Genomic DNA, 55,438 nt, shown 5'->3' with positions numbered 1-55,438 from the left:
ACCAGCAGGCCCGGCACGGCGAGCGCCTCGTCATAATAGCCTTCGATCGAAACCGGACCCATCGTCGAGGTGACGGCGACGATGTCCGTACCGGCGCCGGCAACCAACCGCGCCGCCGCTGCAATGGTTTCGGTCATGCTGGCGGTGGTGTTCGGATTGGCAACGAGGATCTGCATTGCGGTTCTCAAGGACGCGCCCGGCGGCGCCCGACATAGACGATTGCGCCAAGCGTCAGCAGGATCACCAGGAAGGAAAATACTGATGTCACGGTGCCCAGTGCATAGAGCACCGGCGTCGTCACATTCGTCGTCATGCCGTAGATTTCGAGCGGTAACGTGTTGAACGTGCCCGAGGTCATCAGCGTGCGGGCGAACTCGTCATAGGACAGGGTGAAACCGAACAGGCCGACGCCGATCAGGCTAGGCGCGATCATCGGCAGAACGACATGCGCGAAGGTCTGCCAGGACGACGCTCCGAGATCACGCGCGGCTTCCTCATAGGCCGGCGAGAACCGGTTGAAGACGGCGAACATGATCAGCACGCCGAAGGGCAAGGTCCATGTCAGATGCGCGCCGAAGGCAGACGTGTACCAGGCGGGGCGGAAGCCGACCTGCTGGAAGACGACGCCAATGCCGAGCGAGATGATGATCGACGGCACGACCAGGCTGGCGACCGCCAGATAGAACAATGCGGTGGCGCCACGAAATTTTTGCCGGAAGGCAAGACCGGCAAGCAGTGACACGACAACGGTCACGATCATCACCATCAGGCCAAGGATGAAGGACCGTTTGAAGCTGCCGCCGAAATCGCCGACCGCCTGGCGCTCGAACAGATTGGCGAACCAGTGCAGCGAAACGCCGTTCAATGGGAATGTCAGCCCGCCATTCTCGCCCTGGAAGGAGAGGATCAGGATCGCCGAGAGCGGGCCGTAGAGAAACAGCACGAATAGGGCGAAGAAGGCCGCCAGCACGTAGAATTCGAGGGTGCGCTTGTCGTGGCTCACGTCACAGCTCCTTGCGGATGTCGACGATGCGCAGGATGCCGGCGACCATCAGCAGCACCAGCACCAGCAGCACGACCGCATTGGCGGCGGCCGCCGGATATTGCAGCAGCGACATCTGGTTCTTCATCATCAGCGCGACGGAAGCGCTTTGACCGCCGGACATCACCTGCACCGTCGAAAAGTCGGCCATCACCAGCGTGACGACAAAGATGGTGCCGATCGCCATGCCGGGCTTGGCGAGCGGGATGATAACGTTCCACAGGACCTGCCAGCCGGAAGCGCCGGCATCGCGGGCGGCCTCGATCAGCGACTTGTCGATACGCATCAGCGTGTTGAAGATCGGCGTCACCATGAACAACGTGTAGAGATGCACCATCGCGAGCACCACCGCGAATTCGGAATAGAGCAGCCATTCGATCGGCTTCGGGATCAGCCCGATCTCAACCAGCGTCGTATTGACCAGGCCGTTGCGGCCAAGCACTGGAATCCACGAGATCATGCGGATGATGTTGGAGGTCAGGAACGGCACCGTGCAGACCAGGAACAGCACCATCTGCATGGCCGTGGTCCTGATGTGGAAGGCGAGGAAATAAGCGACCCAGAAGCCGATGAACAGCGTCAGCGCCCAGACGATGGCGGCGTACTTCAACGTGTTCAGGTAGGTTTTCCAGGTGACCCAGGAGCCGAGCGTGTCGGCGTAGTTGGTGGTCAGGAAATCCGGGTACATCGCCGCGAAGTCGTAATCCCAGAAGGAGACCACGGCGATCATCAGGATCGGCAGCAAAAGAAACGCGCCGAGGATCAGCGCCAGCGGCGCCGCCTGCAGGTAGGGGATGAGGCGGGCGACCGAGACGCGGCGGCGACGCCTGGCGGGTTTGGCGGCGGCTATAGGCTGATCGAGAGCCACAGTCATCTGGAACAGCCTTGGTGCGATGAGGAGGGCCGATAATCTGGCAAGCTGTGATCCGTCGCGCCCCCCTCTGTCCTGCCGGACATCTCCCCCACTTGGGGGGAGATCGGCCGTCGCCGCCGCTTTCGCCAATCTCCAACGTTGCAAGAAGAGTCGCCAACAACGAAGCTGCCAATCTCCCCCCAAGTGGGGGAGATGTCCGGCAGGACAGAGGGGGGCGCCAAGGAATGCAACATCTCAGTTATTGCCGGCCTTGCGCTACGCGGCGATGAATTCGTTCCAGCGCCTCACCATGTAGCGGTCCTCGTCCATGACCGAGTTCCAGCAAGCGACCTTGCCCATGCGCTCGACGAAGGAGCCGCCGTCGCGCACTGCGCCCGCCTTCTCCATGACCTTGCCGTCCGGCGCCATGATGTCACCCTTTGCCGGCTTACCGTCGACCCAGTAGCCCCATTCGTCCTCGGACATGAACTGCTTGGCCGTATCCATGGCGGCCGAGTAGTAGCCCTGGCGGTTGAGGTAGGCGCCGACCCAGCCGGACAGGTACCAGTTGATATATTCGTAGGCAGCGTCAAGTTCGGCGCCCTTGAGATGCGCTGCAAGGCCAAGGCCGCCGCCCCATGAGCGGTAGCCTTCCTTGAGCGGCTGGTACTTGCAGGCGATGCCCTTGGAGCGGACCGCAGCGACGGCCGGCGACCACATCGACTGGATGACCACTTCTCCCGATGCCATCAGGTTGACGCTCTCGTCGAACGATTTCCAGAACGCACGGAACTGGCCGTCCTGCTTGGCCTTGATCAGGAAGTCGATCGTCTTGTCGATCTCCTCCTTGGTCATGTTGCCCTTGTCGGCATATTTGATGTTGCCCATGGCTTCCATGATCATCGCCGCATCCATGATGCCGATCGACGGAATGTTGAGGATGGCAGCCTTGCCCTTGAAGGCCGGATCCATGATGTCGGCCCAGGTGGTGATGTCGCGGCCGACAAGGTCGGGGCGGATGCCGAGCGTATCGGCATTGTAGATGGTCGGAACCATCGTCATCCACTGCGTCGGTTGCTTGGCGAAAGTCTTGGCGTCCTGCGCCTCGACGAAGCCGACCGTATGTGGCGCGGTGCCCTGGGCAATGACGCTGTCGGGCGTCAGCTTGCCGGTGATGAAGAGCGGTACGATCTTGTCGTAATATTTCAGCTTCTTGACATCCATCGGCTGCATCACGCCGGACGGATACACCTTCTTGGCGATCCAGTATTCGATGTCGGCGATGTCGTAGCTGTCCGGCTGGGTCACCGCGCGCTGGGCGGCGGCATCGGAATCGGTCGCCGTCATCTCCAGCGTGATGCCGAGATCGGCCTTGCACTTGTCGGCGATGGCGTTGAGGTTGGACACGCCGGTGCCAAACTGGCGCAGCGTGATCGGGTTCTGCGCCCAAATCGTCGGGAACCCGGTGATCACGCCGGAGCCGGCGGCAAGACCGACGGCGGCGGCACCTGTCTTGAGCAGCGAGCGGCGGGAAATTCCTGTCTTCTTGTCGGTGGTGTTGGTCATGTCAGTTCCCCTGTTTTGATTGGTTGTTCGGGTTCAGGAATCGAGACGGCCAAGGACGATCGCGTCCTCGGTGTCCCAGGCGATCGGCGCGGCGTCGCCGACGGCCACCGGCTTGGCGAAGAAGCTGGTGTCGTCGACGATCACGGTAAAATCCTCGATGCCGGCGCCATTGACCGAGAGCTTCACGGTCGAGCCGCGGTACTCGATATTGGAGACGATGCCGGTGAAGCCCAGCCCCGTGGCCGGCGGGTCGCCTATCCGCACATGATCGGTGCGAATGGCGATATCGATCGGCTCGCCGATCACCCTGCCCTGCCCGCTGGCCGCAAGCGGGCCGCCACCCGGCACATCGAAAACAACCATGCCATCGCGACTGCCGGTGACGCGGCCGGAGACGACGTTGTGATCGCCCATGAAGCGGGCGACGAACGCGGTGGCTGGTCGCTCGAAGACGGTGCGCGGATGCGCCGCCTGCTCGATGCGGCCGTCATTCATAACCACGATGAGGTCGGCGAGCGCCATGGCCTCCTCCTGGCTGTGGGTGACGTGGACGAAGGTGATACCGAGCGACGTCTGCAGCTTCTTCAGTTCCGCCCGCATCCGGATCTTCAGGAACGGATCGAGTGCCGAGAGCGGTTCGTCGAGCAGCAGCGCCTCGGGGTCGGTGATCAGCGCGCGGGCCAGAGCGACCCGCTGCTGTTGTCCGCCCGAAAGCTGCGCCGGGCGGCGGCCGGCATAGGCTTCCATCTGCATCAGCTTCAGCATGACGAGCGCCTTGGCGCGGCGCTCCTCCTTGCCGACACCTTTCATCTTGAGGCTGAACGCAACATTGTCGATCAGGTCGAGATGCGGAAACAGCGCGTAGGACTGGAACATCATGGCGGTGCCGCGCTTGGCCGGCGGCAGGTGGGTGACCACTGTGTTGCCGAGACGCACGTCGCCGCTCGATATGCTTTCGTGCCCGGCAATCATGCGCAGCGTCGACGTCTTGCCGCAGCCGGACGGCCCGAGCAGGCAGCAATAGGTTCCCGCGGGAATTTTCAGGCTGATGTCTTCGACGGCAGTCGTAGCGCCATAGATTTTCGAAACGGACACGATGTCAATTTCGGCGGCTTTAGACATCCAGCTTCCTCTCTAATTCAACTTAAGCAAAGCATCATGCATGCCAATCGCCCTGCATCGGCTCAAACGACTGATTTCTTGGGTAAATCGGGACCAGATCCGGCCGCCCCGCCGAAACGGCACGATTGTGCTATGCACAAATTATAGGCGATAGAAGCCGATTCCAGCAAAAATCGTATGCAATCTTTTCTGGCATCGTATCCACTTTGGCCCTCTGCAACCGACCCGATTCAGGGTAGAAAGGTGAAGGGACTACCATCATGAATATAGCCGACCAGACTTTCCCTGCTGTCGACAGTGCCAACGAGGATCGCGCCCAGGCGATCCGCGACCAGTTGCGCGACGCGATCGTCGATCGCCGGCTGGCGCCCGGAACCAAGCTGTCGGAAGGCGAGGTCGGCACTCTGTTCGATGTCAGCCGCACCGTGGCGCGCGCAGCACTGCAGATGCTATCTTTCGAAGGCTTGGTTCGGACCGAACGCAATCGTGGCGCCTTCGTCGCCAACCCGTCGCCGGAGGAAGCGCGTCAGGTCTTCGCTTCGCGCCGGCTGATCGAGCCCGGTATAGCGATCGCCGCCGCCGGGCGGATGACGCCGGCGCATGTCGCTGCCTTCAAGGCGCAGCTCGATGAAGAGGGCCGCTTCATTGCCGAACGCGGACCAAATGCAAGACGCTCGGAAATCAAAGCTTCGGGCGATTTTCACCTGCTGCTGGCTTCGGTTGCCGGAAACGCGATCCTCCAGCGCTTCATGGAAGAACTGGTGGCGCGGTCATCGCTGGTGATCGCACTCTATGGCCGCTCGGGCGTGTCGAGCTGCGGTCATAGCGAACACATGAATATCCTCGAGGCGCTGGAAAATGGCAATTCCGAACGCGCCAGCGCACTGATGCTGCACCACATCGACCATATCGAGGCCGACCTCGATCTGCGCGTCAGGAGCGGTCCGGCGCTCAGGCAGGCGCTCGAATTCTGACGCTCATTTCGACCGGAGGGACGCGAAAACCGCGCCCCTCAAAGCCGCTCGGCCCGGATCTTCAGGATCTGGTACAGCAAATCGCGGATGCGCCGCAGCCTCATCGACAATTTCCGGCTCATCTGCATTCCAGTTCTGTTTGCCGACCGCCTGCGTTGATCGCCTCACTCAGAAGGTCTGGGCCGCCATGGCCAATCCAACCAGCGAGGTGGCGAGCCCTGCGGTGCGGACCATCATCGGCCAACGGGCGAACTTGAAGACGGACAACGCCCCGATCGCATGCAGCATCGACGTGCCGAGCATGAAACCAGCGGCATAGGCGATGCCGCCGGCGCTCTCGGGAATCTCGAGGCCGTGGGCATTGCCGTGAAAAAGGCCGAACAGGGCCGTCAACGCCGCGGCGGCGGCCAGCGGCAGCGGCCTGGCAAGGCCGACAATGGCGCCGAAGACCACCAGCGACAGCGCGATGCCGGTTTCAAGCGAAGGCAGGCCGATGCCCGCCATGCCGAGCAAGGCTCCGGCGACCATGGCCGAGACGAAGAACAGCGGCACAAGGACAAAGCTGCGGCCAGCGGCGCGGGCGCCAATCATGCCGACCGCGACCATGGCCAGCAGATGGTCCATGTCGAGGAGCGGATGTTCAAGCCCGGCGAAAAAGCCGTGGACGTGAGCGCCGCCGCTATGGGCAAACGCCAGCGACGGCGTGAGGGCGGCGAGAGCTGAAAGGATGCCAAGTCTTGCTAATGTTTTCATAGTGGTACCTGTTCGATGAGAGTGACGGGTTCTGATTTTAGTGCCCGGGAACGGTGAATTGCGAAGCGGCGGAACGGTCCGCGAGCGCGCGCGCCGCGGCGAAGCCGAGCGGCTTTTGCTCACTGCCATCGTGATAGATGAAAGCGAGGCGGCGGCGGTGCGATGTCAGGCGCGCCGGCAACGGGTGATAGGCGACGCCGGTGCCACCGACGAGCGGCATGACCGCGCCGACATCGACCAGATCCTCGGTCTCGACGCGAAGCAGATGAAGCCGCACGCCGTCCGCCCTCTCGCCGACAAAGGGTATACCGGCCAGGCGCAGAAAGCTGGATGGGTCCGGCGCCCGCGCAAAGCCTTCGAGGAAGGCGGTTTCAACAAGGTCGAGGTCGACCGCCGCTGGATCGGCCGGCGGCTCGTGAGCCTGGTCCGGCAGATGCGGCGTCTGCCATTGCAGCGGCTTGCCCGCGGGCCCGTTGTGGCCGAGGGCGTGCGGATGGTCATGGCCGTTCTGCCCGTGATGATGATGGCCATCGCCATGATCGTGACTGTGGTGGTGATCATCGTGCATGGTCAAAAACTCACCGGTTTGTCGATGATCGATTTGTGCTTGCCGAGATTGCCGTGGGCGACCATCGAGCCGAGCGCTTCGACGACGACACGCACACCGAACAGGGCCGTGATGTCCGACGTGTCGTAAGGCGGCGAAACCTCGACCACTTCCAGCCCGCAAATGCCTGGAGCCGTCACCAGCCCAAGCAGCTTGAGCGCCTCGCGCGGCAGGAAGCCGCCCGGCTCAGGCCAGCCCGTGCCGGGCACGAAACCGCAATCGAGGCTGTCGACGTCGAAAGAGATGTAGACGGCGTCGGTGTCCTTCCATGCGAGTTCGAGCGCGACTTCCGCCGCCTTCTCGAGGCCCATCTGCTCGATGTCGGCAATGGTGAGCACGTTGGTGCCGCGCTTCCTCGCCTCGGCGACGCCGTAGCGGGGGACCTGCCAGCCACCGATGCCGAGCTGCACGAGATTGGTCGCCGAGACATTCGGCAGGTTGGTCGCCCAATACCACGGCGTGGTGTGCATGCGCTCGTCGAGATCCTTTTCCTGAATGTCGATATGGCGATCGAAATGGATGATGCCGATGCGCTTCGAGGTCACGTCGGCAATGCCGCGCACGCAAGGGAAACCGATCGAATGGTCGCCGCCCAGCATGATCGGCAGCGCGCCGGACGAGGCGACATGGCTGACGCCCTTGGTGATCTGGTCGAAGCTCTTTTCGAGGTTGGCGGGAATGGTGAAGACGTCGCCGGCGTCGCACAGCGTCATCTGCTCGCGCAGGTCGACGCCGAGCTCGTAATTGTACGGCGTGTAGAGCGCCGAGATGCGGCGAATGCCTTGCGGGCCGAAGCGGGTTCCCGGCCGGTAGGTGGTGCCGCTGTCGAAAGGAATGCCGATGACGGCTGCATCGTATTTGCCGACATCGCGAACGTTCTCGACATAGGGCGCCTTGAGGAAGGTGTTGATGCCGGCGAAATGCGGCAGCTCGCCGCGCGCGAATGTCGGGATCGACTTGTCGACGATCGACTCCGATCCCGGCAGGCCCATGTCGAGCGCCCATTGCTGCTCCTTGCGCCAGCCGCTTTCCGACAGCTTGCCCTCGGCCTCGATCGACTTCCAACCCTGCGTGCCGCGGGCGTCGAAATCGGGGTGGTGAAAGCGTTCCCTGGACTCACGGGCGACGAGCCCTGCCCGGCGGTGGCTGCGTTCGGGGATATTTCTGGACATTCACGGTCTCCGTTACGACGCCGTCGTCGCCATTGCTGGATCCGGCCGGGTCGTCCCGACCATCGCGGCCACCTTGGCCAAGTGATGGGAGGAAGCCCGGGTCTTGCGATCGAGCTTCAAATCGTAGGTGATCGTCGCGCCGTAAGCGGACGGGAACTGCGGATCGTGGCGCACCTTGTCGAAAACCAGCACGCGGGTGCCGAGCTTGAAGGCTTCGCCGATATCGTGGGTGACCATCACAACCGTCATGCCGTGCTCGGTCCAGAGCTCGGTGAGCAGATCGTGCATCTCGACGCGGATGCCGGGATCGAGCGCACCGAAAGGCTCGTCGAGAAGCAGGATCTGCGGCCTGCCGAGCAAGGTCTGCGCGATCGCCAGCCGCTGCTGCATGCCGCCGGAGAGCGATGCGGGATAAAGGTCGCGCGCATGAGCAAGGCCGACCCGCGCCAGCATGGCTTCGGCCTCTTGCCTGGCATTTCTGCGCCTGGCGCCGAAGACGCGGCCAAACGGCCCGCCCGAGCGAAAGTCTTCGACCGCCAGAAGGTTCTGGAGGGCGGTCAGATGCGGAAACACCGAATAGCGCTGAAAGACGATGCCACGCTGCGGCGTCGGCTCTGGAACGATTGGGCCATCGCCGACGATGACGACGCCACTGCTCTGCTGCTCCTGGCCGAGCAGGATGCGCAGGAACGTCGATTTTCCGCAGCCGCTGACACCGACCAGCGACAGGAATTCGCCGGCTTCGGCGGTGACATTGACCCGCTCGAGCACGCGGGCATCGCCGTAGCTCTTTTCCAGTCCGTGAACGACGATGCGGCTCATCTGGCCTCCACCGGATGCGCCCAAGGAGAGATCGCGCGCGAAAGCCGCACCAGCAGCCAATCGGTGATGACGGCAAGCAGGGTGATCCAGGCGACATAGGGCAGGATGACGTCCATCGAGAGATAGCGGCGGACGAGGAAGATGCGGTAACCCAGCCCTTCGGTCGAGGCGATGGCTTCGGCGGCGATCAGGAACAGCCAGGCCGGCCCGAGCGCCAGCCGCACGCAAGTGATGAGGCGCGGCATGACTTGCGGCAGCACCAGCCGCAAGACCATGGTCCAGCTGTTGCCGCCAAGCGTCTGCGCCTTGGCCACCAACTCTGGTGGCAATTCCATCACCCGATTGGCGATGTCGCGCACCATCACCGGCGCGACGCCAAGGGCGATCAGTGTGATCTTGGCGGTTTCGCCGAGGCCGAGCGCGATGAACAGGATCGGCAGCAGCGCCAGCGGTGGGATGACGCAAACGACGGTGACGAACGGCAGCAGGAAGGCCCGCACCCGCGGGATGAAGCCGATGGCGATGCCGAGCGAAAGCGCGGCGAACGTGGCCACGCCGACGCCCGCGAACAGCCTGAGGAGACTGGCATAGGTGTCGACCCACAGGATAAGGTCGCCCGAGCGCTTGTCCGGAACCGTCGCAAGGTCAAGAAAGGCCGACCACATCTGTGGCGGCGAAGGCAGCAGCTTGTCACTGGGATTGACGGCCAGCCGCTGCGCCGAGGCGACGAGATAGGCGATCGCCACGAACAAGAACGGCAGGCCGCCGAGGGACAAGGCGCTGCCGCGCGAGACCTTCGCATTGATCATGCGAAGGCGCACCTTCGGCCTTGGCGGAGAAGGGCGCGTGGTGCCCTCCCCGCCCGTCTCGGAGGCTTCATCCCTGGCACTCATTTCCTTGGCCAGCATGTCGCGTCAGGGCGTTGCGGTTGCGGCCTCGGCCATGAAGGCTGGATCGAAACGCAGCTTAACGTTTTTGGCGTCGCCCAGCGTGGATCCGTCTGGAAAGCTCATGCCGACCACGTCGACACTCGTCGCATTGGTGCCGAGGATACCGTGGCTGAACAGGAAGTTGCGGACCAGATCCATCGTCTTCGGCAATTCGGTGCCGTTGGTGAACTCGACCGCCTTGGCCGGGTCGAAGAACATTGCCGTCGAGGCGAGCTGCGCGTCGAAACCGGCGAGATCCGTGCCGGTCGCCTTGGCCATCTCCTCCTTGGCTGCCTTGCCTTCCGGCGTGTCGGAGGTCATCAGCTCCATCGCTTCGTACCACGCGCCGACCAGTGCCTTGCCCAATGCCGGATTGTCCTTCAGCGTCTCGGTGTTGACGACCATCATGTCGATGATCTCACCGGGAATCTGCGAGGAATCGAAAACCTTGTGCGCACCCGGCATGGCGACGATCTCGGAAACCAGCGGGTTCCAGGTAACAACCGAGGTGACGTCGCTGGTGCCATAGGCGGCGACCATGTCGGCGTCGGACGTGTTGACGATGGTGATGTCCTTCTCGGCGAGCTTGACCGTGTCCAGTGCCCGCGCCAGCAGGTAATGCGAGACGGAGAGCTCAACGAGATTGACCTTCTGGCCGGCAATGTCGGCGAGCGCGGCCTTGTCCTTGAGGATCACGGCATCGTTGCCGTTGGAGAAGTCGCCGATGATCACGGCGGTGGTGTCGACGCCGCCGCCTGCGGGGATCGACAGCGCGTCCATGTTGGTCATCGAACAGCCGTCAAAACCGCCGGCCGTATACTGGTTGATGCTTTCGACATAGTCGTTGATGCGGGTGATCTCGACATTGATGCCGTTTTTTTCGGCCCATTTCTTCATGATGCCGCTGTCGGAGAGATAGCCCCACGGCATCCAGCCGACATAGATCGACCAGCATATCTTGAAGTCTTTCTTAGGCGCCGCGTCGGCGGCGGATATCATGGGAAGGCTGAGTGATGCGGCTAGGATGATTGCGGCCAGCTTGCGAAGCATTGCGTACCCCTGTTCGCGATCCGGATTGCGTCCGGACTTTATGTTGGGGTTTACGGAGCGCGCATCCGGGAGAGGTTCGCGCCAGCAAACCCGTGCAGGGTTCTCCCGGGATTTTGGCCCGCCGTGTTCCGCCGGATGCCTCAGTGCACCCTTGGCGGTCGCATCTCTTGGACCAGCACCGCTTTGTCGCGGCCGGAACCCTAGACGCTCTGCACACCATCTACGAAGCAAGGAGCATGCCAAAGCCGAATTATGCCAGATATCCGGCAATTGTTGGCCAGCGCTGCTTCGAGCACCTGCACCAGTGACGCGAAAATCATCGCATCGCCGACGAATTGGGCATTTTTGCCTGATTGCTAGGAAGACATCCCGATCGAATCTGTCCCCGACCTTATCGGGTCAACCGCGGCAAAGACGGCGCTCGCCTCGCTGACGATCGAGACGTGATCCTTGGCTGCTTGTCCTGCGGCAGCGCCGTCCCCGCGCATGATTGCGGTAACGATGACGTCATGCTCCTGCCAGGATTTGGCCAGACGGCCCGGCAGCATGAATTGCGCGCGCCGAAACGGCGCCAGCCGGCTTCGTGTCATGACGGTCAGTTCATGGATGTGCTTGCTGTGCGCGCCGCGATAGAGCCGGGTGTGGAACTCCGTGTTGAAATACTCGTAGTCCTCCTCCGCACCCAGCTGCACAAGGCGCGCCGATGCCTGATGCTCGATTTCGAGCGCGCGACGTTCGCCGGCGGTCATGCGCTCGGCCGAGAACCGCGCGCAGATCGCTTCAAGCTCGGCCATGCTCTCGAACATCGAGGCGAGATGCTCCTGCGTCACCACGGCGACGGTGGCGCCACGGTTGGGCCGCCTTTCGACCAGGCCCATGGCGCTCAGCCGGCCAAGCGCCTCCCTGACGGGGGTGCGCGACACGTCAAAGCGGGCAGCGAGCGAGGCCTCGTCGAGCTTTTCGCCGGGGCGCAGGAAGCCAGTGACGATCCGGTCGCCGATCGCCCTCACCATCTGATCGACGGTCGTGCCCGACCTGATCAAGCTGCGCTTCCCCGACAATTCTCCTCCGTCCAGTCTTTTTCCCGGCCGTGCGGCAAGTGGCTCGCCGGAAGTTTCGACTCGGGCGCGTCCTCTATGCCTCTATTTTAATCTAGATGTCAAACTGGCTAACTGAAAGGCAAAAAGTGCATGCAATTGCCTTTCGCTTGAGCACGGCGGATCGGCACATGAACTGATTTTGTTGGATAAATTCTAGCTTTTGAACTGGCACGGCGATTGCATGCACTTTTGCTGAGAAGGAAATTAATCGACCCGGAAAGGGTCCAGCAGGGAGCATTCACATGACCGAGAGATTCATGCTTAGCCGCCGCGAGCTGCTCAAGACCTCCGCCGCCGGAGCGGCACTCGGTCTGGCCTCGGCGTCATTCCCGATCAGCAGGGCGTTCGCCGCTGCCGTCACTGTCGGCTTCATCTATGTCGGACCGAAGGACGACTACGGCTACAACCAGGCGCATGCCGAGGGAGCCGCCACATTGAAGGCCATCGAGGGCATTTCCGTGGTCGAGGAGGAGAACGTCCCCGAGACGGTCGATGTCCAGAAGTCCATGGAATCGATGATCAACCTCGACGGCGCCTCGCTGATCTTCCCGACCTCGTTCGGCTATTTCGATCCGCACATGCTGGCCATGTGCGCGAAATTCCCCGACGTGCAGTTCCGCCATTGCGGCGGCATGTGGAACAAGGACAAGCATCCGATGAATGCCGGTTCCTATTTCGGCTATATCGGTATGGGCCAGTATCTCAACGGCGTCGCCGCCAGCCACGCCACCAAGACCAAGAAGCTTGGCTTCGTCGCGGCAAAGCCGATTCCGCAGGTCCTGCTCAACATCAATTCTTTCCTGCTCGGCGCACGCTCGGTCGACCCGGCCATCACCTGCCAGGTGATCTTCACCGGCGAGTGGTCGCTGGCGGTCAAGGAGGCGGAAGCCACCAATGCGCTGGTCGATCAGGGTGCCGACGTCATCACCTGTCATGTCGACAGCCCGAAAGTGGTGGTCGAAACGGCGGCGGGACGCGGCGCCTTCATCTGCGGCTACCATGCCAATCAGAGCCCGCTGGCGCCCGAAAAATATCTGACCGGCGCGGAATGGAACTGGGCGAAGGTCTACAAGATGTTCGTCGACGACCTCGTGGCCGGTAAGCCGCTGCCCAATTTCACGCGCGGCGGACTGGCCGACGGCTTCGTCAAGATGAGCCCGCTCGGCCCCGCCGTCAGCGAGGCGGCGCGCGCACAGTTCGACGGCACGCTCGCCGAAATGATGAAGGGCGGCTTTTCCGTTATCAAGGGTCCGTTGAAGAACAATAAGGGCGACGTCGTCGCAACCGAGGGCCAGACCTTCGTCGAGGCCGCGATCGAGCTGGAAAGCATGGACTATCTCGTCGAGGGTGTCGTCGGCTCTACTGCTTGATGGATCGGAGACGGCGGCCATGGCAGACACGGTGAGCAGTGCGGGGGTACCGGTGATGCACGGCGCCCAGGGCTATCCGACGGCGCTCGAATGGATCGCCCGGCGGGCGGAAGCCTTCGTCATCCCGCTCGCGGCACTGATCGTCGGCATGGCCCTGTTCAGCCTGTTCATCGCGCTGGTCGGCAAGTCACCCGTGCAGCTCTATGAAACGATGTGGCGCGGCGGCTTCGGCTCGTGGTTCTCGATCCAGAACTCGCTGTCGCGGGCCGCACCCTTGCTGCTTGCGGCGCTCTGCGTGGCACTGCCGGCCCGGCTCGGCCTCGTCGTCATCGGCGGCGAAGGCGCGATCGTGCTGGGCGGTGTTGCCGCCGCTGCGATGGGCGTGGCCACCAGCAGCGCCCCCGCCTTTTTCGTTATTCTTGCCATGGGCGTGGCGGGCCTGGCCGCCGGCGGCATCTGGATCGGTGCCGTCGGCGCGCTACGCCACTACCGTGCCGTCAACGAAACCATATCGAGCCTTTTGATGGCCTATATCGCCATCGCCTTGATGAACCATCTGGTGGAAGGACCGCTGCGCGATCCCGCCTCGCTCAACAAACCCTCGACCGAGTCGCTGGCGGAGGCCTACCGCATCGGCAACATTCCGGGAATGGACGTGCATTGGGGCCTGGTCGTCGGCGTCATCGCCTGCGTTCTGTCCTGGCTGCTGATCGAAAAGACCCGCTGGGGCTTCGCCGCCCGCATTGCCGGTGGCAATGTCAGGGCAGCCCAGGTGCAGGGGCTTGCCGTCGGACCGCTGATCGTCGGCTTCACCGCGCTGGCCGGCGGCTTCGCCGGCCTTGCCGGCATGCTGGAAGTCGCCGCCGTGCAAGGCAGCGCCAACGCCTCGCTCGCCGCCGGCTATGGGTATACCGGTATCCTGGTTGCCTTCCTCGCCCGCCACAATCCGCTCGCCATCATTCCGGTTGCCTTCCTGCTTGGCGGCATCGACGCCTCTGGAGGTCTGATCCAGCGCCGCATGGATCTGCCCGACGCCACCGTGCTGGTGCTGCAAGGCATGCTCTTCGTCGTCATTCTGTTCAGCGAAACCTTCTACGGCCGCTTCAAGGCCTTCAATCCCGACCTCTGGCAGAGGCCCGATCTCTTGAAGGGGACTGCCTGATGGACGCAACCGAGATCGGCCTCTGGGGCGTTCCCCTTGCCATGCTCGGCGGCGCCATCCGCGTCTCGACGCCGTTTATCTTCGTGTCGCTGGGCGAAGCCATCACCGAACGTTCGGGGCGCATCAATCTCGGCCTCGAAGGCACGCTGGTGTTCGGCGCGATGACCGCCTATGCCGTTGCGGTGATGACCGGCTCGCCATGGCTCGGTCTGCTGGCTGCCGCAGTCGCCGGTCTTTGTTTCGGCCTGTTCCACGGCTGGATCTGCAAATTCCGTGGGGTTAACGACATCGCCATCGGCATTGCGCTGATGCTGTTCGGCTCGGGTCTCGCCTTCTTCTTTGGCAAGCCATTCATCCAGCCCTCGGCGCCCGACCTGCCGGCCATCCCCTTTGGCGGCTGGTCCGACGTTCCGCAGGTGCAGGCGGCGCTCAACGTCAACGTGCTGTTCCTGATCGGCGCAGCACTTGCGGTGTTTCTGTGGTGGGCTTTCCGCAACACCCGCGCCGGGTTAATCGTGCGCGTGGTCGGCGACAGCTCCGACGCCGCGCGCGCCATCGGCCTCAACCCGAACACCGTGCGCCTCATCGCCACCGGCATCGGCGGCGCGCTGGCCGGCATCGGCGGCGCCTATCTGTCGCTCTACTATCCCGGCAGCTGGACCGAAGGGATTTCGTCGGGCCAGGGGCTGATGGCAGTGGCGCTGGTCATCTTCGCGCGCTGGAACCCGCTCGGCTGCTTTGCCGCCGCGCTGCTGTTCGGCGGTGCCGGCGCGCTCGGGCCGGCGCTGCAATCGGTCGGCGTCACGCAAGGCTACTATCTGTTCTACGCCGCCCCTTACATTCTCACCCTCGTTATCATGATCGCCACCTCGTCGCCGACCCGTTCGCTGGCCGGCGCGCCGGGCGAACTGTCGATCACCAAATGACGTTTCCAGACAGGAGTTTTGCTCAATGAACGCCAGAGCCGAGCTCACGCAGCGCTACATCGACGCCGATCCCTATCCATGGCCCTACAATGGCGAGCTTCGGCCCGACAACACGGCGCTGATCATCATCGACATGCAGACCGATTTCTGTGGGCCGGGCGGCTATGTCGACCATATGGGCTACGATCTCTCGCTGGTGCGGGCGCCGATCGAACCGATCAGGTCGGTGCTGTCGGCCATGCGGGCGAAGGGCTACACCATCATCCACACGCGCGAGGGCCACCGGCCCGATCTCGCCGACCTGCCGGCCAACAAGCGCTGGCGCTCGCGCCGCATCAATGCCGGCATCGGCGACCCCGGACCTTGCGGGCGCATCCTGGTGCGCGGCGAGCCGGGCTGGGACATCATCCCCGACCTCTATCCGGCCGAAGGCGAGCCGATCATCGACAAGCCGGGAAAGGGCTCGTTCTGCGCCACCGACCTCGAATTGATCCTCAACCAGCGCGGCATCGAAAACATCGTGCTGACCGGCATCACCACCGACGTCTGCGTGCACACGACGATGCGCGAAGCCAACGACCGCGGTTTCGAATGCGTGATGCTGGAGGATTGCTGCGGGGCGACTGACCACGGCAATCATCTCGCCGCGATCAAGATGATCAAGATGCAAGGCGGGGTGTTCGGCGCGGTGTCGAACTCGGTGTCCTTCGTTGCCCAGTTGCCATGAGGATGTCGTGATGCGTGAAAGCGGCAAGAAGGCCGTCGGCGTCGAGACGAACGGCATGAGCATGCGCTTCGGTGCCTTCACCGCGCTCGACGACGTCTCGATCAAGGTGCCCGCGGGATCGTTTCATGCGCTGCTTGGCGAAAACGGCGCGGGCAAGTCGACGTTGGTCAAATGCATCATGGGTTTTTATCACCCGACCTCCGGCGACATTCTGGTCGACGGGCGCGAGGTAGGGATTGCCAGTCCGAAGGATGCCTCGGCGCTGGGCCTGGGCATGGTCTACCAGCATTTTACCCTCGTCCCGTCGCTCACGGGTGCGGAGAACCTGGTCATTTCGCGCGAAAAGGTGCCGGGGATTATCGACTGGCGCAAGGAGCGCGCGGCACTTGCCCAATTCATGGAGCGGATGCCGTTCAAGCTGCCGCTCGACGTCAAGGTGGCGGAACTTGCCGCCGGCGAAAAACAGAAGCTCGAGATCATCAACCAGCTTTATCTCGGCCGCAGTTTTCTGGTGCTGGATGAGCCGACGTCGGTGCTCACCCCCGGCGAGGCGCAGGAAGTGCTCGGCCTCGTGCGCGACATGACCAAGGCGGACGGCCTCACCGTGCTTATGATCTCGCACAAATTCCACGAGGTGACGGCATTTGCCGACGACATCACGGTGCTGCGCAAAGGCAGGCTGACCGGAACCGGGACAGTATCGGAGCTGTCTCACAAGCAGATGGCGGCGATGATGATCGGCGACCAGCCGATTGCCGCGCTCGACTCGCGCGCTCCAGTGCCGGTCGATGCCAGGCAGGTACTGACGGTGAACTCGCTGAAGGCGCCCGACCGCACCGGTCTGAAGACCATCAATATCGGCGAACTCGATGTGAAATCCGGCGAGATCGTCGGCGTTGCCGGCATCTCGGGCAACGGCCAGAAGGAGTTTTTGGAAGTCCTTGCCGGGCAGCGTAGGCGTGATGCCGGCGACGTTCTGGTGAAGGGATCGCCCTATGGCGCCAGCCGCGCCGAGGCCCGCACGCTCAATGTGCGCTTCATCCCGGAGGAGCCGTTGCGCAATGCCTGTGCGCCGAGGATGACGGTGGCCGAAAACATGGCTTTCCGCACCTTCGACCTGAACGAGGCCGGCAAGCCGATCAACTGGATCAAGATGAGTGCCATCAGGGACTATGCGACGCGCCTGGTCGAGCAGTTCAAGGTCAAGACGGCCTCGCTCGCCTCGCCCATTTCATCGCTGTCCGGAGGCAATGTGCAGCGCGCTGTGCTCGCCCGCGAACTGACCGGCGAGGTCGATCTTCTCATCGTGTCGAATCCCTGCTTTGGCCTCGATTTCTCCGCCGTCGCCGAAATCCGCGCCCGTATCATGAAGGCGCGCAACGCCGGCGCGGCGGTGCTGCTGATGTCGGAAGACCTCGATGAATTGCTTGAGCTTTCAGACCGCATTTTCGTCATGTCCGATGGCGCGCTGGTCTATGAGACACCGATCGCGCAGGCGAGCGTGCAGACGATCGGCGAATACATGGCCGGACATCACTGATGGCGGAGATCGATGCGCTGCCGTTTCCGTTTGCCTTCAAGCCTGAGGCGATGGCGCTGGTCGTCATCGACATGCAGCGCGATTTTGCCGAGCCGGGCGGCTTCGGCGCCGGCCTCGGCAATGACGTCAGCCGGGTGATGGCGATCGTGCCGACGGTGAAGAGGCTTATCGAGGGATTTCGGGAGGCCGGCCTGCCGGTGATCCACACAATGGAATGCCACAGACCAGACCTTTCGGACCTGCCGTCGGCCAAGCGCAATCGCGGCAATCCGTCGATCAGGATTGGCGATGATGGCCCAATGGGTCGTGTGCTGATCGTCGGCGAGCCGGGAACGGCGATCCTCGACGAGCTTGCTCCGTTGCCTGGCGAAATCGTCATCGAAAAACCCGGCAAGGGCGCCTTCTACGCCACCAGCTTCGGCGAGGACCTGAAGCGGCTCGGCGCGCAGCAACTCGTCTTTGCCGGAGTCACGACAGAAGTCTGCGTGCAGACGACGATGCGCGAGGCCAACGACCGCGGCTATGAGTGCCTGCTGGCCGAGGATGCGACGGAGAGCTACTTTCCGGAGTTCAAGGCGGCCGCGCTGGCCATGATCAGGGCGCAGGGCGCGATCGTCGGCTGGACGGCGACGACAAACCAGGTGCTCAAGGGAATTGCCGATGCCTAACATTGCATATCCGGCTCTCATCGATGGGAGCTGGCGCAATCTGGCATTCGAGCATTTTCGCGACGGCATCACGGCGCATTGGCTGCTCAAGGGCGGACCGGTGGAACCGTCCGTCGCGATCCTGAACTATCGGCCCGGCGCAGGCGTGCCACGCCACCGCCATGTCGGGCTGGAAACCATCGTCGTGCTGGATGGCACACAGAGCGACGAGAACGGCGACTATCCTGTCGGAAGCGTGATCCTGAACCCGGTCGGGACCGAGCATTCGGTGTGGACGAAAGACGGTTGCGTCGTGCTGATCCAGTGGAACCTGCCGGTGGTCATTCTGGGCGAGGCGAAATGAACGACATCCGATTCGATATCGGCAGCCTGCACGCGGCCTATGCCTCCGGCATGTCGGTTAGAGCCGTGATTGAAACAGTGTTTCAGCGCATTTCGGAAGCGGACGATCCCGGCATCTTCATCCATCTGGCGAGCAAGGCGGAGCTGCTCGCCGAAGCCGAAGCACTCGGCGGATTCGATCCGGTGACAAAGCCGCTCTGGGGCGTGCCGTTCGCGGTCAAGGACAACATAGATGTTGCCGGCATGCCTACCACGGCCGGCTGCGCCGAATATGCCTATTTGCCGGCGAAAGACGCCACCGTCGTCGCGCGTCTGAGGGCGGCCGGCGCACTGGTCGTCGGAAAAACCAATCTCGACCAATTCGCCACCGGCCTGGTCGGCATGCGCACACCTTATCCGGTCCCGAGAAACGCGATCGATCCGAAACTGGTGCCAGGCGGCTCCTCGTCCGGCTCGGCGGTGGCGACGGCGCGCGGTATCGTTTCCTTCGCGCTCGGCACCGATACCGCCGGCTCCGGCCGCATACCCGCCGGCCTCAACAACATTGTCGGACTGAAGCCGACCGTCGGCGCGCTGTCGGCTGCCGGCGTCGTGCCGGCCTGCCGCACGCTCGACTGCGTCTCCGTCTTTGCGCTCACCGTCGATGACGCCTACAGCGTCTTCAGGGCCGCGGCAGCAAAGGATGACGAAGATCCCTATTCGCGCTCCATCGCGTCACTCGGTCCGCGTCCACCCGTGCTATCTGTCGGCATTCCGGCAAAAGCGGACCGGGAATTTTTTGGCGATGCGGCCATGCAGGCGGGATTCGAAACGGCGCTGCGGACGCTGGAACAGCTCGGCTGCCGGTTGGTCGAAATCCCCTTCGGCAATTTCTACGCCACCGCCAACCTTCTCTACGAAGGCGCCTGGGTGGCCGAGCGCTATGCGGCGATCGCAGATTTCATGGAAGCGAACGAAGCGGTCATGCATCCGGTGACGCGCACAATCATCGGCGGGGCGCGTAAGCTTTCAGCAGCGGACGCCTTCAAGGGCCTGTATGCGCTGCAGGCCTACAAGGCCAGGCTCGCGCCGGTCATCGCCTCAGTCGACCTCTTCTGCGTGCCGACGGCGCCGACGCATTACACGGTCGACGTCGTCTTGGCCGATCCGATCGTGACCAACAGCCGGCTCGGCACCTACACCAACTTCGTCAATCTGCTCGACATGTGCGGCGTCGCCGTACCGACGGGCAAGCGAGACGACGGTCTGCCGATGAGCGTTACCTTGCTTGCCGCCGCCGGCAAGGACGCCCTGACGGCGTCGCTGGCCAGCGAGCTGCAGGCAGCCAGCGGTCTCGACCTTGGCGCGACTGATTGGGCGATGCCTGCCAGCGTCGCCAAGGCCCCTGACCTCGATGACGGCATGATCGAGCTCGTGGTCGTCGGCGCGCATCTGTCGGGAATGCCGCTCAACGGCCAGCTCTGCGCGCTTGGCGCGCGATTGAGCAGAGCCGCCAGGACGGTTGCTTCCTATCAGCTCTACGCACTCGCCGGCCAATCCGTGCCGAAGCCTGGGCTCGTGCGTGTTGCCGATGGCAACGGCAAGTCGATGGAGGTCGAGGTTTGGCGGCTTTCAGCGGCTGCCTTCGGGCGCTTCGTCGCCGCGATCCCGCCGCCGCTCGGCATCGGCACGATCGAGCTCGATGACGGGACATCGGCCAAGGGCTTTCTGGTCGAGACCGCCGGGTTGTCACGAGCTATCGACATTTCGGCCTATGGCGGTTGGCGCAGCTTCATCGCAAAAGCCGGCGGAGAGCGACTGGAAAGCGTCCCGGCCGATTGAACGACCGGCCGTTCGCGCCGGCAACGTCAGCGCGACCTCAAATCGTAGCAGCGATGCTCGGCGAGGCTGTCACGCCGAATGCCGTAAGCGATCCGTAATCGCGCGTGTTCGAAAGTTGCACCGTGAGTGGCAGGCGTCACCAAGCGCTTGCGACTGCCGGAGACCTCGCGATGCGAACAGGTAGTGCAGTGGCCCCAACAGATTTCGTCGGGACTCATCAGACGCGGCGATGGTCCGTGCTGTCGGGTTTTTCTTCACGCCGGACGCTGTCGAAGGCAGCGGCGATATTTCTCAGCCTGCTGCCGGCTTCGGGGTCGGTGGAGATCAGACCGTTCTGCGACTGCCGCCTCCACTCGCGCACCGACCACCTTTAAACCTTCAACAAGGCGGGCAGGTCGCGCGCCTCTCGTCGCGACGCAATGTGGCAGGGCAGCTGCATATGAGCGCTTACGGCAAAGCCGGCTAACAGCTAGACTGCGGCACACGGATCGATTGTTCAAACAGCTCGTGCTGCACGCACCCAATCGAGTCGTGCGGCGGGAACAAGCCCGTAATTGTAAAAATTGATACCGTCGACGTCCGGCGCCAACGCCGGTTTCACCTTGGCGGCGAGGATTTCAGGACCCGCCATCTCCGGATAAAAGAGTCGGTAACCGACGCCGAGGAATTTCTCTGCTCCGAGCGCGGTGCGGCCGGCCGCCGTCAGGCCTGCGACGTCGCCGGCCTGCATGTCGTAGGCACACAGGATCGCCCCGTCGCAGACCTTGCCCAGCGCTGCCAGATCGCAGCCGCCGAGCCAGCCGTCTTTCAGGTCGATGATGAGGACACGTGTCCCCGGATCGGCAACCTCGCGTAGCTCGGCGACAAGACTGGTCACCGGCTCGAACCGCCACAACAGATAGGCGTGGAGTTGCGGCCAGGGCAGAAAGGTGTCGAGGCCACTTGCGGGAAATTCTGGAAAACGCCGTTCAGGCATCGCGCGCTCACACGCCTCGGCAATCCACTGCTCGACGAGCTCACGCGCCGCCTCGGCTTCGATGCCGGCACCGGCGGCGCGGGCGAGGCAGGACGGGCAGAAGCACAGCGACAGGAGAAAGTCGTCTTCCGGCATCAGCCCGACACCGTCCTTCTCGTGATGGTATTCATGGGCAAAGCCCATGAAGGACGGGCTTTCAAGTTCGATTCTGTCCGGCTTGTAAGTATGGGTGATATCCGCGGCTAGCGCACGGACATAGGCGCGTGCATCCGGATGTGATGGACAGAGATTGTAATAATTGGGGTCGCCAAAGGCGTTGCGGGTGACGGCCTGCGGATAAAGCATGCCGAGGCGGGTGTTGTGCAGGCAGACCGTCCAGCACGACACCTGGAGGCCGCCTGCCTCGCGCCGTTGGACAAGCTCGGCCAGAACGTCGCCACCTTCCGTGATCACGTCCGCCACCTTGGGCTGGATCACGAGATCGGCCCATCGCGCGGTGGTTGGTTTGAAGTAGATCGTGCCGTCCTCCGGGAAATAGGCTTTGCGGCGCGGGCTGCGCGGCTGCAGGAATCGGCCGGCATGATAGGACGTCGCCAAGCTGATCATGTTGAGTCCGGCACGCTCAGCGAGATCGCGCTCGACCATCTCCAAGCCCAAATCCTGGACATCCCAGGGATAGGTCCACATCGAAAGCTGCATGAAATAACCTCAATCCTCTGGAGTGACGCGGCAGACAAACGCCGATTGGCTCCCGTCAGCCTTCCACCGGTTCGGCGACTTGCATGAGGCAGTCTCCCGCCTCGCACATCGTGTGCAGCCGGCGCGAAAGTACGATACCGCTTTCGGCGAAATGCAGGGCTTCCTCGCCAAGATCGAGCCGTTCGAGGTCATGATACCAGCCGGCCAATTGTCCGGCGCTCACGCCGTCGCCGAGCCTGACGTCGGGTTCGAACCAGCCGCGGCGGGTGGCATAGAGGCCCTGACTGTGCCGGGAAAGCGAGAGCAGTCGCGTCGGCGCCGAAGGCTTTGACTCAGGCGCAAGGACCGGCGCTTCGATCACGCCGAGGGTAATCATCAGACTGTCGATCGCGCGAGCGGTAATCGCCATGGTGTCGACTGTGGCGGTGCCGCCGCCGCCGAACTCGCCGCTGACGCCGATGGCACCGGCCCGGCGGGCTGCGCCCATGGAGGTCGGCGAGGCCTGACCATTGTCGGCCACGAACCCATACGGCATGCCGAGCGCCCGCATCAGCTCCACCCCGCGCCTGTGGCGGTCGGGATCGGTATGGCGCTCGACAAGCGCCGTTGGCAGATGCTCCATCGAGGTGCCGCCCGAATGAATATCGAAGACGACGTCGTGGCGGGGGAACAGTTCCGTCTCCAGGAAATTGGCAAGCCGGCTTGTCGGCTTGCCCGACGGATCGCCCGGAAAGGCGCGGTTGAGATTGCCGCCATCGAGCGGCGAACAGCGTTTGGCGGCCATGACCGCCGGTGCGTTCGCCATCGGCAGAATGGTAACGCGGCCCTTGATCTGCTTGGGATCGAGCCGGCGGATCAGCTTTGCCAGCGACAGCTCGCCCTCATATTCGTCACCGTGATTGCCGGCCATCAGAAGCAGCGACGGGCCTTCGCCGTTGCGTATGAGGCAGATCGGGACCTTGACCTGGAAATAGGGCGAACGGTCTATCGAGAAGGGAATACTGAGGTGGCCTGATGTCTTGCCGTCCCAGTCGAAGTCGAGCGTATGGGTGAGGCCGGTGTGCATGGCGGCAACTCAGACGGCGGCGATCGCTGTGACCTCGATGCGGAGGTCGGGATCGGCGAGACGCGCCTCGACGCAGGCCCGCGCCGGCAGGCGTTGAGGATCCACCCAGGCATCGTAGATGCTGTTCATGGCGTCGAAGTCGCCGATCTGCGGCAGGAAGATGTTGACCGCCACAAGCTTCGACTTGCTGCTGCCGGCCTCGACCAAAAGCGCCTCGATCTTTGAGAGCACATCGCTGGTCTGGCCTTCGATGCCGGCCTTGCGATTGTCGGCCACCTGGCCTGCGATGTGGACGAGGCCACCATAGACGACCGCCTGCGACATGCGGGCACCGGACTGGAAATACTTGATCATATTGGATCCTTTCAAGGTTCTCTAGGGCCGCCGCAAGATCCGGTCAGCCGAAATAGGTGGGAAAGGCGTGGCGGACATGGCCGGCCGCGTCGACGCCGAAGATCACGCGATAGCGATCGAGGCAGGTGCAGGGATGGGAGATGCCGAATTCAACGACGTCGCCAACGGCAATGTCGTCGCTGGGTGCAATCGACAGGAAGGCGTGCTGGTCGTTGAGCTTGAAGACCTCGGCGCGCGGTACCGGCAGCGGCTTGCCGGCCCGGAAGACCGCGAGCACCATTGGAAAGCCCTGATCGAACGACACGTCGCGCATGCCCATGCCGCATATGGCAAGGCCGGGCTCCGGCCGCGACAGCACTTCGGCCCATAGGCGCAAAGCCGGACGAAACGAGTTTCGTGCGGAAACGCTGACGCCGCCGACCGCGAAGCCCTTGCGGGCATCGAGTGCGCTAAGCGAGCGATCATAGCTGCCATGGTCGTGGAAGAAGATTGCGCCGCTGCGCAACACCAGCGTCGCATTGCCGTCCCTGGAAACGGCGGGCGAAAGCGCGGCGACCACTTTGTCGAAGAATACCGAGCCGCCGGCCGTGACGATCAGCGGCGCAATGCCGCCGACGCGGGCGCGGAGCCGCAGGAACATGTCGGCGGTCATTGCTAGCAGGGCGGATATCACCTGGTCGGTGCGGCCGGGGTCGGGTTGCGCCGCGGCACCTTCGTAGGTTGCGACGCCGGCGATCAGCAGCCGCCCGCCGGCAGCTGTTACTGCATCGGCGATTGCCTCGGCTTGCGTCGTGGTGCGGGCGCCTGCCCTCCCCGCACCGAGTTCTACGAGCACGCGCAACGGCGGCAGCGTCGCATTGGCCCGCCAGGCGCCGGCAAGTGCATTCACGGCGGCGACAGAGTCGGCGAAGACGAAGAGCTCGGCGCTTGGCCAGGCACCGGCAAGGGCAGCGAGCCGGTTCGCGCCACCGGATCCACCGACCTCGTTGGCGATGATCTGCCGTGTGAGGCCGGCCCTGAGCATCACCGCGGCTTGTCTGATATCCGCGACGGTCGTGCCCCATGCTCCGGCCTCTACCAACGATCGAGCAAGGTCCGGCGCCATCGGGGTCTTGGCATGCGGCGCGATCATGGCGCCCTGTTCGCGTGCGTAGCGCAGAAACAGGTCGCGATTGGCGATGAAGGCCTCCTCGTCGAGGGTCAGCACCGGCAACGACATGCGCCCATCAGCCGGATGCCAGCGCTCAGATGCGACAAGGCTGCTGGCCAGCCCGAAGGTGCCGGGCGGCACGCCGCGAATGCGGTCGTCGAGCAGGAAATTTTCACGGGTCGCGAGCGACACTACGGGTGAGTTTTCGGTCATCCGATGCTAGTCCTTTCGCCTTCGCAGGATGAAGCCCGGACCGATTTCCGATGCCGGCCACAGCATGAGAGAGATGCGTGCCAAAATCTTACTCCGGACCGATCATCGATGCCCACCATCATCTCTGGGATTTCGGTCTTGGCCGGCATCCATGGCTCGCCACAACGGCTGGCGAACGCGGCGGCCTGGGCGAGCTTGGCCCCTTGCGGCGAAACTATCTTCCTGAGGATTATTTGCGCGACGCCAGCCGGCATAATGTCGTCGCCACCGTTCATGTCGAAGCCGGTTGGGCCGGGGATGACTGCGTCGGCGAAACGCGGTGGCTTGAAACGCTCGACAAGTCGCGCGGTGTGGCCGCCCGCTACGTCGTTCACGTCCCGCTGGCGAACCGCCAAGCGCCGGCGCTGGTCGAGGCGCAGGCGGCATTCAACCGTGTCGTCGGCGTGCGCGACATACTGAGCTGGGATCCCGACCCTGCCCGCCGTTTCGCTGCCCGTGACGGCATCATGGACGATCCGGCCTGGCGCGCCGGCCTGTCCCTGCTCGGCCGCTACCGGCTGACTTTCGATCTGATGGTGTTTCCGCGCCAGCTCGCCGGCGCCGCGCGGCTCGCAGCGGCCTATCCGAACCAGCTCTTTGTCCTCAACCACTGCGGCAGCCCGATCGACCGTGACGCCGACGGAATGCGGGCGTGGCGCGAAGCGCTTCGGCTTTTGTCGGAGCGCGACAACGTCGCCATCAAGATATCGGATCTGGTCGCCTACGATCATGACTGGACGCTCGACAGCCTGAAGCCGGTTGCCATGCATTGCATCGACTGTTTCGGCACGCGGCGCGCGATGTTCGGCAGTGACTTCCCGGTGGCCGGTCTGCACGCGTCGTTTGATGCGGTATATGACAGCTTCAAGGCCATTGCCGGGGAGCTTTCCGCAGACGAGCAGACGGCGCTGTTCTTCGGCAATGCAAGGCGCATCTACCGGCTGGACGGTATGTCATCGGCGGGCCTGCTCCCTGCCTGAGAGAAGCAGCAGCCCCAGGATCAGCGAACCGAACAGAATGCTGCGCCAGCCGGGCGATGCGTTGACGACGGTGATCAGAGCCGTGATTGTGACCAGCAGGATGGCGCCGGGGATGGTGCCGGCATAGGTGCCGAGCCCGCCAAGGATCGAGGTGCCGCCGAGAACCACGGCGGCAATCGAGGCGAGGAGATAGGGATCGCCGATCCCGACATAGCCCTGTCCGTTCATGCCGAGCACCAGCACGCCCGCAAGCCCTGAAGTGAAGCCGCTGATGCCGTAGACCGCCAGGGTGGTCGAGGCGACGGGAACGCCGGAGAGTGCCGCGGCGAGTGGGTTGGCGCCCATGGCGAAGAGCCGTGCGCCAAAGGATGTGGCATGCATTGCGGTCAGAACGATCACGGAGACGGCCACCCACAAGAGCACGCCTGCGGGAATACCGGCCGGCCGCGCATTGCCGAGCCATCGCACCAGCGGGTTTTCGGCGGTCACGGCGCTGCCGCCGGCGATGATGATCAGAAGACCCTGCAGGAATGTCGCCATTGCCAGGGTCATGATCATCGGATGAACGCGCAACAGCGCCACGCCCAGCCCGTTCACCAAACCGATTGTCGTCGTCAATGCAAGGACGGCAAGGACGGCGGTGAGCCCGGTCGGATCCGCCTGCCACGACAGCAGCGGCAGGCTGACGGCGCTCACTGTGACGATCGCCGCGACGGAAAGGTCGATGCCGCCAGCGATGACTACAAAGGTCTGGCCCGCCGCAACCAGGCCGATGACCGCGGCCAGTTCGACCAGATAGCGCAAATGGCCATAGGCGCCGAAGCCGCGCGAAACGAAGCTGGCCACGATCCACACCCCTGCTACGATGGCGACCGTGAGGAAGGGCCGGCTGCGCAGGATTGTCAGGGCGCGTCTGCCGCCAACAGTCACTTTCCATGCTGTCATTGCTGCACCTTGCGCAATTGCGGGATGGCGACCGCCCCGATGATGATGAGGCCCTGGGCGACATACTGGGCGACCGGCGTGAAGCCGAGGAAGAACATGACACTGATCATCAGGCTGAGCAGCAGGCTGCCGGCAAGAGCGCCGCGCATCGTGCCTTGCCCGCCGAGGAAACCGATGCCGCCGAGCACGGCGGCGGCGATGGAATTCAGCGTGAAGGCCGTGCCGATGACCGGATCGCCCGAACCCGTTTGCGCGGCGACGAACAGACCGGCGCCTGTGCAAAGCAGACCGCTGATCGCGTAGGCGGCGATCCGGGCGCCGTCGACCGGCACGCCGGAGCGGTAGGCGCCGACCGGATTCTCGCCGGCGGCATAGAGGCTCAAACCAAGCGGCGTGGCGAGATAGAGCTTCCACAGAAGGACGATGAGCACCAGCAGCACGAAGGCCGCGGGCGTGTTGCCGGCGAGCAGGTCCGACAGCCACTCCGGAATGGCGCCGCCGGGTCTCGGCAGGATGAGCAGCGCAGCACCGCCGATGATGAAGGAACCGGCGAGCGTCACCACGATAGCCGGCAACCGAAGTTTTACGACGATGAACCCGGTCGCGGCACCGATGCCGAGACCGGTCAGCGCCACCGCAGCGGCACCGCCGGCTACGCCCAGCGGCCCAGTCATTATCGTCGCGGCGATCACCGCGCCCAGGCTGACCATTGCGCCGATGGCTAGGCTGATACCGCCGGTAAGCATGAGGATCGCCTGGGCCATGGCGACCAGCGCCAGCGGAAACCAGCTCTGGGTGAATTTGGCGAAGCCGGAACCGGTCAAGAGGCCGGGAAAGAGGACGCCATAGGCGACGAGGAACGCCATGACCACGGCGAACAGGCCCCGCACGCCGACATTGCGGCGCAGCTGAACCGGCCAGTAGAGAGCGCCGGCTTGCCTTGAGGAGCCCACAGTACTCATGCCGCCACCTTGCGCTGTTCGGCGCCCATCGCGGCGGAAACGATCGCTTCCTCGCTCAGTGCGCCGCGCTCGAGCATGGCCACGATGTGGCCCTCCCGGACCACCGCGACGCGGTCGCAAAGGTGCACCAGTTCGGGTGTGTCGGAACTGAGCAGCACGACCGCCTTGCCGGCGGCGGCGAAGTTGCGAAGCATCATATAGATTTCGCGCTTGGTCTCGACATCGACGCCGCGTGTCGGGTCGTTGAGGAGAAGCACAAGTGGGTCGTGCGGCATCCATTTCGCCAGCGCGACCTTCTGCTGGTTGCCGCCCGACAGGGCCTGTGCCGGCCGGCCGAGGTCGCCCTTGATGCCAAGCTGGACGGCGAGACCTCTTGCCGTCTCACGCTCGGCACGGCGGCTGCGCAGCTTCAGCGCCGGCAGTCTTGCGAAAGCGGGCAGCATCATGTTGGTGATGATGGAATGGATCAGGTGCAGGCCTTCGCGCTTGCGGTCGGCCGGGACATAGGCGAGGCCAAGCGCGTTGGCCTTCGGCACACCGGCGGGCAGACCCGAAGCACCGTTGACGGTCGCGGATGCCGTCCTCGCCGGAATGGCACCGTAGAGGCCGAGCAGCAAATCTTCCTGCCCTTGCCCGACCAGGCCTCCGATGCCAAGCACCTCACCCGTCCTGACGTCGAGATCGACGCCGCGCATCAGGCCGGCCGAAAAATTGCGAACCGAGATGGCGTTGGCAGCCGATGCCGAAGGCTGCCAATGCGGAAAGAGGTCGCCGGGGTCGCGGCCGACCATCAGCCGTACCAGTCCGCTGGCGTCGGTTCCTTCCAGCGTGCGGTCCGCCGTGCAGGTGCCGTCCTTCAGGACCGTGACATGCTGGCACAGCGCCATGACTTCGTTCAGCCGGTGCGAAATGTAGAGAATAGCGATGCCCTCGCCGCGCAGCCTCTCCAGCAACTCCGTCAGGACTTTCGTTTCGGTTGCCGAAAGCGACGAAGTGGGTTCGTCGAGAATGAGCACGCGCGGCCGGCGGTAAAGCGCCTTGGCTATCTCCACCATCTGCCGGCGGCCAAGCGACAAATGTCCGACCGGCATCGAGAGCGGTTCGTGAAGCCCGACAAGATCGCATGCTGCCCTGGCCCGCACGGCGAGTTCGGGATAGTCGAGCAAACCGAACCGGCGCGGATAGGCGCCAAGGCCGATGTTTTCGGCGATGGAGAGGCTGGCCGTAAGGCTGAGTTCCTGCTGGACAACCGCGATCCCCGCCTGTTGCGCATAGGCGGGAGTCATGCGCGACACCGGGCGCCCGTTGACCTCGATCGCCCCGCCGTCCGGGCGCAAGGCACCGGACAAGAGGTTGATCAGCGTCGACTTTCCGGCGCCGTTCTCGCCGAGCAGCGCATGCACGCGGCCCGGCTGGAGAGCGATGGAAACGTCGCGCAGGACGGGGTTGCCGAAGAAGGACTTCGAGACCCCCCGCGCGGCAAGAAGCGGAGCAGTGGCCACCAATTTCTGCGACCTTTCAGGCTTATTGTTCAGCCAGCAGCTTCTTGAACAGCTCCTCGTCGTAGGGCGAATAGATGTAGCCGTCGGCCGGAAAATCGGCCGCCCGGGCGAGGTACTGATCGATGTTGGAATTGTCGATCACCGGCAGCGGGATCTTGACGAAAGCCGGCACATCCTTTCCCTCCAGCGCCTGGACGGCGGTGTAGGCGGCGAAGGCGCCGAGCCAGTTCGGCTGCATGGTCGCCCAGCTCTTGAGGTCCTTTTCCTTCCAGAGTTCGAGGAACTGGCGGGCATTCTCGCCGGTGATCGGCACCTGTTCGCGGCCCTGCTTGTCGAGGGCGAGTACCGCACCCGCCGACAAGGCGCCGCCGAGCGACAGAATTCCGTCGATCTCGGAATTGGCGAACAGCAGGCTGGTGACGGCTTCCTGTGCAGGCGCGACATTGTAGGGCGTGTTGGTCTCGGCAAGGACCGTAACGTCAGGATGGGCCTTAAGCGCCGCGTCAGCGCCTTTGCGCCGATCGTCGCTGACCGAAACGCCGGCCGGGCCGTTGAGGATCAGAATCTTGCCCTTGCCGCCGATCGCGTCGATCAGGAACTTGGCCGCCTGATCGCCCCACTGGGCGGAATCGGTGTTGACCTTGGCGGTCACCTGGTCGGTGTCGACGAGGCTATCGAAGTTGATGATGGCGATGCCCTTGGCGCAAGCGTCCGCCAGCACACGCGCCGGCGCGGTCGACGAACCGGCAATCAGGATGATGGCGTCGACGTCGGAATCGATCATCGACTGGATCTGCTGGATCTGAACGTTGGCGTCGCCCTGGGCGTCGGTCACGACAAGCTTGTCGACCAGTCCTTGCTTCTTCAACGCCTCGACTTCGGCTTCGATCGTGCCCTGTGTCTGCTTCATCCAGGTCGGCACTGAATAAATGTTGGCCCAGCCGATCGTGTACGGCGCCTTGCGGTCGCCCTTGATGCATTTGGCGGCCGCATTGGCCTGCGAGCCGGCGCCGAGGCTCAGGAGGAGACCGAAGCAAAGGGCGCTGGCGGATGCGAAAAACGATGATTTCGTCATGATTGTTCCCTTCTGAGGTTAGGCCGGACGTGCGGGGTCCGGACGAAAAAGCTCGCCGGTTGCCGCATCCGGAAACCGCCTGTTTTTTCGTCAGAATTTTCTGCGCCTGGCTCGTTATTGTCTGATATTTCAGACAGCATGTCTGTATATCGGACAAATGGGATGCTAGACTGAGCCTTGACATCTTTCAAGCGTCTTGAGACGAGGGCCGAATTGATTTCTACGCGGATGCGGCCGACATGAGCGATGGAGCTACTGGTCTGATCGAAACGGAAGCCGGCGCCGAGCCGCGTAATGGCGAACGGCGCCGCGGCATCGACCGCGTCATCATGCTGCTGGAAGCGCTTTTACGACACCGCGCGCCGATGCGCGTCGGCGACATCGCCAAGATGATCGGCGCACCGCGTTCGACCACCTACGAAATCGTCAACAGCCTGCTCGAAGCCGAAATGCTCGAAAACGTCGGGACGGAAGGCTACGTCTATTTCGGGCGGGCTATGCATCTGTTCGGCTGGGCCTACTCGCATCACAACGCCCACTACCGGCGCATCATCGAGACGCTGGACAAGATGGCCGCTGAGACAGGCGAGACCGTGCAGCTGTGCGGCCTGCGCGGGAACAAATACATCGTTCTCGATTGTCGTGACTCTTCCGGCCCTTTCCGGATTTCAAGCGATGTCGGGGTCGAGGTGCCGATCCCGTGGACGGCGTCCGGGCGGCTCTTGCTTGGCCATATGAGTGAGGAAGAGGTGAAGGACTTCATCCCGCCTGGCGACTACAAGCTGCCCGACGGCCACGTCATTGCGCCAGCCGAATTCTTCAGCGATGTCGCCCTGGCCCGCCAGCAAGGTTTCAGCGAGACCGCTGCTCTGGCCGACCGCTTCACGTGGTGCATGGCCGCGCCTATCCGCGATGGCCACGGCGCCATCACCAAGACCCTTTGCTTCGTATTGCCAGTCGACACAGCGGAAACGCGGCGCAGCGAGTTGCTTGCCCTGCTGTGCGAACGCGCCCGTGGATTGTCGTTGGCGGGAAGCTAATTTTTTGAAGAATCGGCCCTGACGCATTCGCCAAGAGAGCGCGGAAAAATATGGCCGGGCTCGAATCGGCCCGGCCAAAATGAAGGTTACAACCTTCAGAGGGGAACGCCGTTCAGCGGAATGGGAGGAAACCGTCGAACGGTCTTACCTGTTTGAGCTTGTTTGGGCGTGTTGGCGACGAACAAAATTCCAAAAGCCGGCGGGATGACGAAAATTCCTGGTCTATTTGCTCTGACGTTTCAGACAGGTGACGCCCTGGTCTCAAGGAGATCGGCATAATACCGGCGCGCCACGTCGGGGTGCGAGCGCAGGCGACTTTTCAGCACGTTGGTTCCGGCGTCGCGAAACAGCGGGTTGTCCGGATCGCTCGCCGGTCCGCGCGCCTCGGCAGCCAGTTCTTCAGGCAGTGTGAGCAGCGGGATCGTCGCATCGAGCCGGGCGCTGAAGAAGAAAGGAACGGATATTCGCTCGACACCGGCCGGCGGTGTGACGACACGATGGACGGTCGCCCTGAGATAACCGTTCGATGCCAGTTCGAGGAGCTCGCCGATGTTGACCACCAGCGTTCCGGGAATGGGATCCACATTCACCCAGCTTTCGTCATATTCGACCTGCAGCCCCTTGTTGTCGTCCTGGAGCAGGAGCGTCAGGAAGCCGCCGTCCTTGTGCGCGCCGACGCCCTGGTCGCCACCGGTTGCGTCGCGTCCAGGATAGCGCACGATCTTCATGCGATGGTTGGGCTCACCGCAATAGATCGGATCGAAGGCGTCCTCGGCCTGTTCGAGCGACAGCGCGAAAGCCTTCAGCAGGCGGATCGCCACCGCCGTCGCCTTGGTCTGCCATGCCAGCAGCGCCGGCTCGAGTTCCGGCAGGGCCGAAGGCCATTGGTTCGGCCCTTGCAGCCGCGTCCAGGCAGGAATGCCCGGCCCCTGTGGTATGGGTCGACGCTCGACGCCGATGTCGAGCTGTTCGCGCCAATCGGCCTTGCCCTTGGTCAGTTCGCCACCGGTGCGCGTGTAGCCGCGGAATTGCGGGGATTTGACCATTTCGATGGCCAGCTTGTCGGCTTCCGGCAAGGCAAAGAACCGACGCGAGGCGTCGAGCACCTCGTCGATCTCCACAGCCGAAATTCCATGCCCGCTGAGATAGAAGAAGCCGACATCGCGGGCCGCCGTGCGCAGGTCGAACAGAAAGGTCCGACGCTCCGACGCCCCCTGTTCGAGACGGCTGAGATCAAGCACGGGTACAATCCTGGCCATGGTCAACCTCCTCCTGCCTCAAGCTTGGATCAGGCCTCTACGGTGACACGCAGGTCGTTGCGATCAAAGCAACGGTCGATCCAATCTCGATGCCAATGGGAGAAAGTCAGCGCTGCGTTTAGCGGCCGGCAGGCAAATAACGTCCGAACGGGTGTTCCATGGCACGAAGGCATCATGGCAAACACATGCACGAATTGCAGTCCGGCCGAGACTCAGAAATTTTCGACCCACGGCCTGAGTTCGAGCTCCCAAGTCCAGGCGCTGCGATGCTGCCGGTGGATTGCGAGATAGGTTTCGGCGATCGCGTCCGGAGACAGCCGGCGATCCTGCCGGTCGGGTTCGCTGGCCTGTTCGGGCCTATTCTGTCCGGGCTCGTTCGCCGCGATCACACCGTCGATGATGAAATGCGCGACATGGATGTTTTTCGGGGCAAGTTCGCGGGCCATGGATTGCGCCAGCCCGCGCAGGCCGAACTTTGGCATGGCAAAGCCGGCCGAACCCGGAAACCCTTTGATGCTGGCGGTGGCGCCGGTGAACAGGATCGAGCCGGAGCCGCGGGAAAGCAACCGGCGCGCGGCCTGCTGGCCGACCAGGAACCCGCCATAGGCGCCGACCAGCAATGCCTGTCTTACCGCTTCGGGTTCGAGGTCGGCGATCGGTCCGCGGGCGCGGCCGCTGGCGTTGAAAACCACAAGCGACAGAGGACCGGCCTTGTCGGCGACGTCGAACAGGTTTTCGACCGACGCGACATCGGCAACGTCCGTTTCCACCGCCAACGCTCCGGTCTCGTCGACCAGCGTGCTCAGCTTGCCGACGTTGCGGGCAGCCAGGACCACGCGAAATCCCTCCTTGGCGAGAAGACGTGCAAGCGAGGCGCTCAGCCCCGGTCCTGCTCCGGCGATAATTGCCACGTCCGATGTCATGGAGCTTCTCCTTTACGGATTCTGGTATGGTACGGATTCTAGTGCGGCGATTCAGGTCCTACCACTCGTGTTTCTGAGGTAGACCGTCAGTCAGTCGTAAAAATCGGATTTCGAGCCGACATAAATATGTCCGCCGAAGCCCGGTCGGCCGATCAAGGGTCCGATCGTGACGTATGTTTCCGCGCCCGGCGCGGCCTTCCGGAACAAATTGCCACCGCGATGGTGTCAGAGGCCAAAAGCCTGAGTTCCGCCGACTTGTAGCCCGCCAAAGACGTGAAAGTTGCCGCTGGTGCGCGCACATTATGAGCAGTGACAGGCGCGGCTTGATTACGGGCGCGCAGATTGCTTGACAAGGAAACGATGCGCCATAGCCGCGTCTTGACAAAATATTTTGTCAATGGAAAAAGAGTGTGCTTGAGTTTGACGTCATTGAGATAAGCGGCGCTGGCCTTGGACCCCATGAAACCCGCTTACTCCAGGAGCTTACGGAACCTGCATCGGCCGCTTCGCTTGCTAGTCGGCTCGGCCTCACGCGGCAAAGAGGGAAGTATCATTTGCGGCGCTGGAAGACTGCAAGCTGGTCGAGCCCAGCGGAGCAAACGCCGATGGGGCGGTCTATCCGAACGCCTGATGGTCGCAACTGCATCGTCGTATGTCATCTCACCGACGGCGCTGGGCCTATAGCGGTCGATCGGGACGCGCCAACGACCGCGTGTCGGCCAGTAGTGGCGTCGTACCGCCCTGGCCGAAGCCTGACGACGCCAAACCCTGAAAGGAATTCCCATGCCAATCAAGAAAGACGAAACCGGAAAGCATTGGGTCGAAATGGAGTTCATCACGCCTGGGACACCCGAGCAGGTGTGGCGGGCAATTGCGACGGGTTCCGGCAACACTGCCTGGTTCACAAAAACCACGATCGACGAGCATGTCGGCGGCAGGCTTCATTTCGACTTCGGTCCCAATGGAGCCTCCACCGGCGAAGTGACGATCTGGGAGCCGCCGTTCCGTTTCGGCTATGTCGAACGCGAGTGGAGCGAAGGCGCGCCGCCTGTCGCAACGGAGATCACCGTGACCAGCCGGTCGGGTGATCATTGCGTTGTTCGCATGGTCCATTCGCTATTTGCCTCGACCGACGACTGGGACGATCAGTTGGAAGGATTCGAGAGCGGCTGGCCCGGCTTTTTCGAGGTGCTGCGCGTTTACCTGTCGCACTTCGCCGGCGAAAAGGCCGCCAGCTTCAGCGTCATGGCCAACACGCAGGCCGGCCAGCTCTCGACTTGGAGGCGGCTCACCGAGACGCTCGGTCTGGCCGGCGCAAACGTCGGTGAGGAGCGGAGCGGCCCGCAACAGCCGGAGAGATTATCCGGCATGGTCGAACGCGTGCGGCAGGACGACAAGCAGCGATTCGTCGTGCTGCGCCTGAATGCGCCTGCTCCCGGCATCGCCCTGATCGGAACCTATGGTACCGACGGCAGCGCAAATGCCAGCATGGCCCTGTATCTTTATGGCGACGACGCCGAGCAGCGCGCCGCAGAGGGCGAACCCAAGTGGCGGAACTGGTTTGGCGAAACCTTCAAGCATTCGCGCTGACGGATGCTTCTGGATCCGGACTTTCAGCCCGATGAACTCTGTTGGAATGAAACGGTCTTTGCATCCAGCAGCAATAGCTTCGGCATCGAGCGATCTCTTGATCCAGCTTCCTATGGATATACATATCGCTTAACGTATATCTATAGGAGAGTGTGATGCAGGTCGCCAAATGGGGCAACAGCCTCGCTGTCCGTCTTCCTGCCGTCGTGGTCGAGGCCCTCGAACTCAAAGAAGGCGATGAGATTGAAATCCATGTCGCCGAAGACCGACGACTCGGCGTCGCGCGCAAACCTGCGCGCGAGGAATTGCTGAAGCGGCTTCGCGCCTTCCGCGGTCGCCTTCCCGCCGATTTCAAGTTCGATCGGGATGAGGCGAATGCCCGGTAGCTTCTTCGACACCAATGTCCTTGTCTATATCGCGTCGGGCGATTCCGTAAAAGCCGACCAGGCGGAGATGGCCATCGCCGCTGGCGGCGCGATCAGCGTGCAGGTTCTCAACGAGCTCTCCATTGTCGCCCGCCGCAAGATGCGGCTGTCGTGGATGGAGACCCACACGTTTCTGGCCACGCTACGCGGCCTGCTGACCGTCCATCCCATCACCATCGAGACGCACGAGGCCGGGCTGGCGCTGGCCGAGCGTTACAGCTTTTCCATCTACGATGCCATGATCGCCGCCGCAGCGCTTCACGCTGGCTGCGACACACTGTGGTCGGAGGACATGCAACATGGGATGGCGCTCGACGAAGGGCTGCGTATCGCCAATCCGTTTCGGCCAAGTGCCTGAGAGGATGGGCCGGACTCTCTTGCTGGCCAGTCAATGAGCACGACCACCTTGCCGCGCAATTCGGCTGTCGGAACGATACTGCTGTGAAGCGGCGCCCCGATCCGGTGACAGCACACATCAGTCGTGGAGTTCTCTCGAGATCGCCGGGCCGACCGAAAAATCGCTGAATGTGACTTCGAAACCTTCACGTTGCGGCGAACAGCACATCATGCCGATATCGACTGTTTTTGAGGGCGGGAAGTAGGCGAGCCGCACCGGCTTCCAGTGATGGTCGGAGGCATCAAGATACTGAACACGGATGGTCTCGGCATGGCGGGTCAGCCGGATCCTGACGCCGTCCGGACCAGCCGGGATGCTGACCAACGACCAGTCGGAAGCATCATTGGTGACGACGACGGAAAAATATGCCAGCCCGTCGGTGAACTCGATGCCGGCCTTGACCCAGTGCGTCTCGCTCAGCCGGACCATCAAACCGGCCTGGTCATAGAGCACCTTGTAGTCGCCCTTGACGGTGACCTCGGCACTGAAGTCGCCCTCCACCTGCCGGTAGAGGAAGTGGCCATTGTCACGCCAGAAGTCATAAAAAGTCTCGCGCCAGAAATCGGTCTCCTTGCCGGTCCGCACATGCACGGTGCTGTCGCCGAAAGCGTGATGCGGTGGCGGGTTGAGCCAGGTCAGTTCTGCAGGCTGAGATGTCATCGACTTGTTTGTCTCGCCGGTTCGTATTGCATTGTCCCTCGCTCATGCGAGGAGGCGGCTACGATCTTATCCAGTTCATTTCGGCTTTTGGTAAAGCTCGGACGCGGCCTCTCTCAGCGCGCGCCGGCTGTCTGGCCTGAAATACATCATGTGACCGCCTTCCAGCAGGTCGACGCGGATGGGCTTTGCGCCGGGAAGCGAAGGAACCTGGCCGACCAGATAGCGTGACACCAGATAGGGTGTCACCAGGTCGGTGTAGCCGTTGACGATCAAAACGCCGAGGCCGGGATTTAGCGCGCGAGCCTGCTGAAGGTCATCCATCACGCCGGCATAGCCCTGACGCGCCGGGCTCGTCCCGTAGTCCCAATTGCCGCTGACTTCACGATTGAGAAGCCGATAGCTTAGATCGGTGCGGAATTTCAATTCCTCCCTGATATAGCTGACAAAAGCGGATGTGAGCGCCGGCACGCTACGGTCGAGCACCGGATCAGGACCGCGAGGCCTTGGACTTTCCGGGGCGATGTCTGCCGTTTCGATGGTGCCGTCATAGGCGCTGAGAACATTGCCCCTTGCCCGCGCAAACTCCTTGGCGAAGAGTGTGGTGGGAATGCGTGCAAAGTTTCGTTTGACGAGTTCGAGCGGCAGGCCGGTGATTTCGGCAACGCGCGGGCTCGCCAGGCGCCCACCTTGTTCGAGCCCGCTGGCAAGCGCGACGAGGTAGTCGCCAAGCGCATAGCGTTCGACATCGGCCAACCGCTCCTGCAGCTCGGAACCGGTGACGCCTTCGCTGCGCAGGCGCACCGCCGCCAGCGACGGCAGCTCAAGCGCCCAGTGGAGCGGCTGGAATTCGTCGGGCCGCACGAGTGTGAATTCGAGCGCCGGCGAGATGAGCACGATGCCGCGAGGAGTGATGCCGATATCATCCTGAAGCGTCTTGGCAAGCAGTGCCGCCCGAAACCCACCATAGCTTTCGCCGGCAAGAAACACCGGCGACGCCGTGCGGCCCGCCTGTGCCAGGTAGAGCCGGATAAAGGCGCCCATCGCCGCGGCATCCTGGTTGACGCCCCAGAAGCTGCGTGCCTCGGTTCCGGGTGCTTCGCGGCTGTAACCCGTTCCGACCGGGTCGACAAAGACCAGGTCGGTCACGTCGAGCCAGGTGTTCGGGTTGTCCAAAAGCCGCTGCGGCGATGGGAGAAAACTTCCATTAGCCGCCGTCGCCATCACGCGTGGACCGAGCGCGCCGAGATGCAGATAGGCGGAAGCCGCTCCGGGACCACCGTTGAATACGAAAGTGATCGGGCGCTGAGGATCTGGTTCCCGGCTTGGCTCGGGACGTAGCGTGTAGGCGACATGAAAGATTTCCGCGGTGACGTCGCCCTTGCCCGATAGCAACGACAGCGTGCCGGCCTTTGCCTGATAGTTGAGCGTGCGTCCCGCGATCACGATCGAATGATCAGAGACCTGGGGCGGCGGAAGCAGCGACAGAACGCCGCCCGAAGGCGACGGCCGCTCGGCCACTTCCGCATGGCCGGCTGGAAGGCCGCCAACCAGCAGCAGCATAGCAAGGGTGATTTCTAGCAGCTTGGTACGCATGACGACTCCGCAGCGGAACGACTGGAAGCTACCACGCTGATGGCTCAGCCGAAATCACAGGACCGTGCACGCCCTCGCTGCTGGAAGGAGACAGCGTGACTTTCAAAGCACGATCTTCACGCACATCGGCGTGCCGACATCGATGGATCGCCCGGTGTCGGCCAGCCGCCCCGTGGCCGCGTCGCGCGCGAAAATCGAGATGCGGTCGGCGTTCTGGTTCGCCGAGAAGAGATGGCCGCCCGAGGGCGTCAGTGCCAGATTGCGCGGCGTGGCGCCCCCGCACGGCGCATAGTCGACGAGCGCGAGCGTGCCAGTCTGCTGGTCGACAGAAAACACCGCAACGCTGTCATGGCCGCGGTTGGAACCGTAGAGGAAGCGGCCGTCGGGCGAGATCTGGATGTCGGCGCAATGATTGCCTTTGCGCGCCTGCTCCGGGACCGCCGGCTTCGTGTCGATGACCGAGAGCCTTCCTGACGTATCGTCGAGCGCAAGCGACGCCACCGTTGAATCCAGTTCGTTCATCACGAATACGAAGCGCCCGCCCGGGTGCAGCGCCACGTGACGTGGGCCGGCGCCGGGCGCAAGCACCGACTCCGCCAGTCTGGTCAGGCTGCCGTCAGGCCCGATGCGGTACGAGACAAGCCGATCGATGCCGAGATCGGCGACGATCGCCACGCCGCCGGCAACCGTCTCGGTGACGCTGTGAGCATGGGGGCGTTCCTGACGAGCTGTATCGGGGCCCGTTCCGGCATGGGTGACGCTCGACAACGGCGCGGTCAGACCACCGTCCTCGCGCAGCCCATAGACGACGACCGATGTCGATGTCACCCGTCTCAGTCAGTTTCCTCGTCTCCAGCGTCTCTTCGTCGAAGCTGTAGACGCCGAGCCCGACGCCGCGCGCGCCCTGAAAATAAGGCGCCTCGCGGTTGAGACTGCCGACAAAGACCAGACAGGCATTCCGCATAAATCCTCCCTTGTTCCGCCGGCGTTGGCCGCCGCGGATTCGCGCGAAATTTCGCCTGTTCACGCTTGCAACGCAATCCCATATGTGAAAAGCCTATTCACAAAAGAAGATTGACGGGAGGATAGACCATGCAATTCGCTGTCCCACGGATCGTCGGCACTGGTGATCGCGAAGGAGAGCTCGTGCTTTATCGCGAGCACCTGAAGTACCGCAATCCGGCCGATTTCGCCGGCAAGACGGAGAAATAGGCGATGGCTGCCACTGCCGAATTGCCGCTGACCGGGCTCGTCGTCGTCGACATGAGCCAGTTCCTGTCCGGGCCCTACTGCTCGCTGCGGCTGCTCGACCTTGGCGCCCGGGTCATCAAGATCGAGCGGCCGGATGGCGGTGACCTGTCGCGCCGGCTCTATCTCAGCGATACCGAGATCGACGGCGATTCCACCATTTTCCACGCCATCAACCGGGCCAAGGAAAGCTTTGCCATCGATCTCAAGGGCGAGGCCGACCTTGCGGCGCTGCGCGGGCTGCTGGCCAAGGCCGATGTGCTGATCCAGAATTTTCGGCCCGGTGTCATCGAGCGCCTGGGTCTCGACTACGAGGCGGTGCGCAAGATCAATCCGCGCCTGGTCTATGCCTCGATCAGCGGCTATGGCGAGGAAGGCCCGTGGGTCAAGCGGCCAGGGCAGGATCTGCTGGCGCAAGCCCGCTCCGGCGTGATGTGGCTGAACGGTGACGAGGACCAGGGTCCGGTGCCGTTCGGCCTGGCGATTGCCGACATGTTGGCGGGCTCCGCCGCCGCGCAAGGCATCCTTGCCGCACTGGTGCGGCGCGGCGTGACAGGCACGGGCAGCCATGTCGAGACCAGCCTGCTCGAAGCGCTGGTCGACTTCCAGTTCGAGGTGTTGACCACGCATCTCAATGACGGCCGCCGCCTGCCGCGGCGATCGGCCTTCCGCAGCGCCCATGCCTATCTTTCGGCGCCTTACGGCGTCTATCCGGCCAAGGACGGCTATCTGGCGATCGCGATGACGCCGATCTCGAAGCTCGCCGATCTCCTGAAACTCGAAGCGCTTGCGCCCTATCGCGATCAGCCATCGACCTGGTTCACCGCCCGCGACGAGATCAAGGCGATCATCGCGCAAAAAATCGCGACGAAGACGGTCGACGAATGGCTTGCCATCCTCGAGCCTGCCGATATCTGGTGCGCCAAGGTGCTGACCTGGCCGGAAATGATGGCCAGCGAAGGCTTTCAGGTGCTCGACATGCTGCAGACGGTGACGCGCGAGGACGACGTCTCGATCCTCACCACGCGCTCCCCGCTCCGGGTCGATGGTGTGCGCGCGAAGGTCGAGCGGGCTGCGCCACGCATCGGCGAGCACAGCGCAAAGATCCGCAACGAGTTCGGATTGTGAACGACGTGATGCTCAAAGGCATGACCTGGAGCCATCCACGCGGCTACGATCCGATGGTCGCCTGTTCAGCGCTGTGGAAGCAGCGCACCGGCGTTACTGTTGAATGGGACAAGCGCTCGCTGCAGGATTTCGAATCCTTTCCGGTCCAAGATCTCGCCCGTGCCTACGATTTGATCGTCATCGATCATCCGCATGTCGGCCAGATCACCGCCGAGACTTGTTTGGCGCCGCTCGACGTCGTTGGCCGCGAAGCGGAACGCGCGGCGCTGGCGGCGGGCAGCGTCGGCCGGTCCTATCCGAGCTACAACTGGCAGGGCCAGCAGTGGGCGTTTCCGATCGACACGGCGAGCCAGGTGCAGGCGTGGCGGCCCGACATGCTTCCCGCCTTGCCGGCGAACTGGTCCGATGTACTCGACCTGGCGCGGCAAGGCCGCGTGCTGTTGCCGCTCAGGCCGCCGCATTCGCTGATGGTGTTCTACACGCTTGCCGGCAATCTCGGCCGGCCCGCCGTCGACGAGCCTGGCGACCACGTTAACCCTGACATGGGCAGCCGCGTTTTCGAGATGATGCGCGAGGTCGCGGCTCTCGTCGATCCGGCCTGCCTTGGCATGGACCCGATCGACGTCCTCGAGGAGATGGCCAGCTCCGGCACGCGGATCGCCTGCGCGCCGCTGATCTACGGCTATGTCTCCTATGCCATTGCCGGATTCCGAAGCAGCCGCCTTGCCTTCACCGACATTCCGTCTGCCGGCGATGCCGGTGTGGTCGGGTCGGTGCTCGGCGGAACCGGCATTGCCGTGTCGGCCTTTTCGAAGGCCAAGCCGGCGGCTATCGACTTCGCCTACTGGATCGCCAGCGGCGAGGTGCAGCGCGGCCCCTATGCGTCGGCCGGCGGCCAGCCCGGCCATGCCGCAGCATGGGACGATGCAGCCGTCAACGCAGCTGCCGGTAATTTCTACATGGATACCCGCGCCACGCTCGAGGATGCCTGGGTTAGGCCACGCCATGATGGCTACATGACATTCCAGCAGGCTGCGTCCGATCGCATCAATCTCGGCCTGACCGAGAAGCACGATGCCGGTCGCGTCGTTGCCGATCTCAATCGCCTGTTTCTGGAGAGTTTCCCGGCACCCGGCGCTGCCGGTGGAGGATCCTGAAACAGCTTAAATGGAGGAGAACATGAACAGTCTGATCCGCGGCAACCCGCCCTGCTGATCGGCCTCGGCTTCCGGCCGTCGACCGTGCAGGCTGCACTTGGCCTGGTGATCGTGCTGCTTGTGTCGCTCTATGGCCGCGAGAGGCACGTGTCGGCGACGATCCGAAGCCGCTTACAAGCTCCAAAGCCGCTTCGCATTGCCGGAGAGCAGCTTTTGCCGCTCATCGATGCTTGCACCGGCAAGCAGCGCGTGCGTCGCCGCCACCCAGGTCGAAAGCCCGCCGCCAAGCGTGCAGACCGGCCAGTCGCTGCCCCACACGACGCGGTCCCAGCCGAAGCATTCGATGGTGTGCTCCACATAGGAACGCAGCGTTTCGACAGTCCACGATCCAGTGTCCGCATAGGCGACCACACCGGAAATTTTGCCGACGACGTTTGGGCGGCGCGCAATCTCCGCCATATGCTCGCGCCAGGCATGCTCACTGCTGCCCTTGATGTCGGGCACGCCGCAATGGTCGAGCACGAATTGAACATTCGGCGCGAGGTCAGCAAGCGCAATCGCCTTCGGAATTTGGTGCGGCAGGACGACGAGATCGAACGTCAATTGCGTGTCGGCAAGCCGCTTGATGTTTTCGCGAAACAGCGCGCCTTCCGAGAGTTCATCCGGCATGACGTGGAGCACACGGCGAAAACCCTTGATGAATGGATCGGCGCGCTGGCGCTCGAGATAGGCGGCAAAGCCCGGCTCTTCGGGACGGCAGGAGGCGATTGCCCCGCGCAGCAAACTGTCCTTCCGGTGCGACAGCGCCTTCACATAACCGGTTTCAGCCTCGATGTCGGCCGGATCGACATCGACCTCCATGTGCAACGCGCCCTCTATGCCGGCGCGGCGCGCCTGGACTGCATAGTCGTCGTGGGAAAAATCGCGGTTGAGCGCCGGCACGCCGGTAAGCCAGGGATAGCGCAGCGCCGAAAGGTCGATCAGGTGCAGATGGGTATCGAAGATCATGACGGCGCTCCTCCTCCGGTGTCTCGAAATCATCTCACGGAGAAATTCTTCATTCAAATAAGAATTTATTTCGACTGGCTGACCGCCGATCCCGCCAGTTGCGAGAGCTTTTCGGTCGCTGCCTGCAGCAACTCGATTGTCCTGGTGATATCGGGCGCCTTGGGTGCGTTGACCAGGGTTATATACGGGATCGACAGCGCGGCGATCGCCTTGCCGTCCGATCCCAGCACCGGGGTCGACAGGTTGAACACGCCGGCGGTCTGCATCGACGCCATCATCTCATAGCCACGTTCACGAATCTGGTCGAGGCGGGCAAAGAATTCCGGCGATTGAGGCGGCTTGTCGGTGCTGCGCAGATGCTCGGCGATCATCATCTGCCGCTCTTCCGGCGAGCGGAAAGCCAGCAGCACATGCCCCGAACCGGTGTCGAACAGGCTGATATGCGAGCCGACGCGAATCGAGATGCCCCAGTAGTCCGGCGCTTCCTGCTGCGCGATCACCACTGCGGAACCGCGGTCGAAGACGACAAGCTGGTTCGCCTGCTGCGAGGTTTCGGCAAGCTCACGCATCAGCGGCGTCGCGTAGGAAACCAGCCGGCGCACCGGTGCGTGCAACTGCGCCAGGCCAAACAGCTTGAGCGTCAGCGAGTAACGGTCGCCGTCGGGCCGTGTGACGTAACCGCGGCGCACCAGCCGGTCCAGCATGCGGTAGAATTCGTTGGGACTGCGGTCGAGCTTCTTGGCGATTTCCGCCTGCGTCAGGCCACCATCGACGCCGGCCAGAAGCTCGAGGATGTCGAGGCCCTTGTCCAGCGCCGGGGCACGATAACGGTCTTCGTCCTCGTCCTCCGCCATAGTCTCTTCTCCAGTGAATTTCGGCTTTCATATACGCACAATGACCTGCATCCGGAAAGAACTTTCGGCTTGACGGCTGCATAAATGTTTTGTTTGTATATGAATGAAGTACGCAAATCGGGGCGATACGAAGTCGCCGACGCAGGGCCTTTGGGAGGAATCGAATGACCAGACTGTTTTACGGCCTGTCGGCCGGCGTGGCGCTGCTGGCACTTGGCGCGGGCACTGCCTTCGCTGCCGAACTGCCCGGCAAGTTCGACGGCGTCACCATCGACGCCAAGCTGATCGGCGGCCAGCAATATGAAGGGCTCTACGCGCGCATCGGCGAATGGGAAAAGCTGACCGGCGCCAAGGTCAACGTGATCTCGAAGAAGAACCACTTCGAGCTCGACAAGGAAATCAAGTCGGACATCGCGTCCGGCAGCATCAACTGGTGCGTCGGCTCGAACCACTCGTCCTTCGCGCCGCAATATCCTGATATCTACACCGATCTCAACGCGCTGCTGCCCAAGGAGGAGATCGACGCCTTCGTGCCATCGACGATCAAGGCCTCGACGCTCGACGAAAAACTTGTGATGCTGCCGCGCGCGCAGTTCGACGTCTCGGCACTCTATTATCAGAAGAGCCTCTACCAGGACGAAGCCAAGAAGGCCGCCTACAAGGCCAAGTACGGCACGGAGTTGGTGCCGCCCGACACCTGGGACGAGGTCGCCCAGCAGGCGGAATTCTTCGCCAGCCCGCCGGATTTCTACGGCACTCAATTCGCCGGCAAGGAAGAGGCGATCAACGGCCGCTTCTACGAGATGCTCATCGCCGACGGTGGCGAGTATCTCGACAAGGACGGCAAGCCCGCCTTCAACTCGCAGGCCGGCGTGCACGCGCTCGACTGGTTCGTCAATCTCTACAAGGCCAAGGCGGTGCCGGCCGGCACCACCAACTATCTCTGGGACGATCTCGGCCAGGGCTTTGCCTCGGGCACGGTCGCCATCAACCTCGACTGGCCGGGCTGGGCGGGGTTCTTCAACGATCCGAAATCGTCGAAGGTCGCCGGCAATGTCGGGGTAAAGGTGGCGCCGAAGGGCTCGGCCGGCATTCGCACCGGCTGGTCGGGACACCATGGGTTTTCGGTCACCGAGGACTGCGCCAGCAAGGAAGCGGCCGCGTCGCTGGTCTGGTTCCTGACCAATGAGGACAGCCAGAAACTTGAAGCGGCAGGCGGACCGCTGCCGACCCGCACGGCCGTTTGGGACTGGGACATCCAGCAGGCGGCCGGCGACCCTTACAAGGCGGAGGTGCTTGCGGCGTTCCAGGAAGAGGCAAAGCACGCTTTCGCCGTGCCGCAGACGCCCGAATGGATCGAAATCTCCAACGCCGTCTATCCCGAGTTGCAGGCGGCCATCCTCGGCGACAAGACCTCCAAGCAAGCGCTGGACGACGCTGCCGCCAAGGCCACCCAGATCCTCGAAGACGCCGGCAAGCTTTGACGTTCTCCCACGGGGGCGCCTCGCTTGTGAAAGAGCGGCGCCCCCGAACCGTTTCCAGACCGACCATGCGCAATACGCCTTGTCTTGATCACCGTTCGCCGATCGCGGCCTTCGGCATCAGGGCGCCAACCAGAACCGGATCGATATGAAAGGCTGGAGACCCTCGCCGCCGTTCCTGCTTCTGCTGCCGGCGGTCATCGTGCTGGCGGCGGTGGTGGTCCTGCCGCTGCTGCTTTCGCTCTATTCCAGCTTCACGCCGTTCCGGCTGACCAGGCCGGCGACGCTCTGGGTCTTCATCGGCGCGCGCAACTACGTCAATCTCCTGACCAACGGGGATTTCTGGATCGCCTTCGCCCGCACCGTGGTGCTGCTGACGGTGGCGCTCAACCTGGAAATGCTGATCGGGCTCGGGCTGGCGCTGCTGGTGGAGAAGGCGTCGCGCGGACAGCGGGTCCTGCGCACCATCATGATGTTCCCGATGATGTTTTCGCCGATCCTGGTCGGCTTCCAGTTCAAGTTCATGTTCAACGACAATATCGGGCTGGTGAACAACGCCTTGCAGGCGCTCGGCCTGACCGACCGCGCCATCCCGTGGCTGATCGACGGCAATCTCGCCTTCATCGCCATCCTCACCGCCGAGATCTGGTCGTCGACCTCGGTATTCGCGATCCTGATCCTTGCCGGGCTGCTGGCGATGCCGCGCGAGCCGGTCGAGGCGGCCCGCGTCGACGGCTGCACGCCGTGGCAGACATTCCGCTATGTCACCTGGCCGTTCATCATGCCGTTTGCCTTCATCGCCATGACCATCCGCTCGCTCGACGTCGCGCGCGCTTATGACATCGTCAAGATCATGACCGACGGCGGTCCTGCCGGCCGCACCGAGCTTGTCTGGACGCTGGTCGCCCGCACCGCCTACAGCGACGCCAGGATGGGCCTGGCCAACGCCATGGCCTATTTCTCGATCCTGCTGTCCATCCTGTTCACCGTCTATTTCTACCGCAAGCTCGCCGCGGCGTGCACGCAGATCGCGGCGGAGTGGTGAGGATGGACCAGAACAGCCTGCATCGCGCCCGCAACAAGGCGCTCGGCATCGCTCACGGCGTCGGATTGTTCCTGGCCATGCTGGTCATCTGCCTGCCCGGCATCTGGATCGTGCTGTCGTCGCTGCGGCCGACCGTCGAGATCATGGCCAAGCCGCCGGTGTGGTTACCGCAGGAGCTCTCGCTCGACGCCTACGTCGCCATGTTCAGCGGCGTCGGCAAGGGCGGCATTCCGGTGCTCGACTATTTCCGCAATTCGCTGATCGTCTCGGTGACCTCGACGGTGATCGCCATCGTCATCGGCATGGCCGGCGGCTACGCTTTCGCGCGCTATCGCTTCCGCGCCAAGTCGGCGATGTTCCTCGGCCTGATGCTGACGCGCACGGTGCCAGGCATCGCGCTGTCGCTGCCGCTGTTCTTCGTCTTTGCGCGGCTCGGCATCATCGACACGCCTTTCGGGCTTATCCTGGTCTATGTCGCGCTCAACGTGCCCTTCACCATCTGGCTGATCGACGGGTTCTTCCGCCAGGTGCCGAAGGATCTCGCCGAGGCGGCGCAGATCGACGGCTGCACGCGCTGGCAGGCTTTCTGGCAGGTCGAGTTCCCGCTTGCCGGGCCCGGCATCGCCTCGGCCGGCATCTTTGCCTTCCTCACCTCGTGGAACGAATTCGCGCTGGCCTCGCAGCTGACGCGCTCGATCAACTCCAAGACGCTGCCGGTCGGCCTGCTCGACTATACGGCCGAATTCACCATCGACTGGCGTGGCATGTGCGCGCTGGCCGTGGTCATGATCATACCGGCGCTCACGCTTACCTTTATCGTCCAGAAACACCTTGTCGGCGGCCTCACCTCCGGCGCGGTGAAAGGCTGACATGGCAACCGTATCCCTCAAGAAACTCACCAAAAGCTATGGCCCGGTGGCCGTGGTCTACGGCATCGACCTCGACGTCGCCGACCGCGAGTTCATCGCGCTGGTCGGTCCGTCCGGCTGCGGCAAGTCGACGACCTTGCGCATGATCGCCGGCCTTGAGGACATCAGCGACGGGACCATCGAGATCGGCGGCCGCAAGGTCAACGACCTGCCGCCGCGCTCGCGCAACATCTCGATGGTGTTCCAGTCCTATGCGCTCTATCCGCACATGACGGTGCGCGAGAACCTCGGCTTCTCGCTGAAGATCGCGGAGGCCGCGAAAGCGGAGATGGACCGCCGCGTCGCCGAGGCATCGGCCATCCTCGGCCTTGACCAGTTGCTCGACCGGAGGCCGTCACAGCTGTCGGGCGGCCAACGCCAGCGCGTCGCCATGGGCCGCGCCATCGTGCGCGAACCCGACGTCTTCCTGTTCGACGAGCCGCTTTCCAATCTCGACGCCAAGCTTCGCACGCAGATGCGCACCGAGATCAAGAAGCTGCACGCCAAGGTCCAGTCGACGGTGATCTACGTCACCCATGACCAGGTCGAGGCGATGACGCTCGCCGACCGCATCGTCATCATGCGCGACGGCTTCATCGAGCAGGTCGGCCCGCCCGACGAAGTCTTCCGCCGGCCACAGACGCGCTTCGTTGCCGGCTTCATCGGCTCGCCGCCGATGAATCTGCACGAGGCAGCCATCGACGACGGACAATTGCTGTTCGCCAGCGGCGAGAGGCTGCCTCTGCCCAGCCAGTTCAAGGCCAATGTCGGAACCGGCGACAAGGTCGTCTTCGGCCTCAGGCCCGATGACATCTATCCGACGGGACACGGCATCAGTTCGGGCGAAGACATTGACGTCCATCAGCTGGAATTGCCGGTGACCGTCACCGAACCGCTCGGCAACGAGACGCTGGTGTTCGCCGAATTCAACGGCAGCGACTGGGTATCGCGCATGCTCAACCCGAAACCGCTCAAGGCCGGTGACCGGGTTAAGATGAGCCTGGACTTGTCGCAGGCCCATTTGTTTTCTGCTGAAACGGGTAAGACATTGCGAGGTTAACGTCATGGCAAAGATCGAAAAAGTCGAACTGCGCATCGTCGACCTGGTGCCGAAGGTCAAGCGCACCGATGCGATCCAGAGTTTTGTCAGCCAGGAAACGCCGATCGTCACCATCACCGACGCCGACGGCGCGGTCGGCACCGGCTACAGCTACACGATCGGCACCGGCGGCTCCTCGGTGATGCGGCTCTTGGCCGACCATCTCGCGCCGCGACTGATCGGCCGCGACGCCGACATGATCGAGGCGATCTGGCACGAGCTCGAATTCGCCACCCACGCCACGACGATCGGCGCGATCACCGCGATCGCGCTGGCGGCCATCGATACAGCACTTTGGGATCTGCGGGCGAAGAAGCAAAATCTGCCGCTGTGGAAGCTGGCCGGCGGCGCCAAGGACCGCTGCCCGCTCTACACGACCGAAGGCGGCTGGCTGCATATCGAGACCGAAGCGCTGGTCGAGGACGCGCTGGCCGCCAAGGCCAAGGGTTTTCGCGGTTCGAAGGTCAAGATCGGCAAGCCGCACGGCTCCGAGGATCTCGCCCGGCTGACCGCGGTGCGCCAGGCGGTCGGCTCGTCCTACGAGATCATGACCGACTGCAACCAGGGCTTTTCGGTCGACGAGGCGATCCGCCGGGCGGAGCGCTTGCGCGACCTCGACCTCGCCTGGATCGAGGAGCCGCTGCCGGCCGACGACATTGACGGTCATGTGCGGCTGTCGAATGCGACGTCGACGCCGATCGCCATCGGCGAGTCGCTCTATTCGATCCGGCATTTCCGCGAATATATGCAAAAAGGCGGCTGCTCGATCGTCCAGGTCGATGTCGGCCGCATCGGCGGCATCACGCCCTGGCTGAAGGTGGCGCATGCGGCCGAGGCGTTCGACATCCCGGTCTGCCCGCATTTCCTGATGGAACTGCATGTCAGCCTGACCTGCGCCATTCAGAACGGCCGATATGTCGAGTATATTCCCCAGCTCGACGAGCTGACGGCCAAGAAAATGCGCATCGAGGACGGGCACGCGCTGGCGCCGGACGAGCCCGGCATCGGCATCGACTGGGACTGGGATGCGGTGAAGGCGAAGAGCATCGCGGAATTCACGACCGACATAATGAAATAGGGAGCCGAATATGCAGCGGATGGGAATGGTGCTCGGCCTCAAGCCGGAAAAGGTCGCCGAGTATGTACGGCTTCACGCTGCCGTCTGGCCTGACGTGCTGGCCATGATTTCCGCCTGCAACATCAAGAACTATTCGATCTACCTCAAAGAGCCGGAGCACCTGCTGTTCAGTTATTTCGAATATCATGGCACCGACTATGCCGCCGACATGGCGAAGATGGCCGCCGATCCCAAGACGCAGGAATGGTGGGCGCTGTGCATGCCTTGCCAGGAGCCGCTGCCGACCCGCGGGGAAGGCGAGTGGTGGGCATCGATGGACGAAGTCTTCCATCATGACTGATGGCGATTTCGAACCCACGTCGCTTTCCCAGTCCTGGGCGAAGCCATCGAAGCCGAGGCCGATCGTGATTTTCGGCGCCGGGTCGATCGTCGGCGACGCGCATTTCCCGGCCTATGGGAAAGCCGGTTTCCCGGTCGCTGGGCTTTTCGATCCCGACCATGCCAAGGCGGAAAGACTGGCGCAGAAATGGGGCGTCACCGCTTACCGGTCGGTCGAGGAAGCCGCGGCAAACAGGGACGTCGTCTTCGATCTGGCGACACCGCCGGCTCATCATGCCGGCGTGCTCAAGGCATTGCCTGACGGTGCGGTGGCGCTGATCCAGAAGCCGATGGGCAGCGACCTCACCGAGGCCACCGAAATTCTCGAAATCTGCCGCTCCAAAAAACTGAAGGCGGCGGTGAACTTCCAGCTCCGCTTCGCGCCGATGATGCTGGCGCTGAAGGATGCGATCGCTAGAGGCTGGCTCGGCGAAGTGGTCGATTTCGACGCATGGCTGGCGCTTGCCACACCTTGGCAACTGTGGGAGTTCCTGTTGAAGGCGCCGCGCGTCGAGATCGCGATGCATTCGATCCATTACCTCGACCTGATCCGGCAATTGCTCGGCGATCCCAGGGGCGTTCACGCCAAGACGCTCGGCCATCCCGGCCACAAGGTTGCGCAAACGCGCACCAGCGCGATCCTCGACTATGGCGACACAGTGCGCTGCGCGTTGTCGATCAATCACGATCATAAATTTGGCCGAAAATACCAGGCTTGCGAGTTCCGCGTCTGCGGCACCGAGGGCGCCGCCTATCTCAAACTCGGGCTCAATCTCGACTATCCGCGCGGCGAGCCTGATATTCTTGAAATCTATCCGAAGGGCGGCTCGGACTGGGTTACGGTGCCGCTCGTCGGCGAATGGTTTCCCAACGCCTTCGTGGGCCGCATGGCCAATGTCCAGCGCTACGCATCAGGCGAGGACACCGAGCTCGTCAGTTCCGTCGAGGACGCCTGGAACACGATGGCGCTGGTCGAAGCCGCCTACCAATCGAGTGCGGCGCCGGCAACACCGATCGCGGCGAGGCCCTGACATGGAGCAGACTGTCTATTTCGAAGACTACCAGATCGGTTCGTCGCGCATGACCAGCGGGCGCACCATCACCGAGACCGACTTCGTCGTTCATGCCGGCCATACCGGCGATTTTTTTCCCCATCACATGGACGCCGAATTCATGAAGACGACGCCGTTCGGCCAGCGCATCGCGCATGGCACGCTGGTCTTTTCGGTCGGCGTCGGACTGACGGCAAGCGTCGTCAATCCAGTCGCCTTCTCCTATGGCTACGACAGGTTGCGTTTCATCAAGCCGGTGTTCATCGGCGACACGATCAAGACCCGCACCACCATCTCGGTCAAGGAGGACGACCCGAAGCGGCCAGATTCGGGCCGGGTCATCGAGCGCTGCGAGGTGATCAACCAGCATGGCGAAGTGGTCCTGGCGGCCGACCACATCTACATCGTCGAGCGTCGCGACAAGCCCAAGCAGGGCTGAGCCGGTCATCCGCCACCGTGCACGTGGCCAAAACTCTTCAATGCGTAGTCCCTAGACGGTTGACCGGAGTCGCTGCGTTGGCGCAAGCAGCGAAGGGGCTTGGTGCTGAGTGGACCGTCGCATACTCCGACGCGAGGCTGGCGACCGAGTCCGCCTTGCGTCGTCTGCTGGAAGGCGCGCGGATTTGAATGGCGGCCGCTGGCATCAATTTACGCGAAGCCCGGCCTGGCGCATCAGCGGCAGCACGCGGTCGCAGAAGAAGGGCAATTCGTAGGTGTAGTTGACGAATGTGAGGGCGGCGCCGGAATAACCCTGGTCCATGATTTTGGTGAGATCGTCTACGATCTTTTCCGGCGTGCCGATAAGCGGAAACGTTCCAGCACCGCCGGCGAACCTTTGCCGATATTCGGTGAAGGCCTTCGCGTCATGCGAGTTCGCGAATTCCTTCTTCTTGCGCATATGTTCGTCGACCGCGCCCTCGTCCGCGCATTCAAGCGCGTAATGCCGGTAATAGTCCTCGGCTTCCTGCTGGGTCTCTCGGCAGACGACGTGGCAGACCGTATAGACGCCGACTTCGCGTCCGACCTCCGCCGCCCGATTGGTGATGTCGACAACATGCGCGCGGCCATCGGCAATTTCGGAAAAAGTCGAAAACAAATAGTCGCAGTGGCGCGCCGCATAGTTGCGCCCCGGCGCGCCGAAGGCGGCGTTCATGGTTACAGGGCGTGGCGCCTGCAGGCTTGCCGGGCGGCTGACGACCCCTTTCAGATCATAGAACTCGCCGCCGAAGTCGAACGGCTCCCTGGACTGGTAGGCACGCTCGATGATGTCGATCCATTCCTCGGCCTGATCGTAGGTCCGGTCGCCGACCGTCTGCCCGAACATGGCGAACTCGTCCGGGTTCCAGCCGCAGACAATGTTCAGACCGGCACGCCCGTTGGAGATGTGGTCGACCGTCGCCAGCGCTTTTGCAGCCTGCAGCGGATGAACCAGCGGCACATGCACGGTCATGAACAGACCGATGTCCTCCGTAGCGACGGCGAGACCCGCCGCCCAGGTGAAAGTCTCGAACGACCACTCCCGCACATGCGTCAAACCGCCGAAGCCGCGCCAGCGCGCGATCGGCAGCAGAAACTCCAGGCCGGCGCGATCGGCGATGCAGGCAGCATTGAGGTTGTCTTCCCAGCGGGCGCGCCAGCGCTCTGGAACGGTGGTCATTGCCAGGCCGCCATCGGCGTTCATCGAGAAGACGCCGAGCTTGAACCTGTTCGGTCCTTTCAGCGGATGCTGCTTTCTGATCATGATTTTCCCTGCCGCGGGACGCTCTCAGCTTCATCGTCGAACTGTTGCAACGGTGGGCTCAGCTTCATGAACCGCTCCTCGGAGCTCGCCTGGGCCGGCGGATGGCTCTCACCTTGCCGCTGTTTCCACCGCCGCAGAAGAACTGATCGCCACCATCGGACTCGAGCCCCGAGACGCCTTGTCCAGGCGGCATCTCGAGCTTCTCCAGGACCTTTCCCGTTTCAGGATCTATCCGCCTGACATCGCTCTCGTCACCTTCCCAGGTGCCGTGCCAGAGTTCGCCGTCGATCCAGGTGACCCCTGTGACGATACGGTTGGAATCGATTGTGCGAAGAACTGCCCCTGTCTGCGGGTCGATCTGATGGATTTTGCGACCGCGATTCTGCCCCACCCAAAGTGTTCCTTCGGCCCAGGCGAGCCCGGAGTCGCCGCCACCACCTGGCGCCGGAATCGTGGCGAGCACGCGGCCGGTGTTGGGATCGATCTTCTGGATGCGATCTTCGGCGATCTGAAACAGGTGCTGACCGTCGAAGGCTGTTCCTGCGTGGGCGGCGACGTCGATCGCGCGCACCACCTTCCCGCTCGCAGGATCCAAGGCGTTCAGCCTGTCTCCGGACGCAAACCAGACGTGCTGACCATCGAACGTAACCCCAGCCACCTGATCGACACCCGGAAAGGGTCCATATTCGCGGAGGACTTCGGCTGCAGATCGTTTCATGCTTCTCCTCCAGGCTCAGATCTGTTGAATCGTCCCGACACTAGTAACCCGACAGCGAGCCGGGGAGTAACAAGATTGTCGGGAATCCCGGCACGGGCGGTGTCATCCAACGGCGCGCTCGCCCGCGACCGAACGACTGCACCTTGCCTGCTGCCGCAAGCTGCTCGAGCGAGCGCTGCACAGTGCGCGAGCTGGCTCCGAGCGCAATTGCGAGCGCCGAGCTCGACCACGACTCGCCGTCGGCGAGGAAAGCGAGCACCGCTGCATGCTGCTCGTCGACGGGCGGCGCCAGAACCACCACATCGCGTGGGCGGCGCGGCTTAAGCGCAAAGCCTCGCTTGGTCGCGCTCACATCCGTCAGTGACCGCAGCTCCACGCGAAGCCGACCGACTTCGACCCGCAACCGCGCGCGATGTGATTCATCGGCGTGCTTGCCGCCGAAGGCGCGTGCGACGAGCGTGCTCCTCGGCACATCCGCGGGCCAGGCTTCGCCCAGCGTGCGGGCAAGCGCAAACAAGACCGGGCGCGTCGCGAGCGAGACGATCATGCCGGCGTCCCGCACGACATTGCGGCAGGCGTCGACGACGAGGGCCCCAGACGCAAGCAGCGCTTCGACCTCCTCAAGCAGGAGCGGGCGCTCCTCACCACGAGCGATCAGGCGCGCCGCGGGCGTGTTCATCACGAGGGATGCGCCTTCAACCTCGGCCGTCAGCGCGGGAATGTCCGCCTGGCCCGCGGCGTGCTCTGCCCGCGCGAGCGCAGCGCGCGCCGCCTTGGTCCGGAGGCGGCGAATTGCGATCCCCGCAATCACCAGCTCGTGGGCGGCCCTCGACGCGGGTGGGAGCGTTTTGGGATCGAACCCGACTAGCCTGCTCTCGGCCTCATCGAGGCGTCCGATCAGGAGCAGGCGCCGAGCCTCGAGGTTGCACGCATGCGCGGCATTGACGTGGTCGCCGTGCTTTTCAAGCGTCGACCGCGCGGCGTCGAGTGCCTTTGCCGGCCAGCCAAGGTCGCGCGAGACGAGCGCGATCTCGGCTTCGGCGACGACGCACCTCGCGCGAGCCACGGCTTCTTTCGGACCGAAGGCGCGCGCAGCACTTTTGAGGAGAGCCTTTGCTCGAACGAGATCGCCGAGCTGCGCCATCGCGATGCCGCGCAGCGCAAGCGCAGGCGCATCGTCACGCAGGGCGACCCGCTTCAAAGCGCCGAGAGGGTCACCCGTCGCAAGGGCGCGCGCCGCAGCGGTGATCAGCGAGTCCATCGGAATCCCGTCACATTTGTAACTCTCATCATTCGATGTCCGGTCCTAATCTATCTCAGGACCAACAGCCAGCGCGCTGTATCGAAACGCGCCGTATCGAAAACGGTGCGAACATCGAGGAAGGAGACGAACGATGCCGACACACAGATCCGGAACACGTGAGGAGTGGCTGGCGGCGCGGCTTGATCTGCTCAAGGCGGAGAAGGAGCTCACGCGACAAAGCGATGAGGTGGCGCGGCGGCGGCAGGAATTGCCTTGGGTTCGGATCGACAAGGATTACCGATTCGAGACCGACGAAGGCAGCGCATCTCTGGCAGACCTTTTCAGCGGACGCTCGCAGCTCCTCGTCTACCACTTCATGTTCGGGCCCGATTACACGGCGGGCTGTCCGGCCTGCTCGGCGATTGCGGACGGATTCGACGGCTTCGTCGTCCACCTGGCCAACCACGACGTCACGCTTTCGGCGGTATCTCGGGCATCGCTCGCGAAGCTGCAGGCGTACAAGCGGCGGATGGGATGGACGTTCCCCTGGGCGTCCTCACACGGCGGCGACTTCAATTTCGACTTCGACGTTTCGTTCACCGAGGAGCAGCAGCGCGAGGAAGGCATCGAATACAACTATGTCCGCGAGGCGCCTCTCGCCGAGATACCCTCGCGTACGACTGCCGACGGCTCCGCGACGTTCGCTGCAATGAGCGGAACAGACATGGCCACGTACACACGCGAGAGGCCGGGCATGAGCGCGTTCGTGATCGAGGACGGCGTCGTCTACCACGCTTATTCCACCTATGCGCGCGGATTGGACGGCCTCTGGGGCATGTATCAGTGGCTCGACCGCGCGCCCCGAGGGCGTAACGAAACGGGCGTGTGGTGGCGCCGCCACGACGA

General features: G+C 63.3%; 56 protein-coding genes and 1 pseudogene (2 of these 57 running past the window's edge). 26 read left to right on the top strand and 31 right to left on the bottom strand.

Translation table 11 applies throughout. The features are described 5' to 3' along the window. The 5 genes from EN807_RS25075 to EN807_RS25050 all read right to left on the bottom strand — a co-directional run. Window positions 1-176: the 5' portion of an aspartate/glutamate racemase family protein gene (locus EN807_RS25075; RefSeq protein WP_127315747.1), read on the bottom strand. It extends 571 nt beyond the left edge of the window; only the first 176 of its 747 coding nucleotides appear in the window; its start codon is at window positions 174-176; its stop codon lies off the left edge, out of view. An 8-nt stretch (window positions 177-184) separates the two neighbouring features. After that, complete coding sequence (locus EN807_RS25070) at window positions 185-1,003, bottom strand: ABC transporter permease (RefSeq protein WP_135937081.1); 819 nt, start codon at window positions 1,001-1,003, stop codon at window positions 185-187. Window position 1,004: 1 nt separating this feature from the next. Continuing rightward, a complete protein-coding gene (locus tag EN807_RS25065; protein ID WP_135937080.1) occupies window positions 1,005-1,916 on the bottom strand; it encodes an ABC transporter permease in 912 nt (303 codons plus the stop codon). A 255-nt stretch (window positions 1,917-2,171) separates the two neighbouring features. Then, on the bottom strand, window positions 2,172-3,461 hold the full coding sequence (locus tag EN807_RS25055; RefSeq protein ID WP_135937079.1) for a PotD/PotF family extracellular solute-binding protein: 1,290 nt from the start codon (window positions 3,459-3,461) through the stop codon (window positions 2,172-2,174). Window positions 3,462-3,494: 33 nt separating this feature from the next. Beyond that, a complete protein-coding gene (locus EN807_RS25050) occupies window positions 3,495-4,583 on the bottom strand; it encodes an ABC transporter ATP-binding protein (protein ID WP_127315751.1) in 1,089 nt (362 codons plus the stop codon). Between the two features lie 260 nt (window positions 4,584-4,843). On the opposite strand from EN807_RS25050, the gene EN807_RS25045 reads away from it, so the two are divergent. Next, window positions 4,844-5,557 carry a GntR family transcriptional regulator gene (locus EN807_RS25045; RefSeq protein ID WP_127315752.1) on the top strand — a complete coding sequence of 238 codons (714 nt, stop codon included), beginning with the start codon at window positions 4,844-4,846 and terminating at the stop codon, window positions 5,555-5,557. Between the two features lie 168 nt (window positions 5,558-5,725). On the opposite strand, the gene EN807_RS25040 is transcribed toward EN807_RS25045, so the two are convergent. From EN807_RS25040 to EN807_RS25010, 7 genes are all read right to left on the bottom strand, one after another. Further along, window positions 5,726-6,310: a HupE/UreJ family protein gene (locus EN807_RS25040; RefSeq protein WP_135937078.1), complete on the bottom strand. Its 585-nt coding sequence runs from the start codon at window positions 6,308-6,310 to the stop codon at window positions 5,726-5,728. A 37-nt stretch (window positions 6,311-6,347) separates the two neighbouring features. After that, window positions 6,348-6,878, bottom strand: coding sequence for a hypothetical protein (locus EN807_RS25035; protein ID WP_135937077.1), 531 nt, complete (start codon window positions 6,876-6,878; stop codon window positions 6,348-6,350). 2 nt (window positions 6,879-6,880) lie between these two features. After that, window positions 6,881-8,089 carry an agmatinase family protein gene (locus EN807_RS25030; protein WP_135937076.1) on the bottom strand — a complete coding sequence of 403 codons (1,209 nt, stop codon included), beginning with the start codon at window positions 8,087-8,089 and terminating at the stop codon, window positions 6,881-6,883. Between the two features lie 12 nt (window positions 8,090-8,101). Next, on the bottom strand, window positions 8,102-8,911 hold the full coding sequence (locus EN807_RS25025; RefSeq protein WP_135937075.1) for an ATP-binding cassette domain-containing protein: 810 nt from the start codon (window positions 8,909-8,911) through the stop codon (window positions 8,102-8,104). After that, on the bottom strand, window positions 8,908-9,720 hold the full coding sequence (locus EN807_RS25020) for an ABC transporter permease (protein WP_127315757.1): 813 nt from the start codon (window positions 9,718-9,720) through the stop codon (window positions 8,908-8,910). The genes EN807_RS25025 and EN807_RS25020 overlap by 4 nt, the downstream gene beginning before the upstream one ends. A gap of 105 nt (window positions 9,721-9,825) precedes the next feature. Next, the gene (locus tag EN807_RS25015) at window positions 9,826-10,890 is read right to left on the bottom strand and encodes a putative urea ABC transporter substrate-binding protein (RefSeq protein ID WP_135937074.1); all 1,065 of its coding nucleotides are present in this window, start codon (window positions 10,888-10,890) and stop codon (window positions 9,826-9,828) included. 356 nt (window positions 10,891-11,246) lie between these two features. Beyond that, the gene (locus tag EN807_RS25010) at window positions 11,247-11,933 is read right to left on the bottom strand and encodes a GntR family transcriptional regulator (protein WP_127315759.1); all 687 of its coding nucleotides are present in this window, start codon (window positions 11,931-11,933) and stop codon (window positions 11,247-11,249) included. Between the two features lie 299 nt (window positions 11,934-12,232). On the opposite strand from EN807_RS25010, the gene EN807_RS25005 reads away from it, so the two are divergent. Genes EN807_RS25005 through atzF form a run of 8 tightly spaced genes read left to right on the top strand, consistent with a single transcriptional unit; the run spans window position 12,233 to window position 20,546 of the window. Then, window positions 12,233-13,360 carry a BMP family ABC transporter substrate-binding protein gene (locus EN807_RS25005; protein ID WP_135937073.1) on the top strand — a complete coding sequence of 376 codons (1,128 nt, stop codon included), beginning with the start codon at window positions 12,233-12,235 and terminating at the stop codon, window positions 13,358-13,360. Window positions 13,361-13,415: 55 nt separating this feature from the next. Beyond that, window positions 13,416-14,522, top strand: a complete 1,107-nt coding sequence (locus EN807_RS25000) for an ABC transporter permease (RefSeq protein ID WP_246684346.1) — start codon at window positions 13,416-13,418, stop codon at window positions 14,520-14,522. Next, a complete protein-coding gene (locus EN807_RS24995; RefSeq protein WP_135937071.1) occupies window positions 14,522-15,448 on the top strand; it encodes an ABC transporter permease in 927 nt (308 codons plus the stop codon). The genes EN807_RS25000 and EN807_RS24995 overlap by 1 nt, the downstream gene beginning before the upstream one ends. Window positions 15,449-15,473: 25 nt before the next feature. Next, window positions 15,474-16,175: an isochorismatase family cysteine hydrolase gene (locus tag EN807_RS24990; RefSeq protein ID WP_135937070.1), complete on the top strand. Its 702-nt coding sequence runs from the start codon at window positions 15,474-15,476 to the stop codon at window positions 16,173-16,175. A gap of 10 nt (window positions 16,176-16,185) precedes the next feature. Beyond that, window positions 16,186-17,715 (top strand): ABC transporter ATP-binding protein, encoded by a 1,530-nt coding sequence (locus EN807_RS24985; protein WP_135937069.1) that lies wholly within the window; start codon window positions 16,186-16,188, stop codon window positions 17,713-17,715. Continuing rightward, window positions 17,715-18,383: an isochorismatase family cysteine hydrolase gene (locus EN807_RS24980; protein ID WP_135937068.1), complete on the top strand. Its 669-nt coding sequence runs from the start codon at window positions 17,715-17,717 to the stop codon at window positions 18,381-18,383. The genes EN807_RS24985 and EN807_RS24980 overlap by 1 nt, the downstream gene beginning before the upstream one ends. Beyond that, window positions 18,376-18,726: a cupin domain-containing protein gene (locus tag EN807_RS24975; RefSeq protein ID WP_135937067.1), complete on the top strand. Its 351-nt coding sequence runs from the start codon at window positions 18,376-18,378 to the stop codon at window positions 18,724-18,726. The genes EN807_RS24980 and EN807_RS24975 overlap by 8 nt, the downstream gene beginning before the upstream one ends. Continuing rightward, window positions 18,723-20,546: an allophanate hydrolase gene (gene atzF, locus EN807_RS24970; protein WP_135937066.1), complete on the top strand. Its 1,824-nt coding sequence runs from the start codon at window positions 18,723-18,725 to the stop codon at window positions 20,544-20,546. Before EN807_RS24975 ends, atzF begins: the two co-directional genes overlap by 4 nt. 496 nt (window positions 20,547-21,042) lie before the next feature. Here atzF and EN807_RS24965 read toward each other — a convergent pair whose 3' ends face one another. The 4 genes from EN807_RS24965 to EN807_RS24950 are packed head-to-tail and all read right to left on the bottom strand — an operon-like array spanning window position 21,043 to window position 25,004. Continuing rightward, window positions 21,043-22,221, bottom strand: coding sequence for a hypothetical protein (locus EN807_RS24965; RefSeq protein WP_135937065.1), 1,179 nt, complete (start codon window positions 22,219-22,221; stop codon window positions 21,043-21,045). 55 nt (window positions 22,222-22,276) lie between these two features. Further along, a complete protein-coding gene (locus EN807_RS24960; RefSeq protein WP_135937064.1) occupies window positions 22,277-23,287 on the bottom strand; it encodes a succinylglutamate desuccinylase/aspartoacylase family protein in 1,011 nt (336 codons plus the stop codon). A 9-nt stretch (window positions 23,288-23,296) separates the two neighbouring features. Next, the gene (locus EN807_RS24955; protein WP_127315769.1) at window positions 23,297-23,641 is read right to left on the bottom strand and encodes a RidA family protein; all 345 of its coding nucleotides are present in this window, start codon (window positions 23,639-23,641) and stop codon (window positions 23,297-23,299) included. 43 nt (window positions 23,642-23,684) lie between these two features. Next, the gene (locus tag EN807_RS24950; RefSeq protein ID WP_135937063.1) at window positions 23,685-25,004 is read right to left on the bottom strand and encodes an alanine racemase; all 1,320 of its coding nucleotides are present in this window, start codon (window positions 25,002-25,004) and stop codon (window positions 23,685-23,687) included. A gap of 77 nt (window positions 25,005-25,081) precedes the next feature. Between EN807_RS24950 and EN807_RS24945 the strand changes: the two genes are divergently transcribed. After that, window positions 25,082-26,023, top strand: coding sequence for an amidohydrolase family protein (locus EN807_RS24945; protein ID WP_135937062.1), 942 nt, complete (start codon window positions 25,082-25,084; stop codon window positions 26,021-26,023). On the opposite strand, the gene EN807_RS24940 is transcribed toward EN807_RS24945, so the two are convergent. Genes EN807_RS24940 through EN807_RS24925 form a run of 4 tightly spaced genes read right to left on the bottom strand, consistent with a single transcriptional unit; the run spans window position 25,997 to window position 30,507 of the window. Further along, a complete protein-coding gene (locus EN807_RS24940; protein ID WP_189522573.1) occupies window positions 25,997-26,968 on the bottom strand; it encodes an ABC transporter permease in 972 nt (323 codons plus the stop codon). The genes EN807_RS24945 and EN807_RS24940 overlap by 27 nt on opposite strands. Beyond that, window positions 26,965-27,930, bottom strand: coding sequence for an ABC transporter permease (locus tag EN807_RS24935; protein ID WP_135937061.1), 966 nt, complete (start codon window positions 27,928-27,930; stop codon window positions 26,965-26,967). The genes EN807_RS24940 and EN807_RS24935 overlap by 4 nt, the downstream gene beginning before the upstream one ends. After that, window positions 27,927-29,435, bottom strand: coding sequence for a sugar ABC transporter ATP-binding protein (locus tag EN807_RS24930; RefSeq protein WP_135937060.1), 1,509 nt, complete (start codon window positions 29,433-29,435; stop codon window positions 27,927-27,929). The genes EN807_RS24935 and EN807_RS24930 overlap by 4 nt, the downstream gene beginning before the upstream one ends. A gap of 19 nt (window positions 29,436-29,454) precedes the next feature. Next, window positions 29,455-30,507 carry a substrate-binding domain-containing protein gene (locus EN807_RS24925; protein ID WP_127315774.1) on the bottom strand — a complete coding sequence of 351 codons (1,053 nt, stop codon included), beginning with the start codon at window positions 30,505-30,507 and terminating at the stop codon, window positions 29,455-29,457. A gap of 239 nt (window positions 30,508-30,746) precedes the next feature. Here EN807_RS24925 and EN807_RS24920 point away from each other — a divergent pair, with 239 nt between their 5' ends. Then, entirely contained in the window at window positions 30,747-31,547 is an 801-nt protein-coding gene (locus EN807_RS24920) for an IclR family transcriptional regulator (protein WP_135937059.1), read from the top strand. A 239-nt stretch (window positions 31,548-31,786) separates the two neighbouring features. On the opposite strand, the gene EN807_RS24915 is transcribed toward EN807_RS24920, so the two are convergent. The 3 genes from EN807_RS24915 to EN807_RS35710 all read right to left on the bottom strand — a co-directional run bounded on the left by EN807_RS24915 (window position 31,787) and on the right by EN807_RS35710 (window position 34,190). Next, the gene (locus tag EN807_RS24915; RefSeq protein WP_135937058.1) at window positions 31,787-32,806 is read right to left on the bottom strand and encodes an isopenicillin N synthase family oxygenase; all 1,020 of its coding nucleotides are present in this window, start codon (window positions 32,804-32,806) and stop codon (window positions 31,787-31,789) included. A gap of 212 nt (window positions 32,807-33,018) precedes the next feature. Next, window positions 33,019-33,729, bottom strand: a complete 711-nt coding sequence (locus tag EN807_RS24910; RefSeq protein ID WP_135937057.1) for an SDR family NAD(P)-dependent oxidoreductase — start codon at window positions 33,727-33,729, stop codon at window positions 33,019-33,021. Window positions 33,730-33,881: 152 nt separating this feature from the next. Further along, entirely contained in the window at window positions 33,882-34,190 is a 309-nt protein-coding gene (locus EN807_RS35710) for a hypothetical protein (protein WP_156768352.1), read from the bottom strand. Between the two features lie 322 nt (window positions 34,191-34,512). Here EN807_RS35710 and EN807_RS24900 point away from each other — a divergent pair, with 322 nt between their 5' ends. The 3 genes from EN807_RS24900 to EN807_RS24890 all read left to right on the top strand — a co-directional run bounded on the left by EN807_RS24900 (window position 34,513) and on the right by EN807_RS24890 (window position 36,102). Continuing rightward, window positions 34,513-35,319 carry an SRPBCC domain-containing protein gene (locus tag EN807_RS24900; protein ID WP_135937056.1) on the top strand — a complete coding sequence of 269 codons (807 nt, stop codon included), beginning with the start codon at window positions 34,513-34,515 and terminating at the stop codon, window positions 35,317-35,319. Window positions 35,320-35,474: 155 nt separating this feature from the next. After that, window positions 35,475-35,705 (top strand): AbrB/MazE/SpoVT family DNA-binding domain-containing protein, encoded by a 231-nt coding sequence (locus EN807_RS24895; protein WP_065008697.1) that lies wholly within the window; start codon window positions 35,475-35,477, stop codon window positions 35,703-35,705. Then, the gene (locus EN807_RS24890; RefSeq protein WP_065008696.1) at window positions 35,695-36,102 is read left to right on the top strand and encodes a PIN domain-containing protein; all 408 of its coding nucleotides are present in this window, start codon (window positions 35,695-35,697) and stop codon (window positions 36,100-36,102) included. The genes EN807_RS24895 and EN807_RS24890 overlap by 11 nt, the downstream gene beginning before the upstream one ends. Before the next feature lie 117 nt (window positions 36,103-36,219). On the opposite strand, the gene EN807_RS24885 is transcribed toward EN807_RS24890, so the two are convergent. The 3 genes from EN807_RS24885 to EN807_RS24875 form a co-directional block, all read right to left on the bottom strand. Further along, window positions 36,220-36,801 (bottom strand): DUF1349 domain-containing protein, encoded by a 582-nt coding sequence (locus EN807_RS24885; RefSeq protein ID WP_135937055.1) that lies wholly within the window; start codon window positions 36,799-36,801, stop codon window positions 36,220-36,222. A 75-nt stretch (window positions 36,802-36,876) separates the two neighbouring features. Beyond that, on the bottom strand, window positions 36,877-38,394 hold the full coding sequence (locus EN807_RS24880; protein WP_135937054.1) for a peptidase S10: 1,518 nt from the start codon (window positions 38,392-38,394) through the stop codon (window positions 36,877-36,879). A gap of 102 nt (window positions 38,395-38,496) precedes the next feature. Further along, window positions 38,497-39,222 (bottom strand): lactonase family protein, encoded by a 726-nt coding sequence (locus EN807_RS24875; RefSeq protein ID WP_246684335.1) that lies wholly within the window; start codon window positions 39,220-39,222, stop codon window positions 38,497-38,499. Window positions 39,223-39,528: 306 nt separating this feature from the next. Between EN807_RS24875 and EN807_RS24870 the strand changes: the two are divergent. The 3 genes and pseudogenes from EN807_RS24870 to EN807_RS24860 all read left to right on the top strand — a co-directional run. Continuing rightward, window positions 39,529-39,606, top strand: a pseudogene (locus EN807_RS24870) (amine oxidase); the annotation flags it as partial. 3 nt (window positions 39,607-39,609) lie between these two features. Continuing rightward, window positions 39,610-40,770, top strand: coding sequence for a CaiB/BaiF CoA-transferase family protein (locus tag EN807_RS24865; protein WP_135937053.1), 1,161 nt, complete (start codon window positions 39,610-39,612; stop codon window positions 40,768-40,770). Continuing rightward, window positions 40,767-41,927, top strand: coding sequence for an extracellular solute-binding protein (locus tag EN807_RS24860; protein WP_135937052.1), 1,161 nt, complete (start codon window positions 40,767-40,769; stop codon window positions 41,925-41,927). Before EN807_RS24865 ends, EN807_RS24860 begins: the two co-directional genes overlap by 4 nt. Window positions 41,928-42,098: 171 nt before the next feature. Here EN807_RS24860 and EN807_RS24850 read toward each other — a convergent pair whose 3' ends face one another. Together EN807_RS24850 and EN807_RS24845 are read right to left on the bottom strand one after the other, a co-directional pair. Further along, a complete protein-coding gene (locus EN807_RS24850) occupies window positions 42,099-42,935 on the bottom strand; it encodes an amidohydrolase (protein ID WP_135937051.1) in 837 nt (278 codons plus the stop codon). 65 nt (window positions 42,936-43,000) lie between these two features. Then, complete coding sequence (locus EN807_RS24845; RefSeq protein ID WP_135937050.1) at window positions 43,001-43,789, bottom strand: IclR family transcriptional regulator; 789 nt, start codon at window positions 43,787-43,789, stop codon at window positions 43,001-43,003. 164 nt (window positions 43,790-43,953) lie between these two features. Between EN807_RS24845 and EN807_RS24840 the strand changes: the two genes are divergently transcribed. From EN807_RS24840 to EN807_RS24805, 8 genes are all read left to right on the top strand, one after another. Further along, window positions 43,954-45,273, top strand: coding sequence for a sugar ABC transporter substrate-binding protein (locus tag EN807_RS24840; protein ID WP_135937049.1), 1,320 nt, complete (start codon window positions 43,954-43,956; stop codon window positions 45,271-45,273). Window positions 45,274-45,418: 145 nt separating this feature from the next. Then, entirely contained in the window at window positions 45,419-46,315 is an 897-nt protein-coding gene (locus EN807_RS24835) for a sugar ABC transporter permease (protein WP_065007819.1), read from the top strand. A gap of 2 nt (window positions 46,316-46,317) precedes the next feature. Beyond that, on the top strand, window positions 46,318-47,184 hold the full coding sequence (locus tag EN807_RS24830; protein WP_135937048.1) for a carbohydrate ABC transporter permease: 867 nt from the start codon (window positions 46,318-46,320) through the stop codon (window positions 47,182-47,184). Between the two features lies 1 nt (window position 47,185). Beyond that, entirely contained in the window at window positions 47,186-48,283 is a 1,098-nt protein-coding gene (gene ugpC, locus EN807_RS24825) for a sn-glycerol-3-phosphate ABC transporter ATP-binding protein UgpC (RefSeq protein WP_135937047.1), read from the top strand. Window positions 48,284-48,287: 4 nt separating this feature from the next. After that, the gene (locus EN807_RS24820; RefSeq protein ID WP_135937046.1) at window positions 48,288-49,400 is read left to right on the top strand and encodes a mandelate racemase/muconate lactonizing enzyme family protein; all 1,113 of its coding nucleotides are present in this window, start codon (window positions 48,288-48,290) and stop codon (window positions 49,398-49,400) included. A 10-nt stretch (window positions 49,401-49,410) separates the two neighbouring features. Beyond that, window positions 49,411-49,740 carry an L-rhamnose mutarotase gene (locus EN807_RS24815; protein ID WP_127313955.1) on the top strand — a complete coding sequence of 110 codons (330 nt, stop codon included), beginning with the start codon at window positions 49,411-49,413 and terminating at the stop codon, window positions 49,738-49,740. Further along, entirely contained in the window at window positions 49,733-50,809 is a 1,077-nt protein-coding gene (locus EN807_RS24810) for a Gfo/Idh/MocA family oxidoreductase (protein WP_135937045.1), read from the top strand. The genes EN807_RS24815 and EN807_RS24810 overlap by 8 nt, the downstream gene beginning before the upstream one ends. Before the next feature lies 1 nt (window position 50,810). Continuing rightward, complete coding sequence (locus EN807_RS24805; RefSeq protein ID WP_135937044.1) at window positions 50,811-51,269, top strand: MaoC/PaaZ C-terminal domain-containing protein; 459 nt, start codon at window positions 50,811-50,813, stop codon at window positions 51,267-51,269. Between the two features lie 204 nt (window positions 51,270-51,473). On the opposite strand, the gene EN807_RS24800 is transcribed toward EN807_RS24805, so the two are convergent. From EN807_RS24800 to EN807_RS24790, 3 genes are all read right to left on the bottom strand, one after another. Then, window positions 51,474-52,568 carry an LLM class flavin-dependent oxidoreductase gene (locus tag EN807_RS24800; protein WP_135937168.1) on the bottom strand — a complete coding sequence of 365 codons (1,095 nt, stop codon included), beginning with the start codon at window positions 52,566-52,568 and terminating at the stop codon, window positions 51,474-51,476. A gap of 67 nt (window positions 52,569-52,635) precedes the next feature. Then, on the bottom strand, window positions 52,636-53,289 hold the full coding sequence (locus tag EN807_RS24795) for a PQQ-binding-like beta-propeller repeat protein (protein WP_135937043.1): 654 nt from the start codon (window positions 53,287-53,289) through the stop codon (window positions 52,636-52,638). Between the two features lie 40 nt (window positions 53,290-53,329). Next, window positions 53,330-54,550 (bottom strand): helix-turn-helix domain-containing protein, encoded by a 1,221-nt coding sequence (locus tag EN807_RS24790; protein WP_135937042.1) that lies wholly within the window; start codon window positions 54,548-54,550, stop codon window positions 53,330-53,332. Window positions 54,551-54,683: 133 nt separating this feature from the next. Here EN807_RS24790 and EN807_RS24785 point away from each other — a divergent pair, with 133 nt between their 5' ends. Then, window positions 54,684-55,438, top strand: partial view of a DUF899 domain-containing protein gene (locus EN807_RS24785; RefSeq protein ID WP_135937041.1) — the 5' portion only. The gene runs 16 nt beyond the window's last position; 755 of the gene's 771 nt are visible here — the first part of the coding sequence; the start codon lies at window positions 54,684-54,686; its stop codon lies beyond the right edge, outside the window.

The sequence above is a fragment of the Mesorhizobium sp. M5C.F.Ca.ET.164.01.1.1 genome (assembly GCF_004792125.1).
GTDB lineage: Bacteria > Pseudomonadota > Alphaproteobacteria > Rhizobiales > Rhizobiaceae > Mesorhizobium > Mesorhizobium wenxiniae.
The sequence above is the reverse complement of the archived record's forward strand: the minus strand, read 5'-3'. Positions and strand labels throughout refer to the sequence as shown.

Excerpts from the sequence above, each read along its gene's own strand:
- EN807_RS25065 (WP_135937080.1), bottom strand. The coding sequence starts at position 1,916 with ATGACTGTGGCTCTCGATCAGCCTATAGCCGCCGCCAAACCCGCCAGG.
- EN807_RS25055 (WP_135937079.1), bottom strand. The coding sequence starts at position 3,461 with ATGACCAACACCACCGACAAGAAGACAGGAATTTCCCGCCGCTCGCTG.
- EN807_RS25050 (WP_127315751.1), bottom strand. The coding sequence starts at position 4,583 with ATGTCTAAAGCCGCCGAAATTGACATCGTGTCCGTTTCGAAAATCTAT.
- EN807_RS25045 (WP_127315752.1), top strand. The coding sequence starts at position 4,844 with ATGAATATAGCCGACCAGACTTTCCCTGCTGTCGACAGTGCCAACGAG.
- EN807_RS25040 (WP_135937078.1), bottom strand. The coding sequence starts at position 6,310 with ATGAAAACATTAGCAAGACTTGGCATCCTTTCAGCTCTCGCCGCCCTC.
- EN807_RS25035 (WP_135937077.1), bottom strand. The coding sequence starts at position 6,878 with ATGCACGATGATCACCACCACAGTCACGATCATGGCGATGGCCATCAT.
- EN807_RS25030 (WP_135937076.1), bottom strand. The coding sequence starts at position 8,089 with ATGTCCAGAAATATCCCCGAACGCAGCCACCGCCGGGCAGGGCTCGTC.
- EN807_RS25025 (WP_135937075.1), bottom strand. The coding sequence starts at position 8,911 with ATGAGCCGCATCGTCGTTCACGGACTGGAAAAGAGCTACGGCGATGCC.
- EN807_RS25020 (WP_127315757.1), bottom strand. The coding sequence starts at position 9,720 with ATGATCAATGCGAAGGTCTCGCGCGGCAGCGCCTTGTCCCTCGGCGGC.
- EN807_RS25015 (WP_135937074.1), bottom strand. The coding sequence starts at position 10,890 with ATGCTTCGCAAGCTGGCCGCAATCATCCTAGCCGCATCACTCAGCCTT.
- EN807_RS25005 (WP_135937073.1), top strand. The coding sequence starts at position 12,233 with ATGACCGAGAGATTCATGCTTAGCCGCCGCGAGCTGCTCAAGACCTCC.
- EN807_RS25000 (WP_246684346.1), top strand. The coding sequence starts at position 13,416 with ATGCACGGCGCCCAGGGCTATCCGACGGCGCTCGAATGGATCGCCCGG.
- EN807_RS24995 (WP_135937071.1), top strand. The coding sequence starts at position 14,522 with ATGGACGCAACCGAGATCGGCCTCTGGGGCGTTCCCCTTGCCATGCTC.
- EN807_RS24990 (WP_135937070.1), top strand. The coding sequence starts at position 15,474 with ATGAACGCCAGAGCCGAGCTCACGCAGCGCTACATCGACGCCGATCCC.
- EN807_RS24985 (WP_135937069.1), top strand. The coding sequence starts at position 16,186 with ATGCGTGAAAGCGGCAAGAAGGCCGTCGGCGTCGAGACGAACGGCATG.
- EN807_RS24980 (WP_135937068.1), top strand. The coding sequence starts at position 17,715 with ATGGCGGAGATCGATGCGCTGCCGTTTCCGTTTGCCTTCAAGCCTGAG.
- EN807_RS24975 (WP_135937067.1), top strand. The coding sequence starts at position 18,376 with ATGCCTAACATTGCATATCCGGCTCTCATCGATGGGAGCTGGCGCAAT.
- atzF (WP_135937066.1), top strand. The coding sequence starts at position 18,723 with ATGAACGACATCCGATTCGATATCGGCAGCCTGCACGCGGCCTATGCC.
- EN807_RS24965 (WP_135937065.1), bottom strand. The coding sequence starts at position 22,221 with ATGCAGCTTTCGATGTGGACCTATCCCTGGGATGTCCAGGATTTGGGC.
- EN807_RS24960 (WP_135937064.1), bottom strand. The coding sequence starts at position 23,287 with ATGCACACCGGCCTCACCCATACGCTCGACTTCGACTGGGACGGCAAG.
- EN807_RS24955 (WP_127315769.1), bottom strand. The coding sequence starts at position 23,641 with ATGATCAAGTATTTCCAGTCCGGTGCCCGCATGTCGCAGGCGGTCGTC.
- EN807_RS24950 (WP_135937063.1), bottom strand. The coding sequence starts at position 25,004 with ATGACCGAAAACTCACCCGTAGTGTCGCTCGCGACCCGTGAAAATTTC.
- EN807_RS24940 (WP_189522573.1), bottom strand. The coding sequence starts at position 26,968 with ATGACAGCATGGAAAGTGACTGTTGGCGGCAGACGCGCCCTGACAATC.
- EN807_RS24935 (WP_135937061.1), bottom strand. The coding sequence starts at position 27,930 with ATGAGTACTGTGGGCTCCTCAAGGCAAGCCGGCGCTCTCTACTGGCCG.
- EN807_RS24925 (WP_127315774.1), bottom strand. The coding sequence starts at position 30,507 with ATGACGAAATCATCGTTTTTCGCATCCGCCAGCGCCCTTTGCTTCGGT.
- EN807_RS24920 (WP_135937059.1), top strand. The coding sequence starts at position 30,747 with ATGAGCGATGGAGCTACTGGTCTGATCGAAACGGAAGCCGGCGCCGAG.
- EN807_RS24915 (WP_135937058.1), bottom strand. The coding sequence starts at position 32,806 with ATGGCCAGGATTGTACCCGTGCTTGATCTCAGCCGTCTCGAACAGGGG.
- EN807_RS24910 (WP_135937057.1), bottom strand. The coding sequence starts at position 33,729 with ATGACATCGGACGTGGCAATTATCGCCGGAGCAGGACCGGGGCTGAGC.
- EN807_RS35710 (WP_156768352.1), bottom strand. The coding sequence starts at position 34,190 with ATGGGGTCCAAGGCCAGCGCCGCTTATCTCAATGACGTCAAACTCAAG.
- EN807_RS24900 (WP_135937056.1), top strand. The coding sequence starts at position 34,513 with ATGCCAATCAAGAAAGACGAAACCGGAAAGCATTGGGTCGAAATGGAG.
- EN807_RS24895 (WP_065008697.1), top strand. The coding sequence starts at position 35,475 with ATGCAGGTCGCCAAATGGGGCAACAGCCTCGCTGTCCGTCTTCCTGCC.
- EN807_RS24890 (WP_065008696.1), top strand. The coding sequence starts at position 35,695 with ATGCCCGGTAGCTTCTTCGACACCAATGTCCTTGTCTATATCGCGTCG.
- EN807_RS24885 (WP_135937055.1), bottom strand. The coding sequence starts at position 36,801 with ATGACATCTCAGCCTGCAGAACTGACCTGGCTCAACCCGCCACCGCAT.
- EN807_RS24880 (WP_135937054.1), bottom strand. The coding sequence starts at position 38,394 with ATGCGTACCAAGCTGCTAGAAATCACCCTTGCTATGCTGCTGCTGGTT.
- EN807_RS24865 (WP_135937053.1), top strand. The coding sequence starts at position 39,610 with ATGGCTGCCACTGCCGAATTGCCGCTGACCGGGCTCGTCGTCGTCGAC.
- EN807_RS24850 (WP_135937051.1), bottom strand. The coding sequence starts at position 42,935 with ATGATCTTCGATACCCATCTGCACCTGATCGACCTTTCGGCGCTGCGC.
- EN807_RS24845 (WP_135937050.1), bottom strand. The coding sequence starts at position 43,789 with ATGGCGGAGGACGAGGACGAAGACCGTTATCGTGCCCCGGCGCTGGAC.
- EN807_RS24840 (WP_135937049.1), top strand. The coding sequence starts at position 43,954 with ATGACCAGACTGTTTTACGGCCTGTCGGCCGGCGTGGCGCTGCTGGCA.
- EN807_RS24835 (WP_065007819.1), top strand. The coding sequence starts at position 45,419 with ATGAAAGGCTGGAGACCCTCGCCGCCGTTCCTGCTTCTGCTGCCGGCG.
- EN807_RS24830 (WP_135937048.1), top strand. The coding sequence starts at position 46,318 with ATGGACCAGAACAGCCTGCATCGCGCCCGCAACAAGGCGCTCGGCATC.
- ugpC (WP_135937047.1), top strand. The coding sequence starts at position 47,186 with ATGGCAACCGTATCCCTCAAGAAACTCACCAAAAGCTATGGCCCGGTG.
- EN807_RS24820 (WP_135937046.1), top strand. The coding sequence starts at position 48,288 with ATGGCAAAGATCGAAAAAGTCGAACTGCGCATCGTCGACCTGGTGCCG.
- EN807_RS24815 (WP_127313955.1), top strand. The coding sequence starts at position 49,411 with ATGCAGCGGATGGGAATGGTGCTCGGCCTCAAGCCGGAAAAGGTCGCC.
- EN807_RS24810 (WP_135937045.1), top strand. The coding sequence starts at position 49,733 with ATGACTGATGGCGATTTCGAACCCACGTCGCTTTCCCAGTCCTGGGCG.
- EN807_RS24805 (WP_135937044.1), top strand. The coding sequence starts at position 50,811 with ATGGAGCAGACTGTCTATTTCGAAGACTACCAGATCGGTTCGTCGCGC.
- EN807_RS24795 (WP_135937043.1), bottom strand. The coding sequence starts at position 53,289 with ATGAAACGATCTGCAGCCGAAGTCCTCCGCGAATATGGACCCTTTCCG.
- EN807_RS24790 (WP_135937042.1), bottom strand. The coding sequence starts at position 54,550 with ATGGACTCGCTGATCACCGCTGCGGCGCGCGCCCTTGCGACGGGTGAC.